Here is a 56,230-nt window from a genome sequence, read left to right on the forward strand (position 1 = left end):
CGTCCAGGTGGCGTAGGCCAGCCAGATCGCCAGGGCGGTGGAGATCGCAGTGGGCGCCACGGCGATCCAGGCGGCCCGGCGGTTGGCGTCGGCGTTGGGATCCGTGCCGGTACCGGGGTTGAGGGGCGTCGCGCCGCGAAGCCCTCGGGGGAATCGGGAGCCGAGAAGCCCGGTGGCCGCGGCGAGGAAGGGCAGCAGGATCACGAGCGAGGTAATAGCGATCATGGCGCGTCACCCGGCCTGGTGTCCGCCTCGGATAGGGAGCGAAGGCGGTCGAGGTCGATGGTCTGGCGGTTGCGGTAGAGCCCGAGGATGATCGCGAGGCCGAGGCCGACCTCGGCGGCGGCGATCACGATGACGAACAGCGTGAGGACCTGCCCGCTGTGCAGCCGGTCGCGCAACCAGACGTCGAAGACGACCAGGTTGAGGTTGACGGCGTTGAGCATGAGCTCGACGGACATCAGCACGAGGATCGTGTTGCGGCGGGCGAGCACGCCGTAAACGCCGATGGAGAACAGCAGTGCCGAGACGACCAGGGGGTAGACGACGTGCACCTCAGTCCCTCCCGCGTATGTCGGTGCGGGACAGGACTATGGCGCCGATCAGTGCCGCCAGCAGCAGGATCGAGAGCACTTCGAACGGGAGCACCCAGTTGCGGAAGATGCTGGAGCCGAGTTCCCCTGCCGAGCCGCCGCCTGGCTCAAGCGGGACGTAGGCCATGCGGAAGCCGTCGACGACGACGGTGACCAGCACGGCCGCGGTGGCGATCGCCACGATCACGGCGACCGGCCGGTTCGGACTGTCGAGGTCTGCGCTCCTGCCGATCGGGGCGCGGGTGAGCATGATGCCGAACAGAAGCAGGACGACGATCGCGCCGACGTAGATCAGCACCTGGACCCAGGCGACGAACTCGGCGGTGAGGACCAGGTAACACCCGGCCAGCGCGCCGAAGCAGACCACCAGCCACAGGGCGGCGTGGACGAGCTGCCTGGTGGTCACGGTAAGCAGCGCCGACCCGACGGCCACCGCGCCCAGCAGGAGGAAGACGATCTCCTGCCCGGTCGGCGACAGATAGGACGGCGCCTCGGTCACTTCTCCTCCTCTGGCTCTCCACTCGGATCCGTGGGAGAAGTCTGCTCCGGTGGGGCCGCCTCCGGAGGAACGTCACCCCTACCTGTGGATAACTTCTCGGCGGATGACTCGCCTGTGGACGGGGCGTCCTTCTTGGGAAGGGCGCCCGGCGGCCGGATGGCCCGGACGCTCGCGTGCCCCGCCGAGGGGCCTGGCCTGGACGGCCTGCCGGGGGGCGGAACGCGCTGCGCGGGCGGCTCCGCGAGGGCTGCCGGGGCGTCGGACGTGGCGGACGCACCGGGCGCACCGGGCGGGGCGGGCGGGGCGGGCGCACCGGGCGGGGGAGCCGAAGGAGCCTGGGAGGCAGGTGCGGGACGGGGGCGGACCGGGCGGGAGGTGGCCGCCAGTTCCTTCGGCGGATCGGCGCCTGGCTCGTGGGCCGGGGGCGGCGGGACGGTGTGGGCCCAGGCGGCCAGCTTGTCCTTCTCGTGAAGGAGGTTACGGATGTCGCCCTCGGCGTACTCGAACTCCGGGGACCAGAACAGCGCGTCGAACGGGCAGACCTCGACGCAGATCCCGCAGTACATGCAGAGGGAGAAGTCGATCGCGAAGCGGTCGAGCATGTTTCGGGCGCGGGGGCGGCCCCCCTCCGGGGCGGGAAGGGTCTCCTTGTGGGAGTCGATGTAGATGCACCAGTCGGGGCACTCGCGGGCACAGAGCATGCACACCGTGCAGTTCTCCTCGACCAGCGCGATCACCCCCCTGCTCCTCGGGGGCAGATCCGGCCGGACTTCGGGGTACTGCTGAGTCACCGATCTGCTCAGCATGTGGCGAAGGGTGACGGAGAGTCCCTTCACCAACCCCACTCCTGGTATCCGTGCCACAACTCAACATCATGACGCACAGCGGCGCGCACGGGAATGCGGCTGGTCCTCTCAGACCGCCGCGGCAAGGAGACTCGGGTTACCCGCAGAAGTTATCCACAGAAGTTATCCACAGACTGTGTGTTCGATAATCGGCCCCCAGGCACCAGGGCGACACAGAAGAGACTGCGGGCATCATGAAAAAATCGTATTGTTCGCCACATGTCCCACCAGTACGGACCGGCCTGGCAGTCGCGACCACCGGCACGATCCAACACCGCGTGGAGCGTGGTGTGGGCGCTGGTACCCCTGTTGACCTGCGGTGTCGGGACGCCGTTCGTCATCGGCCACGCCGCGCGCCGGCTGCGGAGCCCGTTACTGGCCCTCGCCGCCGCCCTCTACGGCCTTGGCATCGGCACCTTCGTGATCGCCGCCGGGATCTACGGGAGCTCCGATCTCATCCCGGTCTGGCTGGAGACCATCCAGATGATCGGCCTGTTAGGCAGCTGGCTCGGCGGGCTGGGTCACGCGCTGATCCTCAGGGGAGAGGTGTTCCGGCAGCGACCGTTCCAGGAATTCCCCCCGCGACCGACCCCGGAGTACGGGCATCCGCCCCAGGCTGCGCCGTACCAGACCGGCCCCACCGTGGCCTCGAACCTGCACCCGCCGGCCCAACGGCCACCGCAGCGGCACCCGGGGCCCGCGCACCACGGCGGATACCAGCAGGCACAGCCCCATCATCGTGACGACCGACCGCCCCAATACGCCCAGGGCCAATTCACGCAGAGCCACTTCACGCAGGGGCAATTCACGCAGGGCCAGCCCACCCACGCCGCACAGGGCCAGAATCCCCAAAGCCCCCAGAACACCCCGGCCCCCCAGGGCTGGCTGGGGCCCTACCGCCTGATCGGCAACCTGGGGAAGGGCGGCCAGGGAACAGTCCACCTCGCGCTCACCCCACAAGGGCAGAAGGTCGCGATCAAGGTGCTGCACGAGCACTTCAACGGCAACCAGGTGGTCAGGGAGCGATTCCTGCGGGAGGTGGAGGCGACGCGCAGGGTGGCGACCTTCTCCACGGCCCGGGTGCTGGACGTGAACATCAACGAGGACCAGGCGTACGTTGTCAGCGAGTACGTGGAAGGCGTCTCCCTGGAGCAACTGGTCCGCGACAAGGGTCCGCGTGCCGAGGACGGGCTGACCCGGCTGGCCCTGGCCACGGCGGGCGCGCTGGCCGCGATCCACCGGGCCGGCGTGGTGCACCGGGATTTCAAACCGGCCAACGTGCTGATCGGCGCCGACGGACCCCGCGTGATCGACTTCGGCATCGCCCGAGCCCTCGACCAGGTCACCGCGACGTCGGGCAACATCATGGGCACCCCCGCCTACATGTCGCCCGAGCAGCTCGCGGGCGAGACGGTCGGCCCGGAGACCGACGTGTTCAGCTGGGCCTCGACCATGATCTTCGCCGCTTCCGGCCGGGTGGCCTTCGGCGAGGACACCATCCCCGCGATCCTGAACCGGGTGATCAACCACCAACCGGACCTGACGGCCCTGCCCCGGTCACTACGCCCGCTGGCCGCGGCCTGCCTGGACAAGCAGCCCCGCAACCGGCCCACGGCCGCCGACATCATGCTGCGGATCGTGCAGTAAGGATCCCCCACCAGAAGTCCCGCAGTAAGGATCCCCCGCCAGAGGGCTCGCGGTAAGGATCCCCCGCCAGGGGTCCCGCGGTAAGGGACCCCAAAGGAGATCCACCGGCCGGTGCGACGGCCGCGGACGTTCCCGGCCGGCAGGTCAGGGAACCGCGTCCTTCGCCCCTGCCGTCAGGTCCAGGTACTCCTCGTGGGTCAGCGAGCGAGCCTGGAACCTCAGGCCGTTACCCATGGCGAAGCGCTCGACATCCCCCGCGTTCCAGCGCCCCGGCAGGTGGAACAGCCCCCCGCCCACCAGCAGGCCGGTCACTCCGGACTCCGCCCGGTAGAGCAGCAGCTCGGAGGCGTCCAGCTCGCGGGTCCTGCGCGCGGTCTCCAGCAACAGACGGCCGTGGACGACCACCAGGCGGCAGTGCGGCTGATCCTCGCGCCTGAGCACGCGTCCCTGGGCGGTCTGGTCACGGGACCTGCGGCGGCCGATCCCGACCACGACGACGGCCCCGGCGACGGTCAGCCCGGCCAGCCCCAGGGCGACGATCACGAGCGGGCCCATCCCCCGGGCGACGTCGGCACGGGCGTCGGTCAGGTTGAGGAGCACGAGCACCACGAAGACCACCCCGTAGGCGAGCACCGCCCACATGAGCACGTACAGCAACTGCTCTCGCCACCACACCTGCGGCGAGCTCAGCGGCGGCCTGAGGCTTCTCACCCCGGGCACCCGCAGACGCGGCAGGGGCGCGGGCGCCCTGCGCCAGATCACCGCGCGCCACCTCGGCGATCTGCGGGCGAGCGCGACCCTGGCCTGCTGCGGGGTGTCGAACGCCCGGAGCTCGAACTCCAGCCCGTTGGCCGTGGCGAACGCCTCCACCGCTCCCCTCGACCGGGAGCCCGGAGCCTCCAGCATGACCAGGCCGGACTCGTCGAGCACCGCCAGGCCGTATCTCGTCCTGCCCCTGCCGGGATAGCCGAAGATCAGCAACGTGTTCGCCCGGCCCGTACCGATGAGCGGCAGCCGCACCGGCGGGTGTTCCGGCACATCGACGACCAGTTCGTCGTTTTCCACGGCAAGCGCGAGTGTCATCCGTTCCGTCCTTGGCAAGTGGTGTCGCAGGGCGCGCTGCCCCCTGCCCAGCGTGGGCGCTTCGAACGTCAGATCAGCCCTGCGGTGGGCCGAGCGGGAAACCGGTGCGGGCGCGTGGTGCGAGGCTACCCGGCGGCGACCCTGACGATCCCCGTCAGGGCGAGTTGGACCAGTGCCAGCGGCACCAGACCGACCCAGGCGAGCCTCTGCAGCTGGTCCTCGCGGAGCCTGGGATAGCTCACCCTGAGCCAGATGACCACGAAGACCAGTAGGAAGACCTTGATGAGCATCCACACCGGTCCCGGCAGGAGGGGCCCCTGCCAGCCGCCCAGGAACAGCACGCTGGTCAGCGCGGAGACCACGATGATCCCCGCGTACTCGGCCAGCATGAACAGGGCGAACCTCATGCCCGTGTACTCGGTCATCGGGCCCATGATGAGCTCGGAGTCGGCGATCGGCATGTCGAACGGCGGGCGGCGGAGTTCGGCGAGCCCCGCGACGAAGAAGACCACGCCGCCGATCGCCTGCCAGGGCAGCCACCACCACTGCCAGGCCTCCACGATGCCCGGCAGGGAGAGCGTGCCCGCCGCCATCGCGACGCTGGAGGCCGCGAGGACCAGCGGCAGCTCGTACGACATGAGCTGGGCCGCCGAGCGCACCCCGCCCAGGACCGAGTACTTGTTGCCCGACGACCAGCCGGCCATGATCGAGCCGAGCACCCCGACGCCCATCACCGCGAGGACGAAGAACAACCCGGCGTCCAGGTCGACCCCGACCAGCCCGGGCCCGACCGGGATGACGACCAGCACCAGGAGATAGGGGACCAGCGCCACGCCGGGTGCCAGGTTGAAAACCCGGCGGTCGGCGGCGGTCGGGACCACCTGCTCCTTCTGCATGAACTTGATCCCGTCGGCGATCAGCTGGGCCCAGCCGTGGAAGCCTCCGGCGTACATGGGGCCGAGGCGCGCCTGCATGTGCGCCATGACCTTGTGCTCCATCTGCCCGGCGACCAGCGGCAGCACCAGGAAGGCCGCGACGATCACGACCAGCCGGACCGCGACGTCGAGCACCTCGGCGATCACATGCACCTCCGCTCCTCCGGGGGAAACCCCCGGTCACCACGGGCCTCACATATGTCACGGACGTCACAGGCGGTACGGACGTCACAGGCGGTACGGGCACCGGGGCGTCCCGGCCGCCGGAGTGTCTCAGCCGCCACGCTCTCGCCCCCAGTCGGCGGGCACCCCGGGCGGGAGCGTCTTGCGGCGGCTCGGCGAGCCGTGGTCGGATTCGCCGGGTTCCTTGGCTCCCGGCCACGCCTTGGCGACCCGGGCGGCCAGTACGAAGTCCTTGCGCAGCGGGAAGCCCTCGAAGCCCTCGGGGAGCAGCAGCGGGACGAGGTTCGGGTGGCCCTCGAAGACGACGCCGAACATCTCAAAGGTCTCGCGCTCATGCCAGTCGGCTCCGCGGAAGACGCCGACCGCGCTGGGCAGCCGGGGGTCCAGCCGCGACACCCTGGTGCGCAGCAGCAGGTGGGCGTGGGAGGCGGGGGCGAAGAGGTGGGCGACGACCGCGAAAGCCTCCGGCGGGTCGTCCACCGCGGTCAGCCAGTCGAAGAACTCGTACCCCTGGGATCTGGCGGACTCCAGCAGGGTGATCCAGTCGTCGGCGTCCACCTCGACGGTCCGGTAGCCGAAGGACTCCGACACCCGGGCGCTCTCGCCGTAGGTGAAAGGCTGCGGGTCAGGCATAGCGGTCACCCAGGTTCTCGGCGGCGATCTTCTCCTGGAGCATCATGATGCCGTGGAGCAGCGCCTCGGGGCGGGGAGGACAGCCGGGGACGTAGACGTCCACCGGGATGATCTGGTCGACGCCCTTGGTCACGCAGTAGGAGTCCCAGTACGGACCGCCGGAGTTGGAGCAGGCGCCGAAGGAGATCACGTACTTGGGGTCGGGCATCTGCTCGTAGAGCCGCTTGACCGCGGGGGCCATCTTGTCGGTCACCGTGCCCGAGACGATCATCAGATCCGCCTGCCGGGGACCGTTGGCGAACGGAATGACCCCGAATCTGATGAAGTCATGCCTGCTCATCGAGGTCGCGATGAACTCGATGGCGCAGCAGGCCAGTCCGAAGTTGAACACCCACAGTGAGTAGCGACGCCCCCAGTTGAGGATGAAGCGCATGGGTTTGGGGGCGAGCCGTGAGGCCGGGCCCACCGTGGGCATCGGGAGATCTGCCATGGCTCGCATTCTCCTTCAGGGTCGGTGACCGCGCTCGCCCGGTTCAGGTCCAGGTGAGCACGCGCTTGCGCCAGGCGTACAGGATGCCGAGCGTGATGAAGCCAAGGAAGACGAACATCTCGGCCAGGGTGGCCACACCGAAGCCGGGCTCGGCGAAGATCGTCGCCCAGGGAAAGAGGAAGACCGCGTCAACCGCGAAGATCACGTACAGGTAGGTGAACACGTAGTAGCGGATCTGGGACTGCGCCCAGCCGTCGCCGACCGGGTCGACGCCGCACTCATAGGTGAGCAGCTTCTCGGGGGTGGGGCGGCTGGGACGGAGCGCCCGGTTGACGAGCAGCGCCCCGGCGACGATCAGCAGGCCGATCGCGAACAGCGCGAGGACCACCACATAAGAGCCGAAATATCCGCTCATGGCCTCTCCTCTTCGGGGCCTGCCGCACGGCCTCCCTGGATCTGCCGTACGCCCTACCTATAGCAGTATCCGCCCTTCCCGTCATGCAGCGAAGCCCATGCGCCCAAGGTGCTAAAGCCTCCGTGCACTTAATCTCAAATCAGGGTAAATGCACCATTTTCTCGCCTAAAGTGACTTCATGCCCAACCTGCGATTCGTCGGAGGAATCGCCTGGATGGCCGTGACGATCGCCGGTTGCGGCGCAGCCATCACCCCCTCTTCCGCGAAGACCCCCATGCCCTCGGAGCCCACATTGATCAATTATGTGGACCCCTCCGTGGTCCAGGGCCTGAGCACCCAGACCCTGTTCTCCGGAGAGGCGGGAAACCTGCACGCGCACGCCGCCTATCCGATCGTCACCGACGCCCCCCTCCTCACCAAGAAGCTCCACGGGATCGTGCGCGAAGGGTTCGACGGGTTCACCCGGCGCAACGGCCTCGCCGACGCCCTGCCCAAGCCCGAATTCAACGTGGACTGGCAGCTCGCCGCCGCGTCCCCCGAGGTCCTGGGGATACGGCTGCGCATCGGTCACTCCAAGGAGTCGGGTTGGCACGAGGCGCGCACCACCGTCTGGTACGACCGGGTGAAGCGGCGCGCCCTCGACTCCTCCGACCTGCTCACCGGCCGTCCCGCGCTGGTCACGCTGGCCGGGATCGTCAAAAGCGAACTGGCGCTGCGAAGACCGCTGGTGAACCCGAACGCGCTCAGGCCGGACCGGGAGATGTTCGACTCCCTCGGTTTCAACCCGCGTGGCGGCCTCGTCGTGGAGTTCGACGACGAGCAGGTGGGGCTGGGGGTCGCCGGCCGGGTGGCGGTCGCCGTACCGTCCGCGACCGCGGCGCCGCTGCTGTCGGAGATCGGGCTGCGGGCACAGCGCACGGCCGTGGCGGCGAAGAAGGTTCCGGCCCCCACGTCGCGGGAGGAAATCGAGGCCGCGAGCACCGACAAGCCTCCGGCGCGCAGTTCCAAGGCGGGCAGCGTGGACTGCGCGAAGCTCAGGTGCGTGGCGCTGACCTACAATGACGGGCCGGGCCCGGAGACCGCGCGGCTACTCGACATCCTCCGCGCCCACGGAGCGAGGGCGACCTTCTTCACCCTCGGTTCCAACGCCTCCACCCGGCCCGACCTGCTCAGGCGGATACGCGACGAGGGCCACCTGGTGGCCAACCACACCTGGTCCCACCGCGATCTCACCATGCTGACCCCCACCGAGATCGCCGACCAGCTCACCCGCGCGCAGCACGCGATCGCCCCGATCATCGGCCAGGCCCCCACCCTGGTGCGCCCGCCGTACGCCGGCGTCGACACTCAGGTGGCCTCCATCGCGAGCCGCCTGAACATGGCCGTGGTGCGCTGGAACGTGGACCCCGATGACCAGCAGGACCGCCCCCCCCGGGCGATCGCCGACCGGACCGTCACCCGGGTCGAGCCCGGAGCGATCGTCCTCATGCACGACTCCCATCCCGCGGCGGTCGACGCGGTCCCCGAAATCCTGCGCCGGCTCTCCGCGGCGGGCTATACCTTTGTCACCGTTCCCGAGCTGTACGGCTCGCGCGGGATGGTGCCCGGCCGAATCTACGACTCCGGGGGCGTTTCGACGGCGCTGGACCGGTAGCCGATGTCATAACCTGGAGCTATGGGGCCATAGCCAGAGACGATGAGAGCACGTCCGCAGCGGGACGTATAGTTAGGCAGCGTGACCTCAACTGTCCTCTTCGCCCGCCTGCACGTCGACCTGTGCCGGCTCGCAGCGGGGCTGTGTCGGGACGACCGTCCGCGATCGTGACTTTCACGTAGGCCGTGGTACGGCCCAACACGCGACTGCGCGCCCAGGTTTCGACCCAGCGGCCGCCGAGGACATGCGACACGGGTTGCCTTCCTCGGCCGAGTGGAACGCGAAAACACTACGCGTGACCCCGAGGTTCTAGCGAAAAACACGACGCCTGACCCCGAGGATCTAGCGAAAAACATGGCGCCTGACCCCGAGGATCTAGCATGGAAAAAAGAATGTGCCACGAGCAACGGCGCCCTGTCGCGTCGAGGAGGACTGAGCTGTGACCAAGCAGGTTCAGCAACTCGAACGCGTGATCATCCGTTTTGCCGGTGACTCCGGCGACGGCATGCAGCTGACCGGCGACCGCTTCACCGCCGGGACGGCTGAGTTCGGCAACGACCTGTCGACACTCCCCAACTTCCCCGCTGAGATCCGCGCCCCCGCAGGCACCCTGCCGGGCGTGTCGAGTTTCCAGCTCCACTTCGCCGACCACGACATCCTCACCCCGGGTGACGCGCCCAACGTCCTGGTCGCGATGAACCCCGCCGCGCTGAAGGCGAACCTCTCGGACCTGCCGCGCGGCGCCGACATCATCGCCAACATCGACGAGTTCACCAAGCGCAACCTGCAGAAGGTGGGCTACGAGGTCAACCCGCTCGAAGACGACTCGCTCGCCGCGTGGCGGGTCCACCCGGTGCCGCTGACCTCGCTGACCGTCAAGGCCCTCGAAGGCTTCGCGCTGTCCAAGAAGGACGCCGAGCGGTCCAAGAACATGTTCGCCCTCGGGCTCCTGAGCTGGCTCTACCACCGGCCCACCGAGGCGACGATCCAGTTCCTGGAGACCAAGTTCGCCAAGAAGCCCGACATCGCCAAGGCCAACATCGCCGCCTTCCAGGCGGGCTGGAACTACGGCGAGACCACCGAGTCCTTCTCGGTCTCCTACGAGGTCAAGCCGGCCAAACTGGCCCCTGGCGTGTACCGCAACATCTCCGGCAACCAGGCGCTCGCCTACGGCCTGATCGCCGCCTCGGTGCAGTCGAAGCTGCCGCTCTTCCTCGGGTCCTACCCGATCACCCCGGCCAGCGACATCCTGCACGAGCTCTCCAAGCACAAGCGGTTCGGCATCCGCACCTTCCAGGCGGAGGACGAGATCGCGGGCGTCGGCGCGGCGCTCGGCGCCGCCTTCGGCGGTGCCCTGGGCATCACGACGACCTCCGGGCCCGGTGTCGCGCTGAAGGCCGAGACCGTCGGCCTCGCGGTGACCACCGAGCTGCCGCTCATCGTGGTCGACGTGCAGCGCGCGGGTCCCAGCACCGGCATGCCCACCAAGACCGAGCAGACCGACCTCCTGATGGCCATGTACGGCCGCAACGGCGAGTCGCCGCTGCCGATCATCGCCCCCGCGACCCCCTCCGACTGCTTCGACGCGGCGGTGGAGGCGGCCAGGATCGCGGTGAAATACCGCACCCCGGTCATGCTGCTCTCCGACGGCTACCTCGCCAACGGCTCCGAGCCGTGGAAGGTGCCCGACGCCGCCGATCTGCCCGACATCTCCACCGAGTTCGCCTCCGGGCCGAACGCCGAGGACGGCGTGACCTTCCTGCCGTTCAAGCGCGACTCCGAGACCCTCGCCCGCCCCTGGGCGATTCCCGGCACCGCCGGCCTGGAGCACCGGATCGGCGGCATCGAGAAGGCCGAGAACACCGGAAACATCTCCTACGATCCCGACAACCACCACCGGATGGTCAGGGTCCGCCAGGCCAAGATCGACGGGATCGCCCACGACATCCCGGCGCTGGAGGTGGACGATCCCGACGGTGACGCCCGCGTGCTGGTGCTCGGCTGGGGGTCCACGTACGGGCCGATCGCGGCGGCCGCGCGGCGCATCAGGAAGGCCGGCGGCAAGGTCGCCCAGGCTCACCTGCGACACCTCAACCCGCTGCCCGCCAACACCGGCGAGATCCTGCGCGCGTACGACAAGGTGCTCCTGCCGGAGATCAACCTCGGCCAGCTCGCGCTCCTGCTCCGCGCCCGCTTCCTGGTCGACATCATCAGCTACAACCAAGTGCGTGGGCTTCCGTTCAAGGCCGAGGAACTTGCCGGCGTGATCCAGGACGTGATCGACAGTGAGTAGTGGTACCGAATCGTCCGTCCCCGGAACCGGCGGGGGGCTTTCGCTGGTCCCGAAGTCCGAGGTCAAGCTCGGGATGAAGGATTTCAAGACCGACCAGGAGGTCCGCTGGTGCCCCGGATGCGGTGACTACGCCATCCTGGCCGCGGTCCAGTCGTTCGTGCCGGAGCTCGGCCTCAAGCGCGAGAACATGGTGTTCGTCTCGGGCATCGGCTGCTCCTCCCGGTTCCCGTACTACATGGACACCTACGGGTTCCACTCGATCCACGGCCGTGCCCCGGCGATCGCGACCGGCCTGGCCACCTCGCGTCCCGACCTGTCGGTCTGGGTGATCACCGGTGACGGCGACTCGCTGTCCATCGGCGGCAACCACCTCATCCACGCGCTGCGCCGCAACGTCAACCTGAACATCCTGCTGTTCAACAACAGGATCTACGGTCTCACCAAGGGCCAGTACTCCCCGACCTCCGAGGTCGGCAAGATCACGAAGTCCACCCCGATGGGCTCGCTGGACAAGCCGTTCAACCCGATCTCGCTGGCCATCGGCGCCGAGGCCTCCTTCGTGGCCAGGACCATCGACTCCGACCGCAAGCACCTGCAGTCGGTGCTGCGCCAGGCCGCCGAGCACCGGGGCACCTCCCTGGTCGAGATCTACCAGAACTGCAACATCTTCAACGACAACGCCTTCGAGCAGTTGAAGGACCCGGAACGGCGTGATGACATCACGCTCCGTCTGGAGCACGGCCAGCCCATCGCCTCGGCTTCCAAGGCGGTGCGCCGGGCGGCGGACGGCGGCATCGAGGTCGTCCCGAGGTCGGCGGTGAGCGAGGACGAGATCCTCGTGCACGACGCCCACCGCGCCGATCCCTCGCTGGCCTTCGCGCTCTCCCGGTTGGACGAGCCCGCCTTCGAGCACGTCCCGATCGGCGTCTTCCGCAGCGTCGCCCGCCCCTCCTACGACGAGCTCATGGCCGAGCAACTCCAGGAGGCCATCGGTGAGCGGGGCCCAGCTGACCTGAACGACCTGCTGCTCGCCGGAGACACCTGGCGCATCGGCTGACCCGACACCCGCACCCGGTGCCACCTGATGAGGTCCGCTCTTCGGAGCGGGCCTCATCGCTTTTCCCCGGACTCTCGGTAATGCCTGCCGATATCCGACGTCACGCGGTATGAATTATCCGGTCCTTCCCCCGAGAACCTCGCTCGAACAGGGAGAGCTCACATGCGAAGCCCGGTAGCGGCACACGCCCCCGTGCACGGAGCAGAGGATCGCTGGCGTGGGAAACGGGTGCTGGTGACAGGGGCGGGCGGCTTCATCGGGGCCCACCTGGTGCGACGCCTGAGCGTACTCGGCGCGCGGGTGCACGCGGTCGGCCGCCGGGTCAGGGAGAGCACGGACGGCGAGACCTGGCACATCGCCGACGTCGCCGACGAGGGCGCGGTGGAGAAGCTCGTCGCCTCCGTCCGCCCGGAGGTCGTGTTCCACCTGGCCAGCGAGGTCGCCGGGGCCAGGGATCCCCGGCTGGTGCTGCCGATGCTGCACAGCAACCTCACCGGTGTGGTCAACCTGCTCACGGCGGTCGCCGGCGGCGCCGACAGCACCGGGACCCGGGTGGTGCTGGCGGGCTCGCTGGAGGAGCTACGGCCCGATGAGGGCGACAGGGCGCCGTCCTCGCCCTACGCGGTGTCCAAGTGGGCCGCGGACGGCTACGCGCGGATGTTCCACCACCTGTGGGGCGTCCAGGTCAGCAACCTGCGGATCGGCATGGTCTACGGACCCGGCCGTCAGGACACCCGCAAGCTGGTCCCCTACGTGGCGTTGTCCCTGCTGCGCGGGCGGGAACCCGAGCTGGGCAGCGGGACGCGCGAACTCGACTGGGTGTACGTGGACGACGTGGTCGACGCCTTCCTCGCGGCGGGCGAGACCCCGGACGCGGCGGGCCGGGCCTTCGACATCGGCACCGGGACGGGCACCTCGATCCGCGACACGGTGGACCTGCTCTCCCGGATCGTCGGCGGCCGGGTCGGCCCCCGCTACGGCGCGCTCACCGACAGACCGCTGGACAGCGCCAGGATCGCCGACCCGGCCCCCGCCGCCGAGATCCTCGGCTGGCGGCCCACCGTCGGTCTTGAGGAGGGGCTGCGGCGGACCGTGGAGTGGTTCACCCGCGAAAACGGCTGAGCGGCCGACTCAACTGGGCCACCTCGCGCCCTCCGAAGACGACCCGCACCCGCAAACAGGCATAAGAGGACAAGCTTACGGAAGCAGAGCAGACGGCGGTCGCGTCCATGGACGTGGTGTACGAGCATCCGAGTCCGGTGAGCCGGTCACGGTGGAAAAGCGCGGCGTCGTCCGTGGGGAAAAGCGCGGCGAGGGTGGTGGAGTGGTGTGGGGCCGCTCGTTGGTGTCGCGTCGTGCGGGGTCGAAGGTCAAAAGCGCGGCGAGGGTGGTGGAGTGCTTCAGGGCCGCTCGTTGGTGTCGCGTCGTGCGGGGTCGAAGATCAAAAGCGCGCCGAGGACCGTGGAGTGGCCCCAGACCGCTCATCGGTACGGGTCCGCCGCGGTGCGGAAGGATCCGGGGCCGCTCCTCACCGCTCCTCGCCGCCGCCTCGCACGGGGCTCTCGCCGTGCGGGGCTCTCGCCGTGCGGGGACGAAGGTCCGCGGGGCGTCCGGTCAAGGGCCGCCCCCAACCGGGCGCGGGGACGAATCGGGCCTTCCACCACGAAAAGCGGCCCACCCGAGGGGCCGGAGTTGTGCTTTCCATGATCTGGGTGAATCCGCACGCCCCCAGCGTGCCAACTCACCCAGATCATGGAAAATCCCCGATCGTCACCACCACGGCCCCGCCTCCACGCCCGCCATGACCCGCTTTGCCCCCTCCCGGAGCTCCACCGGCCCGCCCCCGGTCACCCACACCCGACCAACGCCCGCCCCCACCCTGCGCGATGCGTTACCGGTGAGCGGCCCCCAACCACTCCACCACCCTCGCCGCGCTTTTGACCTTTCACCCCGCACGACGCGCTACCGGTGAGCGGCTCTGAACCACTCCACCACCCCCGCCGCGCTTTCCCCACGGACGACGCCCCGCTTTTCAACGGCGATCAGCCAGGCGCGACGCGGGTACCGATCTCAAACACTCGTACACCACCTGCGCGGACGCGACCCGGCTTGTTCCTCTGCTCAGAAAAGCGCCCCCTTTTCTGCGAACTTAACGCCAGGGTTAAGGCATGGATGGAGCTGGATGGCGGGGAGTACGAATGAGCGCGGTCAACTGGGACGAGGTGAAGCAGCGGGCGCGGGAGCGGCGCCGGGCTGCGGGACTACCTATGCTGTCGGATGCCGAGAAGTCCGCCGCGATGGAGCGGCTCGCTACGGAGATCAGGCGTGAGCAAGACCTGGCCCGATGCGATGCAGGCACCGCCGTGGGAGTTTCCGGCCCGAGAACCTCAACCATCAAACGCGGGTAGGTCAACGACGGAACCCCTGGCCAGGCGGCCAGGGGTTCCGGGGGCTTCCGTAGTAGGGGTCAGAAGTCGAACTCGCCCTTCTTGGCGCCGTCGACGAAGGCGTCCCAGACACTCGCGCTCACCACGAACGGCGCCCGCTCGGGAGCCTCGGTGTCACGCAACCCCACCCGACCACCCGACAACGGAGCAACCTCCAGGCAGTTCCCTTGGTTTGACGCACTCTTGGTGGCCTTACGCCAGGCCGCGCTTTTCAGCTCATCGCTCATGCCCATAGCCTCTCTGCCTCTCTGATCAATTCGATCGAGACGTACTGAGGGCTTGCCTCAGCTCGGATGGTGTCGTATCGGGCGCAGACAGCCCCGACATCCTCTGGCCGATTTGTCACATGTCCGTGCGTTACAGACTCGACATATACCATATCCGGGTTTCCTGGAAGCTGGGCGATCACGAAGCCTCCCGAAGTTCCCGTAGTCGACCCTCGTATCAAAGGAAGAATCTGGATACCAATCCGAGGTAGCTCGACCATTTCCAGAAGATGCTGGAGTTGGTGTTGCATGACCTCTTCTCCGCCGATCGGGCGGTGCAGGACTCCTTCGTCGAGGATAACCCAGAGCATAGGCGGCGTAGATCTCAACAAGATCTTCTGTCGCTCCATGCGAGCCGCGACGGCCTTTTCTACCTGCTCGTCAGTTATGCCCGGCTCTCCGCGAATAACCGCCCGCGCGTACTCCTCGGTCTGGAGAAGGCCGGGCACGACGAGCGGCTCCCAAGCGTGCAGGGTGTGCGCTTCCGGTTCGATGTCGAGCCAGTCGCGGAACCAGCGAGGGCTCGCCGCGTGGGTGATGTACGTCCAGTACTGGATGAGTTCTCCGTTCGCGCCCAGAGCGTCGTCGCAGCGTTGTGCCAGGTTACGGCTGGGATTGCGCTCGCCTCTCTCGGTGAAGCTCAGCAGGCTCCTGCTGAACTGAGTCACCTCGGCCAGATCATCCTGGGTCATTTTTGCCTTTTTCCGGTATTTGCGGAGTTCCGCGCCGAAGAGAGCCCATTTTTCGTTTTTCGGGTTGAGTTTGGGGTCCTTGGACATTTCAGCTCCGTCCAGCGGGGGATTCCACACGCGACACAAGCAGAGCAGCTTTTCCACAAACTGTCACACTGATGTGCCTCGACTTTCGATACCCAAAGTAGTCACCTAGGGGCACCCTATGAAGAGGTCCGGGAGAGCGGAAACACCACCGGAGCGGCCCTCTCTTGAGCACGGAGAGCAACCCTCTACGACCGTCGAAAAAATCGCAGCATATGTCCGGATAAAAGGAGTGGAAATGTCTGCCGATTCAGTGAAAAACGCACCATCGATCGCGGCTCACGCCTCTTTCGGACACACACTTGTCACCACTGAGTAAGCCCCACCGGGTGGACGGAAGCCACTTCGCGCAAGACGGAAATACAGGGCTATATCGCCCTTAACACACAGATAAAGCGGGGCCTGCCACGGCACGGCACGCCATGACAAGCCCCTCGACCGGACTCAGGAGATCCGACCTGATGCACAACCCTAGAGGAAACCCCAGGCCGATCCGGGTACGTTGGCACGCAGACCAGCCGCCGATGCCCCTCGGCTGCCGCTGGTGTGGTCACCCCCCGTACGCGCACGAGGCCACCAGCCTCCCGCACCGCGCACACCACCACTGGGAGCAGCCCACACCCGCCCAGGTCCACGCCCGAATGACCGCCCGCCGCCGCCTCAACCTCTCCAGCCACCCGGCGGCCCACCCCATCCACCCGACCCTCACCCCGGCACCCCCCACCACTTTCCCCAGGCAGGCCCCGGCACCTTTCCCCGAACACCCCCCGATATCCCCTTCCAAGCGGGTTCCAGCAACCTCCCCCGCACACCCTCCGACGCTCTCCGCCGAGCAGGTTCTGATGTTCCCCTCCGGACAACCCCCCACGCCATCCCCCGGCCGACACCGACGACCGGAGCAGGCCGTGACCACGGCCGCCGTGCCGTACCGGCGTGGAAGGCCACCGGGCACCCGTCCCCCCTCCGGCAGGCACACCCCGTACCGGCAGGGAGCGACGGCATGAACGGACGCGACCCCCAGCCCCGGCAGAGCGGGCGGCACCGGCAAGGAACGGCCACCGCGCAGGTCGACTCCCACCCCTGGGACCCGGCCGAACACGCCGCCGCCGAACAACTCGACCAGATCGAGCCCGCCTGGACCGTCTGGTACGGCCCCGGCACCCGGCACTTCCACGCCGTCGCCGCCTGGCCCGCCCCCGAACCCCTGATCGTGCGGGCCCGCACCGCCGACGAACTACGCGGCCTGATGCGCGAGGCCGAACACACCACACCGCCGCCCCAAGGAGAGCCCATGCCCGAGACCCCGGACACCTCACCGACCCTGGACGCTCCACGCCCCCTGGACGACTCGCAGACTCCAGACGCCCCGCGCACCGTCTGCTGGGACTTACCACATGATCTGCCGATCGTCGGCAAGACCCGCGCCATGGTGCGCGAGACCCTCGCCGCCTGGGCGCTGCGCCACCTCGTCGACGACGCCGTCCTGGTGGTCGGCGAGCTGCTCGCCAACGCGATCATCCACGGCGAGCCCGTGGTCAGGCTCTCCCTGTGGGCGAACGCGGACGAGTTCCAGATCCAGATCACCGACCGGGGTCCCAGATGGCCCCGGCACCTCGCCCTCGACGCCGAGGCCATCCACGGCCGCGGCCTGGCGATCGTCAGAGCCCTCACCCACGACCACGGCGTCATTCCCCTCCCCGACCGCCCCGGCAAAACCGTCTGGGCCCGCTGGCACCTCCCCTGTCAGGACGGGTTTCAGGCGCAGGACACTAAGGCGTGATCCGGTAGATGTGGTGGGAGTACTCGGCGGCGAAGAAGTCGGCGAACCTGCCCTTGCCGTCGACGCGGACCGTCCGGTTCTCGAAGAGGACCTCGGCGCGCGCGGCCCGCACCCCGCGCGGCAGCGTGAACGTGCGCCTGCCCGGCGCAGCCTTCCCGCCGGGCATCGCGAAGACGTAGTACGAGCCCCGGTGGTATTTCAGCATGGTGTCGAGGCCGGGGCCGAAGCGGTGCGCGTACGACTGGGTGTTCAGCACTGGGGCCAGCTTCCCGATCCGCCGGTTGATCTCGGCCACCGCGGGCCTGACCGCCTTCCCGCACCCCTCGCGCAGCACGTGCTGGGAGTGGCAGGGGCCGCCGAAGTTGTGGTTGAAGTAGATGATGCCCCGGGCCTCGTGGATCAGCGAGCTCATCACCGCGCCCGTCACCTGGTCCGGCTGGATCGCTCGGGTGTCGTTCTCGGCCGGCCAGCCGACCTCGACGAAACCGTAGATCGGCTGGCGGCGGCCGTCCAACGCGTCCAGTTCGCGCTGACGGTCGATGACGGCGCCGTAGTTGGCGGCCCTGCGGCACCTGGCGACCGGCAGTGCCAGGAAGTTCTGCCCGTCCAGGCAGGCGCTCGCGCTGGTGTACCAGTAGACGTCGGCCGAGACGGCGTCGGTGAAGCGGTTGACGAACGCGGCGGCGTCCGCGTCCTTCTCCCACATCATCACGCCCTTGCCGTAGTTGGCGTAGTGGAGCCTTCCGTCGCCCTTCGGGAACCGGTCCTTCTGGGTGCGTAGAACAGTGAAACCGCATCCCTGCTCTTCCGGGACGCACAGGGTGCCCTCGCCGGGGTGGTTACCGGTCCACCGCGCGTCCCCCGCCTTCGCCCACATGTCGACCTCGTCGTCGAGCAGCCAGCCCACCGTCTCGCTGCCGTAGCCGGGCAGGGGGACGTTCGTCAGCGCCGACATGCCGTTCTTCCGCACCAGTGCCATGTCGCTGGTCTCGGTCAGCTCCACGTACGTGTTGATCCCCGCGGCCCTGTCCCTGTTCACATCGGCCTGGCTGATCACGGACTCGAACCAGACGCCGACCGGGAAGAACGACGGATTCGTCCAGCCCGCCGCAGTGGGTGCGGCAAACCGCCCGTAGTAGGCGGGACCGCCCTCCCACGGCACCCGCGCGGCCGTCGCCGGAGGGCCCTGGGCCGACCACGCGTGGCCGGTGGTCCGGGTAGAGCCCTCCGGCGCTCTCACCTCCGGCACGTCGCCCCGTGGCGGGGCACCGGGCGACGTATCCGCGAGCGGGCGCCTGGCCTGGTCGGCGGGCGCGTCGACCGAGCAGAACCCGAGCATCGCCATCGTCACCGAGGCGGCCCCCACCCCGACCAGCATCGGCAGCGGCCGCCTGGGCCGACGCCCCCTCACCCGTCCGCGCCTTCCAGCCCCCACGGCCTCGTCCCCCTCAACCCGGACCCGGTAGACGGCTCGGCGAGCGCCATCAGTTGTGCCGCACGCGACGACCAGGACGCGCCGAGCACGGACCCCCGCAGGTCGCCGGCCGGCCGCAGACCCCCCTCACGCAATGTCGCACGGACAGCGTCCAGGAAAAGGTCACCGCCTGCGGCGACTCTCACTCGATCGGCATAGTTCACGAGTTCCCGGAAATCGGTGCTGACCACCGGCAGGCCCAGCGCGAGATATTCCTTGAGTTTGATCGGGTTCGAATGCTTGATCCATGGATTGTCCAGCCACGGCATGATCGCGACATCGAACCCCGATCCGTAGGCGGGAATCCTTTCGTACGGCCTGAATCCGAGCCAGTGCACATTCGGATGGCGGGTGAGCCGTTCCATGGGGACCGTCGCGTCGCCGATCAGAACCAGCGACGCGTCGGGCAGTTCCACGGCTATCCGTTCGAGAAGGTCGAAGTCCACCAGATAGTCGTCCAGCGCGCCGAAGAAACCCACCCTCGGCCCGGGAATCGCGCGAAGGTCGGCGGGCTGTTCGCTCTCCGGGCGCCGCCGGAAATGGTCGGTGTCCACACCGTGGTCGAGGAAGTACGCGCGGTCCCCGGTCATCCGGCGCTCCTCGTCCATCAGCGCGGTGCTGACGTAGACCACGTGGTCGGAACGCTCCAGCAGCCCGCGTTCCAGCGCCTCGATGGTCGGCCGGTCGGACTCGGGGAACGACGAGTGCCGGTCGGAGCGGTTGAACACCAGCGCCTGCCTGCGCATCGGGCGCACCACGTCCCACGCCGTGGGGATGGTCACCATGATCACGGGCCGGTGCAGCCCCAGTGCCCGCGAGACGGCCAGCACCTGTGCCCGGACCAGCAGCGCGTTCACCCGCCTGACCAGCGGCGACCCGTAGAAGGGCAGCGGCAGCGGGGACATCACGTAGAAGCCGGGCAGCTCCGGTAGCGGCCTCCTGACGAGCATCGCGACGCTGCGCAGCTTGCGCCCGACGCGCCGCAGCACCTGCGTGGACCTGCCCGGCGTCGGCATCCGCATCCCGATGCTGTTGACCACGAGGACCTTCCTGTGGGCGGCGATCGAGCGCATGAGCTGGAAGTCCGAGTGCGCCCGGTTGTGGTACCACCAGTCCTGCGCCGAGAAGCACACGTAGCCGGGGGAGTCCGCCTGCCGGACAGGAGCCTCCTCCCGGGCCAGGGATGTCGTCTCACAGGTCGGAAGGGTCACCTCCCCAGCCGGGGGGGTCGCCTCACGGGTCGTGAGGGCCGCCTCCTCGCCGGGCCTGGGCGGCCACTCGCGCATCGCGATCAGCTGGCGCAGGGCGGCCCGGTGCCGCATGCCGCCCGCGCCGCCCCTGGCGACCGCGCGGACCAGCTCGTTGAGCCCGACGGCCAGCCGCATCAGCTGCCCGCGCGGGCGGCCGTACCGCTCGCGGTGCATCCGGACCCGGTTGGCCGCCGACAGCGCCCACAGCCGGCTTGAGGTGGACTGCTCGCCACCGAGATGCACGGCCTCGGCCCGGGGCTCGTATCGGACCGCGAACCCCGCCTCCCCGGCCCTGAGCATGTACTCGGTCTCCTCCGAGTAGAGGAAGTAGCGCTCGTCGAGGGGGCCCAGGGCGTCCAGACAGGCCCGGGAGACCATCCAGGCCGCGCCGGTCACCCAGTCGACGGTGTGCGGCCTGCCGTAGGCGGCCGGCTTCACGACCAGCTCGCCGAGCGGGTGGATCCGCCCGGCCCGCCGGCCGCCGAGCAGCGCCTCGCCCAGCGCCCTCAGCACGGTGGGACGCCTGCGCAGGGAGAGGTGGAGCTCGCCCGTCTCGGCGGTGAGGCGGGGGGCTGCGATCCCGGTTCCCGGTACGGCGAGCGCCTGCCTGAGCAGGGGCACCGAGCCTGGCGCGAGCCGGATGTCCGGATTCAGCACCAGCACGTCACAGCCGTCCGCGGCGGCGATGCCCGCGTTCACCCCGGCCGCGAAGCCGGCGTTGCGCCCGGTCTGGATCACCGCGGCCTCCGGCGCGGCCCCGCGCACCCGCTCGACGGTGTCGTCCGCCGAGGCGTTGTCCACCACCACGACCCGTGCCGGACCGGCACCGGCCAGCGCCGCCCCGAGCGAGCGCAGGCACCCCTCGACGACCTGGCCGCTCGAGTACGTGACGATCACTACGGCGAGCGGGGGCCGGGCCGGAACAGCCATGTCGGAGCCGTTTCTGGTGAGGGAGGATCGTGCCGGAGGGCTGGTCTCGCCGGGAGACGGGAGATCGCCGGTCATGTGCGGTGTCTCGATGTCAGGCGGGTGCGCAGGGCGCCGGCGAGGAGGGTGACCGCGAACGGCGCGTCGTCCCGCAGGTAGCGGCGGGCCAGACGGCGCGGTTCCAGGGCGAGCCGGTACAGCCATTCGGCCCCCATCCGCTGGACCGGTTCCGGGGCGCGGCGAAACCGCCCGGCCGCCATCGGGATCCCGGCTCCGCAGCCGAGGTACCAGGCGCCGGGCAGCTCGGTGCGGAGGGCGGCGATGATCCTTTCCTGCTTGGGGAAGCCCAGTCCGGCGAGGACGAGGTCCGGTGCGGCGGCGACCACCTCGGTGACCACCTCACGTACCCCCTCCGGCGTGCTCTCGAATCCGAAGGGGGGCGAGCAGGTGCCCGCCACGCGCAGTCCCGGAGAGCGTCCGGCGAGGACCCGGGCCGCGGCCTCCGGTATGCCGGGCTCCCCTCCGAGCAGGTAGACCGAGCGGTTCTCGCGCGCGGCGCGCCCGGCCAGGGAGTGCACGAGCGAGGCCCCGGTGATCCGGCAGGGAAGGGCCAGGCCGGCGAGCCTTGCGGCCCAGACCACCGGCATGCCGTCGGCAACCACGATCTCGGAGCGGGTGACCAGGTCGGCCAGAGCGGGATCGCGCGTGGCGGCGCGGACGATGTCGACGTTCGCGGTGACGATCGCGCCGCCACGTCCCCGCCGCCATTCCGCCGCCACGTGGTCGAGCAGCTCCGCCTCGTCGACCGCCATGACCTCGACCGCGCCGATCGGGACATGCGCGAATCCCGCCCCGGCGCCATTCCCGCCGGAGGACCCGCCCGGTCCGGCACCGTCCGGAGGCTCGGCCGAACCGTTCTGGCGCCCGGTCTCCCCCGAGGTCACCGGGCATGCCGCAGAACCGGGCGGCCCATCCGCGAGCGGGATGTTCCCGGCACTGTTTTCTCCTTCTCTGTGTCCGGAAGGTTGCAAATTGTTTTCCCTTTCTCGATGGCCGAAAGGTTCCAAAGTCGGAAAGATGGGCACATGAGAGTCGAACGAGGCGAGATAGATGGTGTCCTGTTGTTCATTCCGACCCAGCGCAGGGACGGCCGCGGGCTGTTCACCCGCACCTTCGACACCGCGCTCGCCGCCGCCCACGGACTGCGGCCCGCCGCGTTCGTCCAGGACAGCCAGTCGCGGTCCCGGCGAGGGACGATCAGGGCACTGCACGGCCGGGGCGGACAGGGGGAGGCCAAGCTCGTCAGGTGCGCCCGAGGCGCCGTGTACGACGTGCTCGTCGACGCCCGGCCGGGCTCGGCGACCTTCGGCCGCCAGATGTCGATGGTGCTCGACGATGAGATGTTCGTTCACCTCTACGTTCCTCCTGGCTTGTTACACGGCTATCAGGCACTGACCAATCAGGCGGACGTCTGCTACCGGATCGACCGGGAGTACGACCCCGCCGAGGACCTCACGGTCCGCTACGACGATCCCGATCTCGACATCCGGTGGCCGATGTCGGTCACCGCGATCAGCGAACGCGATCTGGCCGCGGGTTCCTGGGCGGACCTGCGCGCTCGGCTGGTCGGTTGACCTCCTCACGTGGCTTCTCGACGGGGCTTCTCGACACTGGGCCTCTCGACACTGGGCCTCCCGACACTGGGCCTCTCGACACGGGGCCTCTCGACGGCTTTCTCAGGCAGCCGGGTGCCGCGCAGCAGCGAGCCCGCGGCTCCGATGATCAGGAACGACAGGCCGGTCACGGTCGCGAACGAGCGCAGGTCGAACGTGGCCGCCCCGACCAGGGGGACGACCAGGCACGCGGCCAGGGCAAGCCCGAGGTCCCGCACGGCGGGGTCGGAGCTGAGGCGGCGGGCGCGCAGCGCCGCCCAGAGGCCGGTCAGGAAGATCCCGGAAAAGGTGACCAGGCCGACGACCCCGGTCTCCACCAGCGACAGGATGTACTGGTTGTCGAAGATCAGGTGCTTCGGCGCGTACCAGGTGCCCAGCCCCCTGCCGAGCCAGGGGTGGTTCCCGATCTCGGTGGCCGCCACCGCGTAGTCGTGGGTCCTGTACTGGATGCTCGAATCACTGGACAGGCTGGTGAACAGCCCGAGGAACACGCTGAGCAGGCCGGGTACGGCCACCTTCATCACCGCCAGGAATCCAGCGCCGCCCAGTGCCGCCCACAGCCGCCTGCGCGCGGGCCAGCCCGCGAGGAGCACCGCGCCGACGACGGCGACTCCGAGGACCGCCGACCGCGACACGGAGAACATCAGCCCGGCGCCGATCAGCGCGGAGCAGGCCCACCACCGAAGGGAGGGCTCGCCCCGATCGCGGGCACCGAACGCGTAGTGCAACGCGACAGGAATGATCATCGCGCAGACGACACCTAGTTCGATGGGGTGCCCCGTGGTGCCCGCGACCCGGCGCAGGGTGTTCCGTTCGAGGATCGCCGGCAGGTCCGAGGTGAACCGGAAGCCGGGAAAGGCCAGATATTTGGTCAGGTCGAATTCGAGCACGAACTGGAGCGCCGCGATCACCCCGACGGCCGCGCCACAGACCACGAGACACTTCAGGACGAAGTCGAGCCGCTCCCGGCCCCGGATGCCGTCGCACGCCCCGAGCCCGATGCCCACCGTCGCCACGACGAGGACGATGCCGTGGTCGGCCATGTTGAGCTCGTCGGGCGGCAGGTACCCGGCGCCGGCGTACCCGTAGGTGGCCAGCATCGCGACCGCGTACGCGAACAGCGCGGTACGCACCGGGTTGGCGCCCTTTGCGGCGCCCAGCGTGGTGGTGAGGTGCGCGCAGAACCACCACAACGCGGCGAAGAGACCGACCGCGTCGGCCGGTGTGAGCGAGAAGGGCACGCCGCGGAAGACCAGCCGCGCGGGAACCAGCATCAGGACCACGGCGAACGCGGCGGCCAGGGTGGCCCCGTCGGCGCTGCGGAGACCGGGGCGATCGAGGGAGGCGGGGACCATGGGGGCTCTCAACGCCGCAGCAGGGATGGCTCGGCGGGCAGCCCGGACGGCGGCGCCGCGCTCCCCCTGCCCCTCCGCCTCCGGGCGTCGAGGAAGCTCTCCAGGGAGAACACCGCGGCGAGGCCGGCGAGCACCCCGAGAAGCAGGGCCGCGGCGGCTCCGCGCGTCTTCCCCGTGCGCTGGGGCTGCGGCTCCGTCGGCGGCACCATCTCGTTCATCGTGATGTAGGTCACCGGGGGCGCGTTCAGCTGCCTCTGGCGACCGGCCAGCTCGATCCTCGCGCGGTCCCTGACCCGCATCACGATGTCCAGGGCCTCGGCCGGTGACCTGCTCGTGCCCTCGATGTACACGAAAGGCCCGCCGTCCAGCGACTCCGGATTGGTGCTGCCGTTGGTGACCGTGAAGGTGGTGTCGCCATCGGGCCGCACGCCGAGCGACTCCACGGTCTCGGGCGCGCTGATCACCTGGATGAGGATCGAGGCGGACATGCTCAGGCCCCAGTCGAAGTTCAGCAGGGGGTTGGTCAGCCCGTTGGGGCGGCCCGGGTCGCTCGGCAGGCTTCCGCCGGTGGGCGGGATGGTGAGCACCAGCACCGCGTTCGAGACGTAGAGCGTCGGAATCGACGAGTAGACGCCCGCCGCGGCACCGATGGAGAGCAGGAACGCCGGCAGGGCGACATACCAGCGCCTCAACACGATGAGCACTGTCCCCCAGAAGTCCACGCCTTCCCCTTCCCGGCCGCTTCCTGGCTGCATGGAGGCCGCCGGGTCGCGGAACCGCACGGTTCCCCGGCCGGTGACCAGGTCCTCTATCGCTTGCCTCGCCCACCTCTCACACCGTCTGCTCCTCCCGCCCCTCGCACCCCTCGCCGCTCTCGGGCTTTCCTGCGCGGTCATCGTGGTCCGCCTCGCCGTCCCCGTCGGCCGTGATCTCCCCCGTGGCCGGGGACGGCTCCCCCGTGGCCGTGATCTCCCCCGTGGCCGGGGACGGCTCCCCCGACCGACCGCCGCCGGACCTCAACCGGAACACCCTGCGGCGCTCCACGACGTACACGGCACCGAGGCCGAGGGCGACGACGAGGAACGCGGCCCCGCCCATGGCCTGCCACGTGCCGCTCCGGTCCACCACGGGATAGGCGGGCGGCACCACCTCGACGAGCCCGATGAAGGTGGAGAGAGGGGCGCCGAGCATCTCCTGCCTGCGGATCAGCTCGGTCCGCAGGCGGAGCTGGGTCCTGGCCATGACGGTGCGGGAGAGGTCGGCGGAGTCGCTCCTCACCTCCACGTACACGAACGGGCCGTTCATGAGGATGCCCAGCATGCTGGGGTTGGTACGCCCGTCGTTGATCGTCAGCTCGACGGGGCCGTCCTTCACGACGCCCAGCTCCGCCGCGACCGCCTCGGTGTTCATGGACAGGATGAGGATGCCCGCCGTGGTCCGGAGGCCGTCGCTGAACTGCAGCAGCGGGTTGCTCCGCCCCAGCGGCTTGGCCGGGTCCGTCGTCCCTCCCGCGGGGGGCGTGGTCAGCACCATGGAGGTGCTCGCCAGGTAGCGCGGGGGCACCAGGAAGAAGACGGCCACGGCGCCGAGAAGCGCCAGGCCGACCAGTGGAAACCCGACCCGCTTCCTTCTGGCGAGGTCGAGGATGGTCCTCCAGAACTCCACTACGTCTTCCCCGCTCCCCCGAGCGCGCCGGACGCCCGGGACACGATGCGTATTGGTCGCGGCACACGAACTCCTTGTCACTACTGCGGTGTGGTGGTGGCCGGCTTCTTGTCACCACTGCGGTGTGGCGGTGGCCGGGGGTCCGCCGCTCACCCGACCCTGGCCAGCGCCTCCGCCTCGTACTCCAGCGCCAGTTCCTCCGGCATCGGGTCGAGGTCGGCACAGCGCACGAAGTCGCGCAGGGTGGTACCGGTGCACGCCGCGTCCACGTTGCGCGCGCCGCGGCGGCCGCGCACGTCGTCGATGTGCACGGTGCGGAAGTCGATGCTGAAGCGGGTCCTGCCCGAGGTGTTGGGCACCGTGGAGTGCAACTGGGCGCCGGAGAACACCATGACGCCCCCTGGCTCGGGCACCACCCGCACCTGCGGATCGAGCACGACGCTCTCCTCCGGCCTGGGCTGCTCCCTGCTGTCGCCGCGCACGTGCCGGGCGGCGGTGAGCCGGCTGGTCCTGTTCCACTCGGCGTAGTCGTAGCGCGCGCTGCCGTTGCGCACCGGGCTGCCGAAGTACTGGGGGTGGAAGGCCATCACGTTCTCCGGGACCACCTCGTAGACGGGGATCCACCAGTTGAGCTGGTTGAAGGGGGCGGAGTACCAGCAGTCCCGATGGGGGTGGAAGGCGTAGGAGATCCCGGAGGTGAGGTAGTCGTGGGAGGTGGAGGTGCGCAGCCGGGGCACGTCGAAGTAGGTCCGGTCCAGGTCGCAGCCCAGCTCCTGCAGAACCGCGGGCAGCAGTTCCTTGCACCGGGGGTGGTGGATGAACCGTGGCTTGAGCCGGGCCAGCAGGTCGGCGAACTCCTCGACAGGCATGTCGAACTGGGCGGTCTCCGGGTCGCGCTCGCCGAACGCCTCGGCGGTCATCTCCCTGGCGAAGGCCGCCAGCAGGGCGGAGGCGGGCGTCGCCGAGTAGACGAAGACCTGCCCCTGGTAGAGCAGTTCCCTGCGCGTGTCGTCGTCCACCACGCTGTTGGAGAAGACGGTGGTCACGGTGGTTCTCCTTTCTGCGGATCTCTGAAACGGACGGCCGGGGGAGCTCTCTCACCGCCCGCCGGGGACGAGTCCCGAGGCGATCAGGGCGAGCCTGCGCCCCCGGCGGGCCGCGGTGAGCCGCTGGCGGCGCACGTACATGCCGAGGACCGCCGCGCGGGCGCGACGGTGCTGCTCGTCGGTGAGGCCGGCCTCCCGCAGCCAGCGGAGCAGTTCCCCGCACTGCAGGAGGGTGGAGCAGCGGGCCCGCCAGGGCGGCACGTCGAGGCGGCGGGCGATCGCCGACAGGGTGTCGTGCTTCCAGTTGCGGTGGGCGAGGACATCTGGGACGTGCCCCCACGGTCCGGCCAGCGCCAGCTTCGCGGCGAACACCTCGTCCTCGCGGAGCATGTTCCGCCGGGGAATCCGCGCCAGCGGCTCGCGCCGCAACAGGCCGTAGAGCGGGTCGATGAGCAGGTGGCTCTCGTTGAGCAGCCGCAGCATCTCGGTGAACCGCTCGACCGGGTCGTCCGAGGCCAGCCCCGTCCTCTCCAGGGGGGCTGTCGCGACCATCTTGTCGGGTCCGGTGTAGGCGACCTGCGTGGTGACCAGGACGAGCCGGTCGTCCTCGGCGAAAGCCCGCAGGGAGCGGGAGAGGCACGCGGGCTCCAGCCGGTCGTCGTCGCCGACCCAGCGGAAGAACTCGCCTTCGACCAGCTCGACGGTACGGACGAAGTTGTCGAACAGGCCCACGTTCTCCGGATGCCTGCGGTAGACGATCCGGCTGTCGGTCGCGGCCAGGTCTCGGCAGATCTCCTCGGTGCCGTCCGTGGACGCGTTGTCGGAGATCACCAGCTGGAGGCGCTCGTGGTCCTGGCCGAGGACCGAGCGGACGGCACCCTCGATCCGCCCGGCGCCGTCGCGCACGGGAAGCACGATGGACACCAGCGTGTCGGAGTTCGGCATCCGGTCTCTTCCTCTCCTCGGTGGTTTGAAGGCTTTTGTCGGTGGTTCAGCGGGCTCTGGCCGGCGGTCGAAGGCTTTTGTCGGTGGTTTGAAGGCTCTTGTCGGTGGTTCAGCGGGCGGGAACCGCCCGCGCACCGAGCTGTCTGAGCCGTGCCGCAGGTACGGCGAGCAGAACGTAGGCGAGCAGTCCTCCGCCGCCGGCCACGCAGAGCCGGACGAACGGGGAGCCGTCCATCACCCCGGCGAGCGCCACGATGACCGCCGCCGCGCCCGCGGCGCCCAGCAGCGGGCGGACCAGGGCCGGAAGCACCGGTGCCAGGCGCACCCCCGCGCGGCTCAGCATCAGTGCCGCCAGCGGCAGGGCGACCAGGAGGCCGGCCAGCGCGTGACCGATCGCCGCGCCGCGGATGCCGTACCAGTGCGTGCCCGCCCACAGCGCGGGCACCAGCGCCACGGCCCAGCCGAGGTTCATCCACACGGTGGCCCTGGTCGCGCCCGCCGAGGTGAGGACGTCGAAGGCGAGGGAGGTGAGCATCCGCACGACCAGCAGGACCGCGAGCAGCGCCAGGACCCCGGCGGCCGGCGCCCACTTCTCGCCGTAGAGGAACGCCACGATCTCCGGTGCCAGCGTGGCCGTCACGACGGCGACCGGGAGCACGAACGCGACCAGCAGCGGTACCGAGCGTTGCACTCCCAGCGAGAGCGACTCGGGCCGCTGCTCGGCCAGCCTGGAGAAGCTGGGTACCGTGACGTAGCGCAGGGCGGTCCCGATCACGCTGGGCACCCAACTGGAGACATTGAAGGCCAGCAGGTAGAAGCCGAGCGCTGCGGGGCCGAGCACGGCGCCGACGATGACGTAGTCGGCGTTCATCAGCACCGCCTCGATGCCGAGGCCCAGGGCCAGCGGCGCGCCGAACCTCAGGAGCCTGGCCGCGACCTCCCGGTCGAAGCCCAGACGGAACGGCAGCCCCGCCCAGGCGAGCACCAGCGCGCCGGTGACCGCATTGGCCGTGACCTGCCCGCAGGCGAAGCTGTAGGCCCCGGCTCCGTTCGCGGCGAGCGTGACGGCCACCGCGGCGTTGACCAGCGAGCCCGCGATGTTGGCCTTGATCAGCCTGTCGTGCCCGAACCCGCGCATCAACGTGCCCGCCCGCACCGCGGTGACACCGTCGATGAGGATGATCGCGGTGAGCAGCCGGACCACCGGGGTCGCCTCCGCGCTACCCGCCAGCTCCGCGAAGTACGGGGCCACCACCCAGAAGATCCCGTATATCCCGGTGCTGAACGCCAGGGCCATGACCGTCGCCGTCGGCGCCATGTCCTCGACCCTGCCCCGCCACTGCACGGTGGCGGCGATGATGCCGACGTCGTTGACGTGCATGACGAAGGTGGTCGCGGCGAGCGCGATGGCGTAGAGGCCGAAGTCCTCCGGTACGAGCAGCCGGGCGAGCACCAGTCCCATGACGAAGGTCGTCGCCTTGGTGCCGAGGTTGCCCAGGAGGCTCCAGCGCAGCCCGCGACCGGCTTTCCTGCCGATCGTCCCGACCTGCTCGACGGCCGTGCCGTCGGTACCGTCGGCGGTGCCGACGGTACCGACCGCGCCTGCCACGCCTGCCACGCCGGTCTCGCCTGCCGCGCCGCGACCGCCGCGATCACCGCGATCACCGCGACCGTCGCGATCACCGGCGTCCTCGCCCTGTCGCTGGTTCATCCGTGCCTTCCGCCTGTCTTGTGGGGTGATCGGCTCAGCTGGGCTCCTCGACGCGTTCGAGCCAGATCTCCCGCCAGAACGGCACGAACTCGCGCGGGCAGCTGACGTTGTACGCGCCCGCGCAGATGACGCCGTCCAGGACGATGCAGGGGTTCTTCATCTGCAGCATCCGGCCGGTCTTCTCATCCAGGCACCGCTCGACGCGGGCGCTCACCCGCGCGACGTGCCCGCAGTAGCGCGACATCTCCTCCTCGAACCCCATGCCGCGGTTGAGCAGGTCGTCGTTGAGCGTCTGGAGGATCTCCTCCTTGGACCTGACCCGGACGAGCTCTCCTGGACGCAGGTCCAGGGTCCGCGTCGGGGTGGTGGGACCGGCCTCGCCCTTGACGAACCCCCAGCGCAGCCCGCCCCTGATCCACAGTCGGCTGGGCAGGAACCGCCTGCTGGCCTGCTGGAAGCGGTTGAACAGCCCGACGAGGAACGAGCGCAGCATCCAGGGCACGCCCACGTTCCCCGTCCGCACGTCGGCGACGTACTGCCCGACGTCCTTGAACGGCAGACAGGTGGGCGCGGCGCGCAGCAGTTCGGTCGCCTGGCAGGAGAAGCGCTCCTCCCCGCCCGGTCCCGGTTCCTTCCTGGTCGCGGCCTGCAGGATCGGCAGCAGGGGCCGGCCCGCGGCGAGGTCGTGCTCGGTGACCGGGGTGACCGGGGAGGCCGGATCCACCCGCTTGAGCCAGGACTCCTTCCAGTAGAACTGGCAGGCCGTCTGGCAGCCGCCGTGTGCCTGCCCGTCGCAGCGGGCCCCGGTCAGGTGGACCGCCCGCTCCATCCGCCGCATGCCGCTGCTGCTGATCGTGTCGCAGAGCTTGTGCGCCACCTTGTGCACGGTGAGCCGCCGCCCGCAGAAGGCCAGCATCTCCGGCATGAAGGGCAGCGCGTCCAGCTCCCCTCTCGCGTCCAGGGTGGCCATGATCTCGACCTCGCTGAGCACCTCCACCGTCTCGCCGACCCGGAGGTTGAGCGTTCCGGTGCCCGTGCCGGACTGTTGCCGTGTCATTTCCCGCACTCCTTGAGCAGTCCCGCGCCGCACAGTGCCCGTGCCGCGTCCGCCACCGCGGCGAAGGGCAGATCGGATCGTTCGGCGACGTCCAGGAGGCTGTGCTCTCCGTCGGAGAGGTTCAGCACCCACAACATCGCCATCTGGGCCTCCTGCGTGTCGCTGCGCCCGCCCAGTGCCCCGTACAGGCCCCGCCGGCCCAGCTGCGGCTCCCCGTGGGGGCTGAGGTTGAGATAGGCGCGGTTGCCGTCAAGCACCCGGGTGGCCTCCCAGCAGGTCTCCAGGGTGTCGGCCATCGCCTCCGGGGAGACGAAGTCCGGATTGTCGGCGGAGGTGTGATATTCCGGGTAGCCCGCGTAGGGGGTCCTGGTGAGCGAGCCGACGGGCAGGTCGAAGCCGGGCGAGCAGAACTGCCGCTCGTCGTAGCCGTAAGGGGAGAAGTCCACGACCGCGTGGTCACGCCCCGAGGTCCTCAGGACATGCCGTACGGCGCGGTCGATTTCGGCGTCGCCCCGCCTGCTGCGCTTGTAGGTCAGCGGGCCGCGATCCCCCGCGCAGGCCAGCACCAGGCCGTGCCTGATCCGCCCCGCGCGTTCCCGGTTGCGCGCCAGCCAGGTGATCGCGCCGATGGTGCCGGGAGCGAACAGGAAGCGGTAGGTGTACCACGGGTCGGCCTCGGCCAGCCGTCGTGCGAGCCCGACCGCCACGGCGATGCCCGCCAGGTTGTCGTTGGCCAGCGAGGGATGGCACACGTGGCAGGAGACGAGCACCTCCTCGGGGACCCGGCCGGACACCACGTGCTCGCCGTAGGTCAGGTGGCCGTTGGCGAGCGTAGAGTCGATCATGACCTCGTACGGCCCGTCGGGCAGGCCCGCAAGGGTGTCGTGGGCCAGGCAGAAGCCCCACGTCTCCGCGTAGTAGCCGGTCCGGTAGGGGATCAGCCCCGGCTGCCCGGGCAACGTGTGCAGGTGGGGCCGGAGCTCGTCCAGGGTCATGGTGGCCGACACCGGGACGCTGTAGCCGACCACGTGCAGGTTCGACGCGGCGAAGTCGACGACCCTGGCACCGGAGGCGTCCTTGACGTAGGCGTCGCGGATGTTCCACTCCCTGGGCACCGTCCAGTCGAGGACCCGGGTCCCCGTCGGCACCTCGCGGACCTGCAGGCAGAGGGACTCCGCGACGATCTCCAGGGTGCGGCGCACACCGTCGCCGGTGATGCTCCTGCAGAGCGGGTAGAGCCGCTCCACCAGGGCGTGCATCTCGCGCCCCTCGCCGTCATCGGTCATCTTCCACCGCCCCCGCCCCCGCCGCTTCGCGCGGGCGCAGCGCGCCGTCGACGGTTCCGGCCTCGCGCCGGGCCGACAGCCACGCCAATCTGGTGAAGCGGCGCCGGAAGCCGTCCTCCGTCAGGCCGAACCGCCGGTACGCCTCGACCAGCTGGAGCGCGCCCGCCTTGATCGTCCACAGCGCCCGGTAGCCGGGGAGCGCGTCGCGGATGCGGGAGAAGTCGACCCGGTAGGAGCGCGGGTCGGCCCCGGTCTCCCCGGTGATCACGACCCGGGCCTCCGGCACCGCCTCGGCGACCTCGGCGGCGATCTCCGCCACCGTCAGGTTGTTCTCCTCCGCGCCGACGTTGAACGCCCTGGCATGGACGGCGTCGCTCGGGGCGGCCAGCACCATGGCGAAGGCGTTCGCGATGTCGGCGGCGTGCACCAGCGGACGCCACGGGGTGCCGTCGGACAGCACCCTGACCTCCCCGGACAGCAGCGCGTGCCCGGCGAGGTTGTTCAGCACGATGTCCGCGCGCAACCTGGGCGAGAACCCGAAGGCGGTGGCGTTGCGCAGGAACACCGGGCTGAAGTCCCCGTCGGCCAGCTCGAACAGGTCGCTTTCGACCCTGACCTTGGAGTCGGCGTAGGGGGTCACCGGGCGCAGCGGCGCGTCCTCGTCGACCAGGTCATCCCCTGAGGCGCCGTAGACCGAGCAGGTGGAGGCGTACAGGAACCGGCGCACGCCCGCGTCGCGGGCCAGCCTGGCCAGGCGCACCGCGGCGCGGTGGTTGATGTCGTAGGTCAGCTCGGGTGCCAGCGCGCCCAGCGGGTCGTTGGACAGCGCGGCGAGGTGCACCACCGCGTCCATCCCCGCCAGGATCTCGGGGGTGACGTCCCGCAGGTCGACCGCGTGTCCTGGCGGGTCGCCGGGCGCGGGACCCAGCACGCATCCGGCGAAGAGCCCGGAGTCGAGCCCGGTCACCTCGTGGCCCGCGGCGACGAGCACCGGGGCCATCACACTCCCCAGGTAGCCCTGGTGCCCGGTCAGCAGCACGCGCATCCGGTTCAACCTCCAGACAGGTCAAGGGTCAGCTTGTTGACGTGGAACGCCTCGGCGTAGCGGGCGTGGCATTCGATCCCGCGGATGCGGGCCAGCCCGAGGAAGGCCTCGCGGTCGTACCAGGGGCGGTGGCGCTGCGAGGGGTAGTGGCGCTGGAGCAGGCTCACCTTCGCCTCGGCCACCTCGGGCGCGAGCGGCTGGTAGGCCGAGGGCCGCCCGAGGTCGCCGTCCCATTTGACGATCTCGTAGCCGAGCACCTGGTGGTCGCGGAAGGCCGTGGGCACCAGCCCGGCCAGCGTCCGGTGGTCCTGGTGGGCGTCGGCGGGATGCGGCGCGAACAGCAGGTCGGGGTCGGTGCGCGCGCGCAACTCCTCCACCGCCTCCTTGGCCTCCTCCCAGCGCGCGGGCAGCCGCCCGTCGGGCAGCTTGAGGACGGTGAGCCGCAGATCCGCACCGGGGCAGAAGGCGGCCAGCGCCGCGTGCTCCTCGTCCTGGCGCTCGGTCCCGCCGCCGGAGAGCACCAGGGCGTCCACCCGGATGCCGGGGCGCGCGGAGCAGAGGGTCAGCAGGCTGCCGCCCACCCCGATGGCGAGGTCGTCGCAGTGCGCGGCGAGCAGCGCGATCCGGCCCGCCCGGGCCGGCCTGAAACCGATCACGTGGCCGGCACCGCCAGGTGCTCGCGCTCCCAGAGCGCCCAGGGGCGGTCACCACGCGAGTACGCCTCGTCAAGGGCGACCCGCTCCTTGACCGTGTCCGTCGGCCGCCAGTAGCCGCGGTGCGGGTAGGCCAGCAGCCTGCCGCGCTTGGCCAGCTCGGCGCAGCCGTCCGCGACCAGGTCACCGCCTGCCGGGATGTGGTCGAAGATCTCCTGGCGGAGCACGAAGTATCCGCCGTTGACCCAGAGCGGCATCTCGCTGACCGGGGTGATCCCGCCGACCGTGCCGCGCTCGCCCAGCTCGATGCAGTGGAAGGTGTCCGAGGGCGGCACCACCATCATCGACGCGCCCGCGCCCGAGAGGGTGAAACGGTCGACGATCTCCGGCAGCGGTGCGTCGGTGAGCACGTCCGCGTAGTTGGCCAGGAACATCTCCTCGCCGTCCAGGTGGTCGCGGACCCGGCGCAATCGCTCGCCGATCGGGGAGGCGATCCCGGTCTGCACGAACGAGATCGACCAGTCGGAGATGTCGGTGGACAGCAGTTCGACCCTGCCACCGCGCAGCACGAAGTCGTTGGAGGTCGTCTCCTGGTAGTTCAGGAAGAAGTCCTTGATGTGGTGCGCGCCGTAGCCGAGGCAGAGGATGAACTCGGTGTGCCCGAAGTGCGCGTAGTAGCGCATCACATGCCAGATGAGCGGCCGAGGCCCCACGAGCTGCATGGGCTTGGGCGCGTCACCGGGGGTGCCGGTGCGCATCCTGGTGCCGTATCCGCCGCAGAAGAGGACGACCTTCACCGGTTCACCTCGACGATCTCCAGGTTGGGGATGGGGAAGACCAGCCGGCCTCCCCAGGCGTGTACGAAGGACAGCTGGTCGGCCAGCTCCTCGCGAAGGTTCCACGGCAGGACCAGCACGTAGTCGGGCCGCTCCTCGGCGAGCCGCTCGGGCGGCAGGATCGGTATGCGCGTGCCGGGGGTGAACCTGCCGTGCTTGTACGGGTTGCGGTCGACGGTGAAGGGGAGCAGGTCGGGCCGGATCCCGCAGTGGTTGAGCAGGGTGTTGCCCTTGCCCGGCGCCCCGTAGCCGACGACGGTCCGGCCCTGGCGGGCGGCGTCGAGGAGGAAGGTCAGCAGGTCCCGCCGCACCCGTGCCACCCGCTCGCCGAACTCGGTGTACCCCGACAGCTCGTGCAGGCCCGCGGCCTTCTCCGCCGCGAGCAGCCCGGCCACCCGCTCGCCCGGCTCGCCCGCGGTCTCCGTCGGCCGGGCCCACAGGCGGATCGAGCCACCGTGCGTGGGCAGCGACTCGACGTCCACGAGGGAGAGCCCACCGGCGGCCAGGGCACTTCGCGCGGAGGCGACCGTGTAGTACTGGAAGTGCTCGTGATAGATCGTGTCGTACTGGTTGTGCGCCATCAGGGTGAGCAGGTGCTGGACCTCGATGGAGACCCAGCCGTCGTCGGCCACCAGGGCGCGCAGTCCTCGGGTGAACCCGATGACGTCCGGGATGTGGGCGTAGACGTTGTTGGCCACCACCAGGTCGGCCGGCCCGTGCTCCGCGCGCACCGAGGCGCCGGTCTGGAGGCCGAGGAACGCCGTGAGGGTGGGCACCCCGGCGTCCCTGGCCGCCTGGCCGACGTTCTCGGAAGGCTCGACGCCCAGGCATCGGATGCCCCGCTCGACGACGTGCCGCAGCAGATATCCGTCGTTGCTGGCCACCTCGACCACGAACGAGTCGCCTCCCAGCCCGAGCCGGTCGACCGCCCCGTCCACGAACTCCCGCGCGTGCTCCACCCACGACGTCGAGTACGAGGAGAAGTAGGCGTACTCGGTGAAGGTCTCCTCGGGGGTGATCATCGGCGGGATCTGCGCCAGCCAGCAGCCGGTGCAGACCCGCAGATGCAGCGGGTAGGTGACCTCCGGCTCCTCCAGCTGCCGCTCGGTGAGGAACCGCTCGCAGGGCGGTGTCGCCCCGAGGTCGATGACGCTGGCGAGGCTCGTCGAGCCGCACAGCCTGCAGGTTGTCATGAACTGATCTGCACCTTGCTGTGATCGCCCAGCACGAGGCGGTGGGCTCTGGGGGTGTTGGGGGCGGGGGTGACCTCGACGTCGTGGCCGATGAGGGACGCCTCGATCCGCGAGACTCCGGCGATCGAGGACCTGGGCAGGACGATCGAGTACTCGATCTCGCTGCCGCTGATCGCGCAGCCTGCCGCGATCGAGGTGAAGGGGCCGATGTAGCTGTCGCGGATCCTGGCGCCGGAGCCGATGATCGCCGGCCCGACGATGCGGGACCGCTCGATCTCGGCACCGGCCTCGACGACCACCCGGCCGATCAGCTGGCTGGCGCCGTCGACCAGGCCGTCCACCCGGGGCTCCAGGGACTCCAGCACCAGCCGGTTGACCTCCAGCATGTCCGTGACGTTCCCGGTGTCCTTCCAGTAGCCGGAGATGACCGTGGAGGCGACCGGCCGCCCGTCGGCGATCAGCCAGTGGATGGCATCGGTGATCTCCAGCTCGCCCCGCCAGGAGGGTTTGAGCTCGGCCACCGCCTCGTGGATCGCGGCGGTGAACAGGTAGACGCCGACCAGCGCGAGGTCGCTCTTGGGAGCCTGTGGCTTCTCCTCAAGCCCGACCACCCGGCCCGCCTCGTCGAGTTCGGCGACCCCGAACTGCCGGGGGTCGCCGACCCTGGTGAGCATGATGTGCGCGGCGGGCCGCTCGCGGGCGAAACGCTCGACGACGCCGTTGATGCCGCCGACGATGAAGTTGTCGCCGAGATACATGACGAAGTCGTCGTCACCGAGGTAGTCGTGGGCGATGAGCACCGCGTGGGCCAGGCCCAGCGGCGCCCGCTGGCGGATGTAGGTCACCTCCAGGCCGAGCGCGCGGCCGTCGCCGACGGCCGCCTCGATCTCGGCGTGCGTGTCGCCCACCACGATCCCGATCTCGCGGATGCCCGCGGTGGCGATGGCCTCAAGGCCGTAGAAGAGCACCGGCTTGTTGGCGACCGGCACGAGTTGCTTGGCCGAGGTGTGAGTGATCGGCCGTAGCCGGGTGCCCGCTCCTCCGGCGAGCACGAGTGCTTTCACTAGTAGGCCCCTTCTCCGCCGGTCACGGCGCTCCAGGTCTTCCAGAGGATCTGCAGGTCCAGAAAGAGCGACCAGTTCTCCACGTAGCGGAGGTCCAGGCGGACCGACTCCTCCCAGGTCAGGTCCGAGCGCCCGCTGACCTGCCACAGACCGGTCATGCCGGGGTGGACGACCAGGCGGCGGCGCACGTCGGCGCCGTACTGCCTGACCTCGTCGGGCAGGGGAGGCCGCGGGCCGACGAGGGACATCTCGCCGCGCAGCACGTTGAGCAGCTGTGGCAGCTCGTCGATGGAGTATCGGCGCAGGAAGGCGCCCACCCGGGTGATTCTTGGATCGTTCCTAATCTTGAACAGGACGCCGTCGAACTCGTTCTCGCACGCCAAGTCGATCTTGAGCTGTTCCGCGTCGTCGACCATCGTGCGGAACTTCACCACCTGGAACTCCACCCCGCCCTTGCCCACCCTGACCTGGTGGAAGAGCGCGGGCCCCGGACTCGTCGCGCGGATCAGCGCGGCGATCACCAGCATGGGCACGCCCAGCACCAGGAGGGCCAGGCCCGCCCCCGTCCGGTCGAACAGGCTCTTCGCCAGCCTCCTGGCACCGCGGAAGTCGGGGTGTTCGACGTGCAGGAGCGGCATGCCCGCGACCGGGCTGATGCTGATGCGCGGGCCGGCCACGTCCATCAGCGCGGGCGCCACGAACAGGTCGGTACGGGCGTCCTCCAGACCCCAGGCGAGCCTGCGCAGCGCCGCGCCGTCCAACTCCGGGCAGGCCAGCACGGCGACGGCGTCCGCGTTGACCTTGGCGACCACCGCGGCGACGTCGGAGAAGCCCCCGAGGACCGGGATCCCGTCGACCTCGACCATGTCGGGGCCCGCGGGCAGGCACGCGGCGACGACGAGCATGCCGTGGTGCGGCTGCCCGCGCAGCTGTATCACCAGGTCGAGCACCGACTCCCGGTGGCCGACGGCCACCACCTGGCGCATGTAGTCGCCACGGATGCGCCTGCGGTGGAGCCGCTTGCGCATCCGGTAGCGGAAGACGGCGTTGAGGATGAAGGCCAGCGGGAACATCGCCATGACGAAGCTACGAGCGATCGGTGTCTGCGTGACATAGGCCCCGATCGCGACGGCGGCCGTCAGCCCCGCGGCGCCGTTGAAAACCGCCCGGAACTCATCCGTTCCCTCACCGTGCGTGCGCTTGCGATAGGCGCCCCCCGAGGCCAGGGCCAGCGGCCATATCAGGGCGAGCCCCAGCCCGAGCAGCGCCTCCGTCGCGGGAATGAAGGCACCGAACCAGATTCGGCCCCCCAGCACGGCCCCGCAGGCGATTACCGAACACGCGATATCTCCGACCAGCAGAATACGGACATAAGGTCGCGTCCAAATACTTGGAGCAGTGCGCGCCGGACTTTTAAGGAGCCCGATGACGAGCTCCTCGGTTCCCACTCTCATGCCACCCCACCCAAGATGCCCCGAATCGTCCGGATAAGGTGCCACGCATCTCATTTCAATAGTTGACAGCATTCCCTAATACATCAGGAGCGTGGATACCCATGGAAATCCTAGTGATCACTATTGAGCAGGGGAATACCGGCCACTGTCCACTATTGGCCGAAGTGCAACAGAGATGACATCTTGACGGAGCACTTCAAACGTGTACCGTTTGATCATTTATTATTTGTCAATAATGCGTAATTAGTCGTATTCAAAATCCGGAGGAGCCGAAGGCGGTTCGGGATTGCGCCATACGACGGCATAGTCGTCGCATGCGGACTCCACCGCCGCACCGAGCCGATCGAGATCAAAATCCGGTAGATACCGGAGACGGGCGAGGAAGGTCGCGTCGGTCGCCGAGTTCGGCACCACGCACTCCTGACCCCCTCGATCAAGAAGGATGTACAGGATGTCCGAGTCCGTATCGCCTACTACCCGCACCTCGACGACGTCCTCCCACGCGAGGGCGTCAACGCTGCCGTCCGCGTAGTGACGGGTCACGCCTTCTTCGGTGACATATACGTAGGAGTCCGGCACTGAGTTGCCGTGCATGGGCGCGATTGTGACCACTTCAGGGCTCCGCGTGCAATAGAGCCATGCAAGTCAGTTCCTAATGATCGCCCCAGCCGTGATCGAGATGCGCGATGACCGCCTCCCTGGCGGCCCCCGCGGGACCGCTGCCGATCGCGTCGAGCAGGTTCCGGTGCTCGGCGACCAGCACGTGCCGGTCGGCGTAGACGGCACGCAATCTCACCAGGCCGAGCCGGGTCTCGACGGCCAGCATGCCGTAGAGCCGCTCCAGCCGGGGACTGCCCACCGCGACGACCAGCGCCTGGTGCAGCGCCATGTGCTCGGCCACCATGTCCGACCAGGGGGCGTCGGCGGGCAGCGCGGCCATCCGCGCCAGCGCCGCGTCGGCCTCCCCGACCCGCCGGCCGGCCAGCGAGGTGGCCATCAGTTCCTCAAGCGGGCGCCGGACGAACATCAGATCGTCCAGGTCGGCCACGGTCACCTCGGCCACCTGGGCGCTGCGGTGCCGCTCGCGCCTGAGCAGCCCCTCGTGCACGAGCACGGCGAGCGCCTCGCGGACCGTCGGGCGGGCCACCCCGTACAGGGCCGAGAGCTCCTGTTCCGGCAGCGTGGTGCCCGGGTCGATCTCGCCGGACAGCACCCGCCGGCGCAGGGCGTCGGCGAGCGCGCCGACGGCGGAGACGGGATGGAGCGGGAGGGTCACGCCGACGACCCTATTGCCCTTCTGCCCCGGCCAGAAGGAGAGACGCGCTCGGGCAGGGAGACCGCGACCAGGCTGGCGCCGAGCAGCAGCAGGCCGGCGACCGAGGCGCCCCCGAGCCGCTCGCCGAGCACGACGACACCGAGCAGCGTCGCAACCGCGGGCTCGGCCAGGGCGAGGGTGGCGGCGGTCGCGACCGGGGTGGTGCGCAGCCCCCTTCCGTACAGCAGGTAGGCCAGTGCGGTGGTGGCACAGCCCAGGTAGAGGGCGGTGAGCAGGCCGCGCGGCTCGGCGAGCCAGCCGGTGCCGGTCCACAGCAGGACGGGCACCATGACGACCGCCGCCCCGCCGAACATCAGCCCCATCACCGCGTCGGAGGGCGCCCCCGCACTGATCGTCCGTGCCGCGGTGACTGCGTAGAAGGCGTACAGCAGGCCACCGAGCAGCGCGAGCAGAACGCCGTCGGCCCGCACCTCGCCTCCCCCGCCGGTGAGCACGGCGCAGCCGGCGATCGCCACCGCGGTCGCCGTCGCCCAGCGGCGGCTGGGCCGCACGCGGTCGAGCAGCCAGGACAGCAGCCCGGTGAAGACGGGACCGCCGCCGATGGCGACCACCGTGCCGACGGCCACTCCGGTCCTGCTGACCGCGGCGAAGAAGCACAGCTGGTACGCGGCCACGGCCACCGCGGCCGCCACGAGCGGGCCGAGGCGCGCCGGAAGACGGCGCCCACGCGCCGGGAGCGGCCCTTGGGGGAGGCGCAGCAGCCGCACAGGGGTGGTGACGGCCGCGAGAACCAGGCCACCGATCACCAGGCGTGCGGCGGCCATGGAGACGGGATCGACCTCGGCGACGAGCAGGCCCGCGGTTCCCGCGGTCCCCCAGAGCACGGCGGCTCCGATCACGGCGAGTTTCATGGGGCGATTGTAAGCATGTTGTCTGACAACCAGACAATATTATTCCAGCGGGCGACCGGAAGGGGAGCGGGGAGGACACGCCGTCATCCCGTTTTCCAGGGTTCGCGCGCGGGTAGTTCGGCGGGGTGAGGTGTCCGAGAAGCGTCACGAACCAGCAGCTCAGGGTGTGTGGTCGACAGTGAGCCGGGACGGCGGCCGCGCGCCCCTCCCCTGCGACGGGCGGGGATGATCGAATTGCCCAGGGGAACGTTCCGCCGGGGGTCGGCGGAGGAGATCGAGTCCATGATCGGCACCGCGACGCCGCACTCACTGGACGGCGTGAAGATCACCACTTCGGCCGAGGCAATGGACGCGATCGCCGAGGCTCTCGACCTGCCCGGCCGTTTCGGACACAACCTCGACTCGCTCTATGACGTACTGACCGACCTGTCGTGGCTACCGCCCGGCGAGCACCTGCTGCTCTGGTCCGAGCCGTCGACGCTTCGGAGCGAGGACCGCCAGACCTACGACGCCATCCGGACCGTCCTCACCGAGGCGGTCGCCGATGACACGCCCGGAGAGTCCTTCCTGTCCGTTCTCGTCCTGACCGACTGAGCCGTCGCCACGCAGTGCGCGCAGAAGACACCGCTGCGGCCCTCGGGACAGCTGCAGTACCAGCTCAGTGCCCCGTCGACGATCCGGAACTCGACGCGCGCGGCGCCCTCGTCGACCTCGGCCGTCACCAGCTGCGGGCTGAAGCGGACCAGCTGCACCGCCAGCGTGCCGCTCTGGGCGCGCACCGGTTGTTCCGCCCGCTCGGCCTCGGCTTCAACCAGCTTCGCGATCGTTTGCATCGAAGGCCCCCCTCCTACCTAAGTAGACGTATCCGGGGCGCGGAAGGTTCCAAACCGATACAGCACAATAAATCATCTCAATGTAACCCACATGCACATCTAGCACCAAGTGACCCACATTGCTATGTTTGGCGACTGGTGACCACGCATCTCGGGAGTGCGAGGTATTATGGCTGGCCGAAAATACTCAATCAGGGTGAAGATTTTTACCTTGCTCTTGGCGCCAATCGCATCCCTCGTAGTTATTTGGGGGTTTGCCGCCAGCCTGACGGTCCAGAGCGGCCAGGAACTCCTCAAGATCCATGACGGCTACGAATACGTGGTCCTGCCCACCAGGAAGCTGACCACCGCGCTCCAGCACGAGCGGCTGCTGTCCCTGTCCGTCCTGGGAGACATCGACGTCTCGCGTACGGAACTGGACGCCCAGCGCATCCGTACGAACGGCGCGCGAGCCGAGTTGGAGCGATTGACCACCGAAACCCGTTCCAGCATCACCCCCGACACCTGGGACCGCCTGGGCCGGCTCTTCGGTGCGATGGACCGGCTCACCGAGATCCGCAGCGGGGTCGACACCCGCACCGACACCCGGCTGCAGATCCTCGACGCCTACAGCGGGGTCGTCTCGGCCGCCTTTGATACCTATGAAAAGATCCGGATATCCAGCGACATCGAGCTGACCGACCAGGCACGGGCCGTCGTCATGGTCGGGCGGAGCCGCGAGATCCTCAGCCAGCAGGCCGCCCTGATATCCGGAGCCGTGATCGAGGGGGCCATGAGCCCCGCGGAACGTGCCAGGTTCAGCGAACTGGTCACCGGCCGCAGGCTCCTCTACTCCCTGGGCTTCGACCAGTTCGACGCCGAGTTCCGGGCCCTCTACACCCCGCTGCACGACTCCCCCGACTACTCCTCGTTCGAGGGGATCGAGAACGCCGTCGCCACGGCGGCGATCCCGGACCCCTCCTGGTCCGAGGTCGCCACCCGGCTCTCCGACGGCTTCGACAGCCGCGCCGGGGACGTCAACGAACGCATCAGCGAGCGGTCCATACCGCTCGCCAGGGACATCCTGGTTCAGATCGGCCTCGCCGGCGGACTCGGCCTGGTCACGGTCGGGCTGTCCGTCTTCGTCTCGGTACGGTTCGGCCGACGGCTGGGCGGCGAGCTCGTCGACCTCCAGCGGGCGGCCCTCGACCTGGCCGACAAGCGGCTGCCTGACGTGGTCCGGCGGCTCCGCCGAGGCGAGGAGGTCCGCTCCGAGGCGCCCGAGATCAATGTCGGCAGCACCACCGAGGTCGCCAGGGTCAGCAAGGCGTTCTCCTCCGTACAACGAACCGCCATCGAGGCCGCCATCGGCCAGGCCGAGATACGCAAGGGCGTCAACAAGGTCTTCGTGAGCCTGGCCAGGCGCAGCCAGTCCCTGCTGCACCGGCAGCTGGCCATGCTGGAGACCATGGAAGGGCGGGCCCGCGACCCGGAGACCCTTGAGGATCTGTTCGGCCTGGACCACCTGACCACCCGGATGCGCCGCCACTCCGAAGGCCTGATCATCCTGTCCGGTGCCGTCCCGGGACGGGGATGGCGGACACCGGTCACGATCTACGACGTGGTCCGCGCCGCGGTCGAGGAGATCGAGGACTACCCGCGCGTGACCATCGGCGTGCCGCACGGCCCATCCGTGATCGGCGCGGTCGTCACCGACGTGATCCACCTGGTCGCCGAGCTGGTCGAGAACGCCACCGTCTTCTCTCCACCGCACACCTCCGTACACGTCAACGGCGAGATGGTCGCCAGGGGCTACGCCATCGAGGTCGAGGACCGGGGGCTCGGCATCTCCCCCGAGGAGATGGCCCGGCTCAACGTGCGGCTGGCCGACCCGCCGGAGTTCGACCTGGCCGACAGTGACCGGCTCGGCCTGTTCGTCGTCGCGCAGCTCGCCATCCGGCACGGCATCCGCGTCTCCCTGCGCCCCTCCCCCTTCGGCGGCACCACGGCGATCGTGCTGCTCCCGAGCGAGCTGGTGGTCGAACCGCTCGATCCCCGGTTCACCTACTCGGTCGAGCTCGAAAGGCCTCCCCCTGGCAACGGCCTCCCCAAACGGGTACGCCAGACCGTACCCGCCGAGCGGGGCACCACCTCCGGCCCCGTCGCGGAGACCACCCCGGAGAGCAGGGGAGTCCGGGGAGCCGTCCCGAACGGCGTGCTCGCGTCGTTCCGCGACGAACGACAGCGCGCCGGGCAGGAGGACGGGCCCTGATGACCGAGCGCTGGCTCGACCAGGAGGCCGGTCCGATCGTCCGCCCCTACACGATGACCCGCGGCCGGACCAGGGCCGCAGGGGCCCATTTCGACCTGATGGCCGTGGTGGTGGCGGTCAGGGCCCCGCGCCGGGACCTGCCGCCCGAGCACACGTCGATCCTGAACGCCTGCCACGCGCCGATCCCCGTCGCCGAGCTGGCCGGGCAGACCGGCCTGGCCGTCGGAGTGCTCCGGGTGCTCCTCGGCGACCTGCGCGACAGCGGCCTGATCACCGTACGGCTCCCCGCGGCTCCCTCCACGGTGCCCCGCGAGAACCTGCTACGCGACCTCCTCGCCGGGCTCAAGGCTCTCTAAACCGCTGAGTCCGCTGAACCCGCTAAGCCCTCTGAGCCGCTGAACCCGCTGAGCCGCCCGCTGAACCCGCTGAACCCGCTGAGCCGCCCGCTGAACCCGCTGAACCCGCGCTCCGTCCGTTGACCGAGCCGTCACGGCTCCTCACCCCGTGGCCGGACGCGCTGCTCAGTCGGTGGCCAGGCGGGCGTGCCGTTCCACGTCATAGCGGATACCCTCGTGACTCAGCTTGGCCCGCTCGACCCCCTCGGGCAGGAATCCGGCCTTGGTGGCCACCGCGCAGGAGGCCTCGTTGCCGACCCGGTGCCCCAACTCCAGGCGGAACAGTCCACGTTCCCTGAACGCCCACTCGGCCATCTTCCTGGCGGCGGCCACGGCCACACCCCGTCCTCTGGCGCGCGGGATCGTCCAGTAGGACACCCAGCCGGTCTCGTGCGCGTCGATGTTACTCACGGCGACGTTCCCCACGACCTCACCGTTGGACACCACCGCGAACGCCCGCGCGTCATCGCGGAAACCCCAGACCCCCATCCACTCCAGCGCCGCCTGGGCTGTGTCAATGGGCCGGGCCGCCTGCTCGGCCATGTCCGGGGAGCTGAACGCGTCGAGCACGACCCACATGTCGTCGGGCCGCCATCCACGCAATTCCACTTCAATCATGCCGTGCAGAGTAGTGCGGCGACCATGCCGTGCGGAGTGGTGCGGCGACCGGCCCGCGAAACGCTCCGGCGCCGGATCCGGTACGTGCGGAAACCGCCCGCAGGGACGGGCCCGCGCTCGTCGCCGGAGAGGGGTCGGTATCCCGTTGACCTCGGTGGTTTAGTGACAACCCAGTAATCTCCAAGCGCCGACTGCGATAACCGGGGGACCGGGCCGGTCGAGGCCCGGCGACTTCGCCTCATGCGCGAGTCGTCTCACAGCATCGGGAGAACCCTCATGAGTACCGTCTTTTCCGCAGCGGAACATCTCGGCGGAGAGCTGGAAACCTTGCGAGACCAGGTCGCCGGCCCCGTCCTGTCCCCCGGCCAGGACGGCTACGGCGAGGAGATCGCCGCTTTCAACACCGCCGTCCGGCACCGCCCGGCCGTCGTCGTGGGCGCCACCCGCACCGATGACGTCATGGCAGCGGTCCGCTTCGCGCTCCTGCACTCCCTTCCCGTCGCCGTGCAGGCCACCGGGCACGGCGCGGTCCAGGCAGCCGACGGGGCACTGCTGATCAACACCTCCAGGATGCGCGAGGTCACCGTCGACTCCTCCAACCGCACCGCGCGGGTCAGTGCGGGCTGCCGCTGGGCGGACGTCATCGCGCGGACGGCACCGTACGGCTTGGCACCCCTGAGCGGCTCGTCTTCGGGCGTGGGGGCGGTGGGCTACACGCTGGGCGGTGGCATCGGCCCGATCTCGCGAACCTTCGGCTTCGCCGCCGACCACGTACGGGAGATCACCGTGGTGACCGCGGACGGCACGGTCCGGGTGACGGACCCGGACACCGAACCCGACCTGTTCTGGGGACTGCGCGGCGGCAAGGGCAGCTTCGGCGTGGTCACCTCCATGGTCATCGATCTGTTCCCCGTGTCGACCCTGTACGGGGGCGGCCTCTACTTCAGCGCCGAGGACACCCCCGCCGTCCTGCACGCCTACCGGACCTGGGTCGGCACGCTGCCGGAGGCCACGACCACCTCGGTGGCGATGCTGCGCCTGCCCCCGCTGCCCGAGCTCCCCTCGCAGCTGCGCGGCCGCTTCGTGACCCACCTGCGCTTCGTCCACCTCGGCGACGCCGGCGAGGCGGAGTCCCTCCTCGCCCCGATGCGGGCCGTCGCCGAACCGATCCTCGGCGAGATCGCGCAGATGCCGTTCAGCGCGATCGACTCCGTGCACCAGGACCCGGTGCACCCCATGCCGAGCTGGGATCGCGGCACCCTGCTGCGCGAGCTCGGTGCGGAGACCGTGGAGGCGCTCCTGGCGGCGGCCGGCCCGACGGCTGACGTGCCGCTGGCCGTCGTGGAGGTGCGCCAGCTGGGCGGGGCACTGGGCCGCGAGCCGCGCCGGCCGAACGCCGTGGGCGGGCGGGACGCCGCCTTCGGCGTGCTGGTGATCGGCGCTCCCGTTCCCGAACTGCTCGACACGGTCATTCCGGCCGTGGGCGGTGCCGTGCTCGGCGCCCTGGCCCCCTGGCAGACCGGCGGGACACAGCTCAACTTCCACGGGCCGATGCTCGCCCCCGGGGACCTGGCCCGCGCCTGGCCTGAGCCGACGCTGCGCAGGCTCGCCCTGCTCAAGGACCACTACGACCCGGCCCGGGTGTTCCGCTTCGGCCACGTCGTGCCCCGCGTCTGAACGTCCCGATTCACCGGCAGGTGAGGGGGCCTGCCGGTAACACCGGCAGGCGCTGGTCCAGCGCGGCCGGTGACTCCCAGTGGCTCCAGGTGGACCTGGAGCCTCGTCCGGCATCAGCACGGCGATGTCCTTCACCGAAGGTTTTCTCCCCTCGGGCTCACCGAACCCTCCCGACCTCGCCGACGCGTTGGCGACCGGGGGCACCGGAGAATCCTCTCCGGATTCGAAATCTCTGGATATCCGCACGAAGAAATCTTCCAGAAGCCGGAGATCCTGTCACTTTCTCCATACTCGGGGGTAGAAAGCAGGGGAACGCCACATCGGCCTTTCCACCCTGCCGTTTCTCCACGATCGGCACCAGAGCCGTCAAGCCAGAAGTGGTCAGCCGGTTCGACGGCGGCGCCGCATGGTGGCCGGCGTTCGCCTACCCGCGGGCGGCTGCCGCACGGGTGAGAAAGAGGGTCCGCTCGCGCTCGTTACGGGTGAGTTCGGCGGCCCGTTCGAACTCCTCCCGTGCCTCGTCGAGACGGCCCAGTCTCACGAGCAGATCACCCCGTACGGCGGGCAGTTGCGGATAGCCCTTCAGCGCTCGCTCCGTCACCAGCCCTTCCACGATCTCCAGGCCCCGCGCCGGACCGTACGCCCTGCTCACCGCGACCGCGCGGTTCAACTCCACGACGGGTGAGGGGGCGAGGTAGGCGAGTACCAGGTAGAGGGCGGCCATCCGTTCCCAGTCGGTGTCATCGGTGGAGCGCGCGCGGGCGTGGCAGGCGGCGATCGCGGCCTGAAGGCCGTAGGGGCCGAGCGTGCCGAGCCCCTCGGCGCGTTCGAGCGCCTCCAGTCCCCGGCGGACGAGCAGCCGATCCCACAGCCCCCGATCCTGGTCCGGCAGCAGGACGGGCTCGCCGTCCGGCCCCGTCCTGGCGCGGATGCGTGACGCCTGGATCTCCATCAGTGCGACGAGGCCGTGCGCCTCGGGCTCCTCCGGCATCAGGCCCACCAGGATCCGGCCCAGGCGCAGCGCCTCCTCGCAGAGTGAGGGCCGCATCCAGTCGTCACCGGCGGTCGCCGAGTAGCCCTCGTTGAAGATGAGATAGATGACCTCCAGCACCGATGCGAGGCGCTCGCCCAGCTCGGCCGGGGCGGGCATCTCGATGCGCACCCGCTTCTCGGCAAGGGTGCGCTTGGCCCGGAAGATCCTCTGCCCGACCGTCGGTTCCGGCACCAGGAAGGCGCGCGCGATCTCCTCGGTGGTCAGGCCGCCGAGCAGACGCAGGGTGAGCGCCAGACGTCCCTCGGTGGACAGCACCGGATGGCAGGCGGTGAAGAGCAGACGCAGCACGTCGTCGCCGATGTGGTCGTCAAGGGCGTCGTCCAGCTCGGCCTCGGCCGACTCCTGACGGATCTCCATGTCCCGGCCGACCTCTGCGAGCTTGTGCTCGTAGCGGGTCCTGCGACGGAGCATGTCGATCGCCCGGTGCTTGGCGGTCAGCATGAGCCAGCCTCCGGGATTATCCGGTACGCCAGATTTCGGCCACTGCTCCAGCGCGAGGACCAGGGCATCCTGCGCGAGTTCCTCGGCCAGGCCGACATCGTGCACCATCCGGGCAAGCCCCGCGATCACCCGTGCGGACTCGATCCGCCAGACCGCCTCGACCACCCGATGAGGATCACCAACCGCCATATCTCCCGATCCAACCACCCCGCCCGCACCCGCGACACCTCTCGATCCCGTCCGCCGAGCCCTGCCGGCCTCTTCAAGCCTGTGCCCACAGCGGGCTCGTTGTACATCGTCGCGACCTTTCCGAAGCACTACGGAGGGTCGGCCAGGGCGCAGTAGTAGTGACTGCCGTCCTTGGCCAGGTTCCGCACGTAGGCTCCCGCCGGGCGCCCGGTGAGCATGCGGTCCCACAGCAGCCGGAAGATCCCGGCCGGCATATCGGGGTGGCGCACGATGTTGTGCGATGCCCGGTGAGCTCCTCCAGGGAGAACCTGGAGGTCCGGACAGAGACCGAGTTCCCGCTGCGGATCAACCCGCGCCGGTCTGTCGTGGAGAAGAAGAGTTCCTCCGAACCGAGGACCTGCTCCGATCCGCTGGGAACAATCGACTCGCCAAACCCCGTCGTCCACCTCTCCGATCTTGGAAGACGATATCAACCGCACCCCACGGTCCCGAAGAAAGGTCACGGCCGTCCACGCGGGAAGCCGTGCGCTCCTTCTCGGGGGACACTCGACCTGACTCGCCGTTGGTGCCGAGGATCTCGCGAACGACTCCCGGCGTACACTTTCCCGCCCGTGCGCCCGTGTGCCCGACTATGGGCTGACGTGGGCCGCTACGTGTCGTACGTCCGGACGCGAAGGTGCCGGGAAACGCACGTGCCCCCCGGTCAGGGTTCCTGGCCGGGGGATCGCACACCGTGGTGGGATCAGGCGGGGGCGGCGAAGTCCTCGGGGCCGAAGACACGCAGCACGTCGGCCTCGCCCTCCCAGCCCTCCCAGTGATCCCGGTGGATCCTCAGGAAGCGGGAGGTCCACTCGACGGCCTCCTCCTTGGAGCGGACCTGGTAGAGCGCGTAGCTGATCAGCTCTTTCGCCTCGGCGAACGGGCCGTCGGTGACGCTCAGCCTGCCCCCGGTGAGCTCGACCCGCGCGCCCTCCGCGCTCGGGGCCAGTCCGGCGGTGTCGAGCAGGACCCCGGCCCCGGCGGCCTCACCTCCGAGCTTGGCGATGGCCTCCATCAACTCGGCGGGGGGCGGGGTGGTGGGCTGGTTGGTGACCCTAAGAACGATCATGTATCGCATTGGACATCTCCTTTGATCTTGTTTTCTTGACGGTGTGACGCGGGGAGCGGGCGCGCTCAGGCGTGCCGAGGGGCGGTGTGCCGGTACAGGTGCAGGGACAGGGTAGAGAGCCAGGCCCAGATGATCACGACCCCGGAGACGAAGGCCAGGTTGGCCCACGAGGCACCCGCGCCGGTCGCGATGGCGGCGAAGGCCGCGAGGAACAGCCCGCCGGTGAGCCGGGAGTAAAGCGCCCAGCCCGTGCGTCCCTCGGCGGCGAACCGGCGGCCGATGACGAAGCAGGCCACGATCACGCACAGGAAACCCACCGCGCCGCAGACGAAGTGGAGGGTCCCGGACAGGCTCACCGCCCCGGGTCCGTCCGGCGTCCCCACCGGGAAGCCCAATGCCGGATCCGCCCGGAAGATCCCCGCGCCGATCAGGCTCACCCCGTACATTCCGACGAGCCGGGGAGCCCAGGTCGCGCCGCGCCCGCCGGCCAGGGCCCGGCCCAGGCCGACCGCGCAGGCGACGACCATCAGCCCGGCGACGACGAAGTCGGTGATCTGGATCCAGCCGAGGTCGCCGTTGGCCAGCAGGCTCCACGCGTGGCGGAAGGGGTCGAAACCCTCCCGGGTCAGCGCCTGGGCCAGGGATACCCCGACATACAGCGGACCGGCGAGGATGCCGTAGCCCAGCAACGACCTGGTGACGCTGGTACGCGGGTCGCAGGTCACCGGGTGCGCGGTCCTCGTCATCTGCTGGGTCATGGCCGTTCTCCTCACGGGTCCCGGGCCGGATCTCGGGTTTCTCTCGGCCCTGTGACTACGCTTCGAACGAGGTCGCACCGATTCGACAACGCGGCCAAATCTTTTTCAAGATCTTTTAGAACCCTCGCGAGCACTGTCGTATCGGATCCATCTGCTCGGGCACGTTGCTGCCGGCCGAGGCCGGCCTCGACGACGATTACCCTCCTGAAAACGGTCAGGGGTGGGTGAGAGGGCAGTCAGGTCGCTCTGGGGGCACAGGGGTCTCCTTGCGGTGATCAGCACACGACCGACGTCACCGTGCACGGCGCAGGACACCTTAAAGGAGGCTCTCCTATCTCCTCGCCACACCCCTTTTATAGCTATATAGATGGTTTTAAACCTTTAGTGATATTATTGCGGGAACTGCTCCGACCCACGATCGACACCGAGGCTGCCGAGGGATCCTGGGCCAGGATGGCGGTGAGACCGCTGCCCTGAACATCAGGCCGACCGGGCAGGCCACGCCTGTGCCAGTCGGTGTGCAATGACCGTTCAGTCCGGAGGTCGTCAGCTTGGGCGCTTACGCCGACGAGGCGGCTTGGCGAGATCACGACAACGAGTCACCAGATCATCTATTTCCGGCAGGTTCGGGTCCGCACCACCGTCGTCACAACAGGCGGGCTTGGTGCGTTCACCCATCGGCGGCGCATCCAGCCCGCATACTTCCCACAGCGAGGTATAGACATCGCGCGTCCGGTTGCGCTCATCATGAGGTCCCAGCATCAGGACCCATGCATGACCCGGCTCTTTGAAGGCGACCACGACGCGCATGGCGCCTCTCAAATGCTTGACGCACAGCCGACTCACCGGGAGTTCCCCCGTGAGCCGATATCCAAGGGCCGCGCAACCCCGCGCTTCCAGATCACGGACAAAGGCGACGAATGACCTGAGATCCACCCCGCGCAAGGTCTCAGCGTGCTTCTCCGCGAGAACCGAGAGGTAGACCTCAGTCTTCACCGGCAGTCAGCTCCGAATTCTTGGAACTCCACTCTGCTCTGATCTCCCGCCACGGACGGCCCTCGCCCTGTTCCATCTGCCGAAGACCGTCGGTCAGCTGATCGTTCTCCAGAAGCTCCCGGTCCTGCAGGCGCTGCCAGACCGCCTCGACCAGATTCCGGGTGCGGCCGGCCCGGCGTAGATCCTGGACGAGGGTTGCCACGGTATACAGACGCTCGGCTTCAAGCATCAGGCGGGGTCTCCCCCTGACCGGGACGAGCAGCCCCTCCTTGGCCCACGAGCGAACCGTCTTCTCGTCAACACCGAGAATCTTCGACGCGATCGTCGCCCGCACCGGCTCGGCGTGAGCGAGCAGATCCTGGACGACCTCCCGGACCGTGTCACGGGTGCCGGTCTCATGAGTGCTGGCAGCCACCCCGTCCAGCCGTTGTGCCTGCTCGAACAAGACCAGCGCCGCCCGCTCCTCGATCTCTTTCCTACGAGGAGCCTGCGCCGTGCCACCCGTCTCGCGATCACCTTGCGGCGGGAGCGTCCGATGCTTTCGCTTCTTAGCCGCTCCCGTCGAAGACTTCCGGGGTCTGACATCAGCCATGAGGATGGTTCTCCTTCCCCTTTCATGCTACTCCCTGTTTCAGACCCAAAATCGGGAGTCAAGCTTTGATCTTTCGGCAAGACGGGTCACCTGGCTTGACGTTGGTGCCACCGATCCCGCAGTAGCCGTTGGGGTCGACAATCTCGGAGTTCGTCGAACGGGAGGCCGTGGACTCCATCCGGTGTCAGGTCAGGACGCCTCGCGATCGCGATATGGATCTATGTAGGGCTGTGTGGATTGCTGTACCGAGGAAAGGACCGGTTGCATAACCGGACCTGCTACGTAGTAGCGTCCCCTCGCCTGTCCCTGAGGAGCCAGCCACCCTAACCGACAAAGTTCTCGGATGTCCCTTATAGCCTGCTGGGTGCTCAACTCCGCGTCCTGCTGATAAACAGTACGCCGGACACGCGAACCCCAAAAAGCGGGCAGAAGCGCGAAAACGGTTCGTTCATCGAGTCCCGCAGCGGCCGTAGCGGCCGACAACTCCATCCACGCACGGCTCAGCAGATCGACACGGCGCTTCGCCTGCTGAGCCTGAATATGGTGAGCCCGCAGACAGAACTTGATCCATGGATGAGTGTCCCGTCCGGGACTCCACTCAGGGCCGCCCACCCCGCCCAAAACCTGATAGTAGGCGTAGGTGTTCTGCCCCCTGCCGAGCCATTCCTCGATCGAGGAGAACTCCGCGGGCATCAGTGCCTCTCGTGCGAACACCAGGGTGGACAGCGCTCGTGACATGCGGCCGTTGCCATCGGCCCAGGGGTGGATCTTCACCAGGTTCAGATGCGCCATCGAGGCACGGACATGCACTGGAGCATCGAGGTCTCCTTCGTTGAGCCACGCGACCAGTTCACCCATGAGAGCCGGGACCGACTCGGGATCCGGTCCGGTGTAGGCGGCCACGGCAGGATCATCAGGGCTGGTGACGTAGACCTGGCCTTGACGGAGTCGGCCGGGGCGCTTGTCCGGGTGATGTTCCTGGATCATGAAGTGGAGGCCGTTCAGCAGGCCCAGATCATAAGCGAACTCATCGCCGGCGTCGGACAGACCCTGAATGTAGGTCATGGCCCGCTGGTAGCCCTCCAGTTCCCTGCGAGTGCTCTCGCTGGACTCCAGAGGTTCCTCCCCAGCCATGAGTGCCTCGACATCATCAACGGAGGCCGCGTAACCCTCGATCGTGTTGGAACCGACGATGGCCCTGGCAGTGAGACTTCTACGCAACTGCTTGGTCCAGCGAGTCTGCGGCCGAACATGCATGCGCAGGTCGTACCGCATCCGCTCGATCTCTTCGAGTGCCCGGCGGTCGGCTTCGTCCAGCTTCGGCGTACGGTACAACATGACTTGATGACATCATCATTGTGTCATCAAGTCAACCTCCCCACTTTCTCCCGCCGGAGTACGGCGAGCAGGCCGGATACCGGACTTGCCCCGCCAAGGGCTGCGCCACTCGGACGGGTCACCTAGCTTGACGTTGGTGCCAACAACGCTGTGGTAACCCACGAGGTGCCGACGGCGTGACGATGGGTTTCCTGTCGGCGCCTCAAGTCAGGCTGCGAGAGTCGGTCGGCCTCGACTTCACCTGGGTCTCCAGGGAGAAACAGCCGATGCCGCCGGTCGCCGAACCCGATCAGATGATCTCCTCCTGCATCGTCACCGCCCGCCATGCCGCCAGGAGCAGTCGGTGCCACCGAGGCCGCGGTATCCGCAAAACACCTGCAAACGGGTCGCCAAACGCGTAACTGATAGGTTACGCTTCATGGGTGGACAAGGTGGCGGGCGCGATCGCGGACCCCGTGCGGCGGGAGATCCTGCTGATGCTGCGGAACGAACGCCTCACCGCAGGAGAGATCGCCGGATGCTTCGCGATCAGCAGGCCTGCCGTGAGCCGGCATCTTCGCGTCCTCCGAGAGAGCGGGCTGATTCACGACGAACTTGTCGGTCGACAGCGGTTCTACGTGCTTGACGCCGAGCAACTGGGTGAGCTCGCCAAATGGCTTGCCCTGTTCATCCGCCCCTCCGGTTGGGAACGTCGCCTCGACGCACTCGAGACAGAGGTCTATCGAACCCGCCGTGAGCGCCGGAAGCGCGACACGGCAGACCCGGAAAAGAGGAACACCGCATGAGCCCCACACCTACTGGCCGGCTGTTTCGCACCGACACCGGAAGCGATCTGGTCCTCAGTCGTACGTTCCGCGCACCCGCCGAGGATGTGTGGGCCAGTATCACCGAATCCGACCGGACGGCCCTCTGGTTCGGGCCGTGGGAGGGTGAGGCCGCCTCCGGCCGGACGGTCAAGGTGCAGATGGTGTTCGAAGAGCAGATGCCGTGGTGCGAAATGCGAATCGACGCATGCGATCCACCGCGGCGGCTGGCCCTGTCGATGACCGATGAGTCCGGGGCCTGGCGGTTGGAGCTATCGCTGTTAGAAACGGATGGTTCGACGGAATTGCGGCTCGTGCAGCACCTTGTCAGCGAAGACGGTATCGGAGAGATCGGTCCCGGCTGGGAGTACTACCTGGACATGCTCGTGGCTGCGCGCGAAGGCTCCCCCAAGCCCGACTTCACCGACTATTACCCCCTGATGAAAGGCTACTTCGACGAGTTGTCCACAAGCTGACATTCGACAGTGCCCGACCGGCCCGAGCGCGCCGTCGAAGACCTGGACCGGCGCGCCTACCCGCGCTGGGGCGACGGATCGACACAAGGATGACGACGAAACCACACAGACGGCACGACTCGTACTCAGGAATCGGGCACGAGCCGTACAGGCGAAACCTGGAGGGTCATTCCTCCGTCGGGACAAGGCCCGTCTGGCAGGCGGCCCACTCGGACGGGTCACCCAGCTTGACGTTGGTGCCGCCGATGCCGCAGTAACCGCCGGGGTTCTTGTAGAGATACTGCTGGTGATACCGCTCCGCGTGGAAGTAGTCGCCGGCGGGAGCGATCTCGGTGGTGATGGCGCCGTAGCCGGAGTCGGTGAGGACCTTCTGGTAGGCGTCACGCGAGGCCAGGGCTGCCTTCTCCTGCTCGGGTGAGTGGAGGTAGATCGCCGAGCGGTACTGCGTGCCGACGTCGTTGCCCTGGCGCATGCCCTGGGTGGGGTTGTGCGACTCCCAGAAGACGCGCAGCAGTTCCTCGTAGGACACCCGTGCCGGGTCGAAGACGACGCGGACGAGCTCGGTGTGACCGGTCTGGCCGGTGCAGACCTCCTCGTAGGTCGGGTTCTGGGTGTAGCCGCCCCCGTAGCCGACCGAGGTGGAGACCACACCCGGGGTCTGCCAGAAAATGCGCTCGGCGCCCCAGAAACAGCCGAGGCCGAAGTCCGCGATCTCGCTCCCCTCGGGGTACGGCGGAGCCGGCGGGGCGTCGAGAACCTCATGACGCCCGGGCACCGCCATCCTCGTGGCACGACCCGGGAGCGCGTTCTCCGGGGACACCATGGAAGTCTTGTCCTTGCCGAACAACCAGCCCATTGCGAACCTCCTCCTGACACGTTCTCACCAGAAGGCAACAGTGGGCGCCCCTCCCGTGTTCCCGCAAGAGTTTCTTAACTGATCGAAAAGTACAGCTAAATTGTGTTAAATTCAGTAAGGAGTAAAGATAGGGGTCATGCCTGAAACACGCCGTGGAGTTCTGTACGGCATCGCCGCCTACTCCATGTGGGGCCTGTTCCCGCTCTACTGGCCGCTCCTGAAGCCCTCCGGCGCCCTGGAGATCCTGGCCCACCGCATCGCCTGGTCCCTGGTCGCCGTCGTCGCCATCCTGGCGGTGCGGCGCCACTGGTCCTGGTTCTGCGAGCTCCTGCGCACCCCGAGAAAGATCGGCCTTCTCGTCCTGGCCGCGGTGCTCGTCACGCTCAACTGGGGCGTCTACATCTACGCCGTCAACACCGGGCACGTGGTCGAGAGCTCGTTCGGCTACTTCATCACCCCCCTGATCAGCGTGCTCTTCGGCGTCCTGCTGCTGAAGGAGCGGCTGCGGCCGTGGCAGTGGGCCGCGGTGGGGCTGGGGGCGGCGGCCGTGGTCGTGCTGGCCGTCGACTACGGGCGTCCGCCGTGGATCGCGCTGGCGCTGGCCGCCAGTTTCGGCACCTACGGGCTGATCAAGAAGACCGCCGGGGTGGGTGCGGCGGAGAGCATGACGGTCGAGACGCTGGTACTGCTGCTGCCCGCGCTGGCCTACCTGGCCTACCTGGGGCAGCAGGGGGCGAGCACGTTCGGGAACTGGGGTGCGGGACACACGCTCCTGCTGGCCGGAGCCGGCGTGGTCACCGCCGTTCCGATGCTCTGCTTCACCGCCGCCGCGATCCGGGTGCCGCTCACCACGATCGGCCTGCTGCAGTACATCGCCCCGATCCTGCAGTTCCTGTGCGGGGTGGTCGTCCTGCACGAGGTCATGCCGCCCAGCCGCTGGGTGGGATTCGCCATCATCTGGCTGGCGCTGTCGGTCTTCACCTGGGACAGCCTCAGGACGGCCACTCAGGCCCGCCGCACGACGCCCGAACCCTTGGCCGCACAGAACGCCACATAAACCCTGTTCAAGGACTCAAGAGCCGCGTACGGCGAGGACCAGGGGTGTGAAGAGCGGGTCGATGCCCGCCTGCTCCAGCGCGGCGGCCAGGGAGCGTTCATAGGTGGGCGTGGCGTCGGTCAGGCGGGCGCGCCCCTCTTCGGTGATCACCGAGTAGACGCCGCGACGGTCATCCGAGCAGAGGTCGCGCCGGGTCATCCCGGCCTCTTCGAGGCGGGCGACGAGGCGGGTCACCGAGCTCTGGTTGAGACCCACCGCCTCGGCGAGCTCCTGCATGCGCATGCAGCCGTCGGAAGCGGCGGCAAGCCGGATCAGCGCGCGGTACTCCGACAGCCCCAGGCCGTGACCGCGCTGGAGTGCCTTGGCCAACT

The 56,230-nt window shown here is 69.1% G+C and carries 56 protein-coding genes (2 of these 56 running past the window's edge); 14 read left to right on the top strand and 42 right to left on the bottom strand.

Annotated features, from left to right (window positions below):
* The 4 genes in view from OIE13_RS27990 to OIE13_RS28005 are tightly spaced (at most 1 nt apart) and all read right to left on the bottom strand, a layout consistent with a single transcriptional unit that may run on beyond the window.
* Nucleotides 1-225, bottom strand: the start of a protein-coding gene (locus OIE13_RS27990) for an NADH-quinone oxidoreductase subunit 5 family protein (RefSeq protein ID WP_326635002.1). 1,728 nt of this gene lie to the left of the window's left edge; the window shows 225 of its 1,953 coding nt (coding positions 1-225); the start codon lies at nt 223-225; its stop codon lies off the left edge, out of view.
* Nucleotides 222-554, bottom strand: coding sequence for an NADH-quinone oxidoreductase subunit NuoK (nuoK, locus tag OIE13_RS27995; RefSeq protein WP_326635000.1), 333 nt, complete (start codon nt 552-554; stop codon nt 222-224). Before nuoK ends, OIE13_RS27990 begins: the two co-directional genes overlap by 4 nt.
* Nucleotide 555: 1 nt before the next feature.
* The gene (locus OIE13_RS28000; protein ID WP_326634999.1) at nt 556-1,092 is read right to left on the bottom strand and encodes an NADH-quinone oxidoreductase subunit J family protein; all 537 of its coding nucleotides are present in this window, start codon (nt 1,090-1,092) and stop codon (nt 556-558) included.
* Nucleotides 1,089-1,898, bottom strand: a complete 810-nt coding sequence (locus tag OIE13_RS28005; RefSeq protein ID WP_326828930.1) for a NuoI/complex I 23 kDa subunit family protein — start codon at nt 1,896-1,898, stop codon at nt 1,089-1,091. The genes OIE13_RS28000 and OIE13_RS28005 overlap by 4 nt, the downstream gene beginning before the upstream one ends.
* A gap of 258 nt (nt 1,899-2,156) precedes the next feature.
* On the opposite strand from OIE13_RS28005, the gene OIE13_RS28010 reads away from it, so the two are divergent.
* Nucleotides 2,157-3,584, top strand: a complete 1,428-nt coding sequence (locus OIE13_RS28010) for a serine/threonine-protein kinase (RefSeq protein ID WP_326828931.1) — start codon at nt 2,157-2,159, stop codon at nt 3,582-3,584.
* A gap of 144 nt (nt 3,585-3,728) precedes the next feature.
* Here the strand turns inward: OIE13_RS28010 and OIE13_RS28015 are convergent, their stop codons facing one another.
* The 5 genes from OIE13_RS28015 to OIE13_RS28035 all read right to left on the bottom strand — a co-directional run bounded on the left by OIE13_RS28015 (nt 3,729) and on the right by OIE13_RS28035 (nt 7,323).
* The gene (locus tag OIE13_RS28015; RefSeq protein ID WP_326634995.1) at nt 3,729-4,667 is read right to left on the bottom strand and encodes a hypothetical protein; all 939 of its coding nucleotides are present in this window, start codon (nt 4,665-4,667) and stop codon (nt 3,729-3,731) included.
* A 125-nt stretch (nt 4,668-4,792) separates the two neighbouring features.
* Nucleotides 4,793-5,746, bottom strand: coding sequence for an NADH-quinone oxidoreductase subunit NuoH (gene nuoH / locus OIE13_RS28020; protein WP_326646955.1), 954 nt, complete (start codon nt 5,744-5,746; stop codon nt 4,793-4,795).
* A gap of 129 nt (nt 5,747-5,875) precedes the next feature.
* Entirely contained in the window at nt 5,876-6,418 is a 543-nt protein-coding gene (locus tag OIE13_RS28025; RefSeq protein ID WP_326828932.1) for an NADH-quinone oxidoreductase subunit C, read from the bottom strand.
* Entirely contained in the window at nt 6,411-6,908 is a 498-nt protein-coding gene (locus OIE13_RS28030) for an NADH-quinone oxidoreductase subunit B (protein WP_326634991.1), read from the bottom strand. Before OIE13_RS28030 ends, OIE13_RS28025 begins: the two co-directional genes overlap by 8 nt.
* Nucleotides 6,909-6,951: 43 nt before the next feature.
* The gene (locus tag OIE13_RS28035) at nt 6,952-7,323 is read right to left on the bottom strand and encodes an NADH-quinone oxidoreductase subunit A (protein ID WP_326828933.1); all 372 of its coding nucleotides are present in this window, start codon (nt 7,321-7,323) and stop codon (nt 6,952-6,954) included.
* A gap of 178 nt (nt 7,324-7,501) precedes the next feature.
* On the opposite strand from OIE13_RS28035, the gene OIE13_RS28040 reads away from it, so the two are divergent.
* From OIE13_RS28040 to OIE13_RS28055, 4 genes are all read left to right on the top strand, one after another.
* Complete coding sequence (locus OIE13_RS28040) at nt 7,502-8,977, top strand: polysaccharide deacetylase family protein (RefSeq protein WP_326828934.1); 1,476 nt, start codon at nt 7,502-7,504, stop codon at nt 8,975-8,977.
* A gap of 439 nt (nt 8,978-9,416) precedes the next feature.
* A complete protein-coding gene (locus tag OIE13_RS28045; protein WP_326634985.1) occupies nt 9,417-11,270 on the top strand; it encodes a 2-oxoacid:acceptor oxidoreductase subunit alpha in 1,854 nt (617 codons plus the stop codon).
* A gap of 73 nt (nt 11,271-11,343) precedes the next feature.
* Nucleotides 11,344-12,327, top strand: a complete 984-nt coding sequence (locus tag OIE13_RS28050; protein WP_442816006.1) for a 2-oxoacid:ferredoxin oxidoreductase subunit beta — start codon at nt 11,344-11,346, stop codon at nt 12,325-12,327.
* Between the two features lie 162 nt (nt 12,328-12,489).
* Nucleotides 12,490-13,449: an NAD-dependent epimerase/dehydratase family protein gene (locus OIE13_RS28055; RefSeq protein WP_326634980.1), complete on the top strand. Its 960-nt coding sequence runs from the start codon at nt 12,490-12,492 to the stop codon at nt 13,447-13,449.
* A 1,345-nt stretch (nt 13,450-14,794) separates the two neighbouring features.
* Here OIE13_RS28055 and OIE13_RS28060 read toward each other — a convergent pair.
* Entirely contained in the window at nt 14,795-15,001 is a 207-nt protein-coding gene (locus tag OIE13_RS28060; protein WP_326634978.1) for a DUF397 domain-containing protein, read from the bottom strand.
* The gene (locus OIE13_RS28065; RefSeq protein WP_326634976.1) at nt 14,998-15,819 is read right to left on the bottom strand and encodes a helix-turn-helix domain-containing protein; all 822 of its coding nucleotides are present in this window, start codon (nt 15,817-15,819) and stop codon (nt 14,998-15,000) included. The genes OIE13_RS28060 and OIE13_RS28065 overlap by 4 nt, the downstream gene beginning before the upstream one ends.
* Nucleotides 15,820-16,816: 997 nt before the next feature.
* Between OIE13_RS28065 and OIE13_RS28070 the strand changes: the two genes are divergently transcribed.
* Nucleotides 16,817-17,596: an ATP-binding protein gene (locus OIE13_RS28070; protein WP_326828936.1), complete on the top strand. Its 780-nt coding sequence runs from the start codon at nt 16,817-16,819 to the stop codon at nt 17,594-17,596.
* Here OIE13_RS28070 and OIE13_RS28075 read toward each other — a convergent pair.
* From OIE13_RS28075 to OIE13_RS28085, 3 genes are read right to left on the bottom strand one after another with little or no spacing between them, the layout of a single operon-like run.
* Nucleotides 17,586-19,007, bottom strand: a complete 1,422-nt coding sequence (locus tag OIE13_RS28075) for a hypothetical protein (protein WP_326634972.1) — start codon at nt 19,005-19,007, stop codon at nt 17,586-17,588. The two genes, OIE13_RS28070 and OIE13_RS28075, sit on opposite strands and share 11 nt — an antisense overlap.
* Nucleotides 19,004-21,325, bottom strand: a complete 2,322-nt coding sequence (locus tag OIE13_RS28080) for a glycosyltransferase (protein WP_326634970.1) — start codon at nt 21,323-21,325, stop codon at nt 19,004-19,006. Before OIE13_RS28080 ends, OIE13_RS28075 begins: the two co-directional genes overlap by 4 nt.
* The gene (locus OIE13_RS28085; RefSeq protein WP_326634969.1) at nt 21,322-22,191 is read right to left on the bottom strand and encodes a WecB/TagA/CpsF family glycosyltransferase; all 870 of its coding nucleotides are present in this window, start codon (nt 22,189-22,191) and stop codon (nt 21,322-21,324) included. Before OIE13_RS28085 ends, OIE13_RS28080 begins: the two co-directional genes overlap by 4 nt.
* A gap of 141 nt (nt 22,192-22,332) precedes the next feature.
* Between OIE13_RS28085 and OIE13_RS28090 the strand changes: the two genes are divergently transcribed.
* Nucleotides 22,333-22,881 carry a dTDP-4-dehydrorhamnose 3,5-epimerase family protein gene (locus tag OIE13_RS28090; protein WP_326634967.1) on the top strand — a complete coding sequence of 183 codons (549 nt, stop codon included), beginning with the start codon at nt 22,333-22,335 and terminating at the stop codon, nt 22,879-22,881.
* A gap of 5 nt (nt 22,882-22,886) precedes the next feature.
* Here OIE13_RS28090 and OIE13_RS28095 read toward each other — a convergent pair whose 3' ends face one another.
* The 17 genes from OIE13_RS28095 to OIE13_RS28175 form a co-directional block, all read right to left on the bottom strand.
* Nucleotides 22,887-24,275 (bottom strand): O-antigen ligase family protein, encoded by a 1,389-nt coding sequence (locus tag OIE13_RS28095; RefSeq protein ID WP_326828937.1) that lies wholly within the window; start codon nt 24,273-24,275, stop codon nt 22,887-22,889.
* A gap of 8 nt (nt 24,276-24,283) precedes the next feature.
* Entirely contained in the window at nt 24,284-24,997 is a 714-nt protein-coding gene (locus OIE13_RS28100; protein WP_326634963.1) for a hypothetical protein, read from the bottom strand.
* 109 nt (nt 24,998-25,106) lie between these two features.
* On the bottom strand, nt 25,107-25,940 hold the full coding sequence (locus OIE13_RS28105) for a hypothetical protein (protein WP_326828938.1): 834 nt from the start codon (nt 25,938-25,940) through the stop codon (nt 25,107-25,109).
* Nucleotides 25,941-26,089: 149 nt separating this feature from the next.
* A complete protein-coding gene (locus OIE13_RS28110) occupies nt 26,090-26,986 on the bottom strand; it encodes a hypothetical protein (protein ID WP_326634959.1) in 897 nt (298 codons plus the stop codon).
* Nucleotides 26,987-27,037: 51 nt separating this feature from the next.
* On the bottom strand, nt 27,038-27,931 hold the full coding sequence (locus OIE13_RS28115) for a glycosyltransferase family 2 protein (protein ID WP_326634957.1): 894 nt from the start codon (nt 27,929-27,931) through the stop codon (nt 27,038-27,040).
* A gap of 109 nt (nt 27,932-28,040) precedes the next feature.
* Complete coding sequence (locus OIE13_RS28120; RefSeq protein WP_326634955.1) at nt 28,041-29,642, bottom strand: oligosaccharide flippase family protein; 1,602 nt, start codon at nt 29,640-29,642, stop codon at nt 28,041-28,043.
* A gap of 34 nt (nt 29,643-29,676) precedes the next feature.
* Nucleotides 29,677-30,699 carry a hypothetical protein gene (locus OIE13_RS28125; protein ID WP_326634953.1) on the bottom strand — a complete coding sequence of 341 codons (1,023 nt, stop codon included), beginning with the start codon at nt 30,697-30,699 and terminating at the stop codon, nt 29,677-29,679.
* Nucleotides 30,696-31,985, bottom strand: coding sequence for a DUF4910 domain-containing protein (locus OIE13_RS28130; protein ID WP_326828939.1), 1,290 nt, complete (start codon nt 31,983-31,985; stop codon nt 30,696-30,698). Before OIE13_RS28130 ends, OIE13_RS28125 begins: the two co-directional genes overlap by 4 nt.
* Nucleotides 31,975-33,030 (bottom strand): NAD-dependent epimerase/dehydratase family protein, encoded by a 1,056-nt coding sequence (locus OIE13_RS28135; RefSeq protein ID WP_326828941.1) that lies wholly within the window; start codon nt 33,028-33,030, stop codon nt 31,975-31,977. The genes OIE13_RS28130 and OIE13_RS28135 overlap by 11 nt, the downstream gene beginning before the upstream one ends.
* 5 nt (nt 33,031-33,035) lie before the next feature.
* Nucleotides 33,036-33,686, bottom strand: coding sequence for a PIG-L deacetylase family protein (locus OIE13_RS28140; protein WP_326634947.1), 651 nt, complete (start codon nt 33,684-33,686; stop codon nt 33,036-33,038).
* Nucleotides 33,683-34,480, bottom strand: a complete 798-nt coding sequence (locus OIE13_RS28145) for a sugar phosphate nucleotidyltransferase (protein WP_326634945.1) — start codon at nt 34,478-34,480, stop codon at nt 33,683-33,685. The genes OIE13_RS28140 and OIE13_RS28145 overlap by 4 nt, the downstream gene beginning before the upstream one ends.
* Complete coding sequence (locus OIE13_RS28150; protein WP_326634942.1) at nt 34,477-35,712, bottom strand: class I SAM-dependent methyltransferase; 1,236 nt, start codon at nt 35,710-35,712, stop codon at nt 34,477-34,479. The genes OIE13_RS28145 and OIE13_RS28150 overlap by 4 nt, the downstream gene beginning before the upstream one ends.
* Nucleotides 35,709-36,776 carry a glucose-1-phosphate thymidylyltransferase gene (locus tag OIE13_RS28155; RefSeq protein WP_326634940.1) on the bottom strand — a complete coding sequence of 356 codons (1,068 nt, stop codon included), beginning with the start codon at nt 36,774-36,776 and terminating at the stop codon, nt 35,709-35,711. Before OIE13_RS28155 ends, OIE13_RS28150 begins: the two co-directional genes overlap by 4 nt.
* A complete protein-coding gene (locus OIE13_RS28160) occupies nt 36,776-38,230 on the bottom strand; it encodes a sugar transferase (protein ID WP_326634938.1) in 1,455 nt (484 codons plus the stop codon). Before OIE13_RS28160 ends, OIE13_RS28155 begins: the two co-directional genes overlap by 1 nt.
* Nucleotides 38,231-38,473: 243 nt before the next feature.
* Entirely contained in the window at nt 38,474-38,824 is a 351-nt protein-coding gene (locus tag OIE13_RS28165) for a hypothetical protein (protein ID WP_326634937.1), read from the bottom strand.
* A 58-nt stretch (nt 38,825-38,882) separates the two neighbouring features.
* Nucleotides 38,883-39,506: a GntR family transcriptional regulator gene (locus tag OIE13_RS28170; protein ID WP_326634935.1), complete on the bottom strand. Its 624-nt coding sequence runs from the start codon at nt 39,504-39,506 to the stop codon at nt 38,883-38,885.
* Entirely contained in the window at nt 39,503-40,417 is a 915-nt protein-coding gene (locus OIE13_RS28175; protein ID WP_326828942.1) for a DMT family transporter, read from the bottom strand. Before OIE13_RS28175 ends, OIE13_RS28170 begins: the two co-directional genes overlap by 4 nt.
* 225 nt (nt 40,418-40,642) lie before the next feature.
* Here OIE13_RS28175 and OIE13_RS28180 point away from each other — a divergent pair, with 225 nt between their 5' ends.
* Nucleotides 40,643-41,011 (top strand): barstar family protein, encoded by a 369-nt coding sequence (locus tag OIE13_RS28180; protein WP_326828943.1) that lies wholly within the window; start codon nt 40,643-40,645, stop codon nt 41,009-41,011.
* Here the strand turns inward: OIE13_RS28180 and OIE13_RS28185 are convergent.
* Nucleotides 40,921-41,250 carry an SWIM zinc finger family protein gene (locus tag OIE13_RS28185; RefSeq protein ID WP_326634929.1) on the bottom strand — a complete coding sequence of 110 codons (330 nt, stop codon included), beginning with the start codon at nt 41,248-41,250 and terminating at the stop codon, nt 40,921-40,923. The two genes, OIE13_RS28180 and OIE13_RS28185, sit on opposite strands and share 91 nt — an antisense overlap.
* 211 nt (nt 41,251-41,461) lie before the next feature.
* Between OIE13_RS28185 and OIE13_RS28190 the strand changes: the two genes are divergently transcribed.
* The gene (locus OIE13_RS28190; RefSeq protein ID WP_326634927.1) at nt 41,462-43,501 is read left to right on the top strand and encodes a sensor histidine kinase; all 2,040 of its coding nucleotides are present in this window, start codon (nt 41,462-41,464) and stop codon (nt 43,499-43,501) included.
* Nucleotides 43,501-43,857 (top strand): DUF742 domain-containing protein, encoded by a 357-nt coding sequence (locus tag OIE13_RS28195; protein ID WP_326634925.1) that lies wholly within the window; start codon nt 43,501-43,503, stop codon nt 43,855-43,857. Before OIE13_RS28190 ends, OIE13_RS28195 begins: the two co-directional genes overlap by 1 nt.
* Nucleotides 43,858-44,022: 165 nt before the next feature.
* Here OIE13_RS28195 and OIE13_RS28200 read toward each other — a convergent pair whose 3' ends face one another.
* Entirely contained in the window at nt 44,023-44,514 is a 492-nt protein-coding gene (locus OIE13_RS28200) for a GNAT family N-acetyltransferase (RefSeq protein ID WP_326634923.1), read from the bottom strand.
* A 276-nt stretch (nt 44,515-44,790) separates the two neighbouring features.
* Here OIE13_RS28200 and OIE13_RS28205 point away from each other — a divergent pair, with 276 nt between their 5' ends.
* Nucleotides 44,791-46,191, top strand: a complete 1,401-nt coding sequence (locus OIE13_RS28205) for an FAD-binding oxidoreductase (protein WP_326634921.1) — start codon at nt 44,791-44,793, stop codon at nt 46,189-46,191.
* A gap of 424 nt (nt 46,192-46,615) precedes the next feature.
* Here OIE13_RS28205 and OIE13_RS28210 read toward each other — a convergent pair whose 3' ends face one another.
* The 7 genes from OIE13_RS28210 to OIE13_RS28240 form a co-directional block, all read right to left on the bottom strand.
* Complete coding sequence (locus OIE13_RS28210) at nt 46,616-47,875, bottom strand: RNA polymerase sigma factor (protein ID WP_326828944.1); 1,260 nt, start codon at nt 47,873-47,875, stop codon at nt 46,616-46,618.
* Between the two features lie 128 nt (nt 47,876-48,003).
* Nucleotides 48,004-48,144, bottom strand: a complete 141-nt coding sequence (locus OIE13_RS28215) for a hypothetical protein (protein WP_326634918.1) — start codon at nt 48,142-48,144, stop codon at nt 48,004-48,006.
* Nucleotides 48,145-48,617: 473 nt separating this feature from the next.
* A complete protein-coding gene (locus OIE13_RS28220) occupies nt 48,618-48,983 on the bottom strand; it encodes a YciI family protein (RefSeq protein WP_326634916.1) in 366 nt (121 codons plus the stop codon).
* A 65-nt stretch (nt 48,984-49,048) separates the two neighbouring features.
* Entirely contained in the window at nt 49,049-49,741 is a 693-nt protein-coding gene (locus tag OIE13_RS28225) for a DUF998 domain-containing protein (RefSeq protein WP_326634914.1), read from the bottom strand.
* A gap of 546 nt (nt 49,742-50,287) precedes the next feature.
* Nucleotides 50,288-50,737 carry a hypothetical protein gene (locus OIE13_RS28230; RefSeq protein ID WP_326634912.1) on the bottom strand — a complete coding sequence of 150 codons (450 nt, stop codon included), beginning with the start codon at nt 50,735-50,737 and terminating at the stop codon, nt 50,288-50,290.
* The gene (locus OIE13_RS28235) at nt 50,727-51,329 is read right to left on the bottom strand and encodes a MerR family transcriptional regulator (protein ID WP_326634910.1); all 603 of its coding nucleotides are present in this window, start codon (nt 51,327-51,329) and stop codon (nt 50,727-50,729) included. Before OIE13_RS28235 ends, OIE13_RS28230 begins: the two co-directional genes overlap by 11 nt.
* A 189-nt stretch (nt 51,330-51,518) precedes the next feature.
* On the bottom strand, nt 51,519-52,667 hold the full coding sequence (locus OIE13_RS28240) for a Fic family protein (RefSeq protein ID WP_326634908.1): 1,149 nt from the start codon (nt 52,665-52,667) through the stop codon (nt 51,519-51,521).
* A gap of 422 nt (nt 52,668-53,089) precedes the next feature.
* On the opposite strand from OIE13_RS28240, the gene OIE13_RS28245 reads away from it, so the two are divergent.
* Complete coding sequence (locus OIE13_RS28245) at nt 53,090-53,452, top strand: metalloregulator ArsR/SmtB family transcription factor (protein ID WP_326634906.1); 363 nt, start codon at nt 53,090-53,092, stop codon at nt 53,450-53,452.
* Nucleotides 53,449-53,946, top strand: a complete 498-nt coding sequence (locus tag OIE13_RS28250; protein ID WP_326634904.1) for an SRPBCC family protein — start codon at nt 53,449-53,451, stop codon at nt 53,944-53,946. Before OIE13_RS28245 ends, OIE13_RS28250 begins: the two co-directional genes overlap by 4 nt.
* A gap of 166 nt (nt 53,947-54,112) precedes the next feature.
* Here the strand turns inward: OIE13_RS28250 and msrA are convergent, their stop codons facing one another.
* Complete coding sequence (msrA, locus tag OIE13_RS28255; RefSeq protein ID WP_326634903.1) at nt 54,113-54,802, bottom strand: peptide-methionine (S)-S-oxide reductase MsrA; 690 nt, start codon at nt 54,800-54,802, stop codon at nt 54,113-54,115.
* A 136-nt stretch (nt 54,803-54,938) separates the two neighbouring features.
* On the opposite strand from msrA, the gene rarD reads away from it, so the two are divergent.
* A complete protein-coding gene (gene rarD, locus OIE13_RS28260; RefSeq protein ID WP_326828945.1) occupies nt 54,939-55,859 on the top strand; it encodes an EamA family transporter RarD in 921 nt (306 codons plus the stop codon).
* Between the two features lie 15 nt (nt 55,860-55,874).
* Here rarD and OIE13_RS28265 read toward each other — a convergent pair whose 3' ends face one another.
* Nucleotides 55,875-56,230: the 3' portion of a MarR family winged helix-turn-helix transcriptional regulator gene (locus tag OIE13_RS28265; protein ID WP_326634900.1), read on the bottom strand. 46 nt of this gene lie beyond the right edge of the window; the window shows 356 of its 402 coding nt (coding positions 47-402); its start codon lies off the right edge, out of view; its stop codon occupies nt 55,875-55,877.

This window comes from Streptosporangium sp. NBC_01810 (genome assembly GCF_035917355.1).
In the GTDB taxonomy this organism is placed as follows: Bacteria; Actinomycetota; Actinomycetes; order Streptosporangiales; family Streptosporangiaceae; genus Streptosporangium.

Bases quoted from the DNA above. Each gene is read 5' to 3' on its own strand.
- OIE13_RS28240 (WP_326634908.1), bottom strand. From the start codon at position 52,667: ATGTTGTACCGTACGCCGAAGCTGGACGAAGCCGACCGCCGGGCACTC.
- OIE13_RS28035 (WP_326828933.1), bottom strand. From the start codon at position 7,323: ATGAGCGGATATTTCGGCTCTTATGTGGTGGTCCTCGCGCTGTTCGCG.
- OIE13_RS28055 (WP_326634980.1), top strand. From the start codon at position 12,490: ATGCGAAGCCCGGTAGCGGCACACGCCCCCGTGCACGGAGCAGAGGAT.
- OIE13_RS28160 (WP_326634938.1), bottom strand. From the start codon at position 38,230: ATGAGAGTGGGAACCGAGGAGCTCGTCATCGGGCTCCTTAAAAGTCCG.
- OIE13_RS28065 (WP_326634976.1), bottom strand. From the start codon at position 15,819: ATGTCCAAGGACCCCAAACTCAACCCGAAAAACGAAAAATGGGCTCTC.
- OIE13_RS28180 (WP_326828943.1), top strand. From the start codon at position 40,643: ATGATCGAATTGCCCAGGGGAACGTTCCGCCGGGGGTCGGCGGAGGAG.
- OIE13_RS28070 (WP_326828936.1), top strand. From the start codon at position 16,817: ATGAACGGACGCGACCCCCAGCCCCGGCAGAGCGGGCGGCACCGGCAA.
- OIE13_RS28005 (WP_326828930.1), bottom strand. From the start codon at position 1,898: ATGCTGAGCAGATCGGTGACTCAGCAGTACCCCGAAGTCCGGCCGGAT.
- OIE13_RS28025 (WP_326828932.1), bottom strand. From the start codon at position 6,418: ATGCCTGACCCGCAGCCTTTCACCTACGGCGAGAGCGCCCGGGTGTCG.
- OIE13_RS28205 (WP_326634921.1), top strand. From the start codon at position 44,791: ATGAGTACCGTCTTTTCCGCAGCGGAACATCTCGGCGGAGAGCTGGAA.
- OIE13_RS28015 (WP_326634995.1), bottom strand. From the start codon at position 4,667: ATGACACTCGCGCTTGCCGTGGAAAACGACGAACTGGTCGTCGATGTG.
- OIE13_RS28175 (WP_326828942.1), bottom strand. From the start codon at position 40,417: ATGAAACTCGCCGTGATCGGAGCCGCCGTGCTCTGGGGGACCGCGGGA.
- OIE13_RS28150 (WP_326634942.1), bottom strand. From the start codon at position 35,712: ATGACAACCTGCAGGCTGTGCGGCTCGACGAGCCTCGCCAGCGTCATC.
- OIE13_RS28080 (WP_326634970.1), bottom strand. From the start codon at position 21,325: ATGACCGGCGATCTCCCGTCTCCCGGCGAGACCAGCCCTCCGGCACGA.
- OIE13_RS28130 (WP_326828939.1), bottom strand. From the start codon at position 31,985: ATGACCGATGACGGCGAGGGGCGCGAGATGCACGCCCTGGTGGAGCGG.
- OIE13_RS28135 (WP_326828941.1), bottom strand. From the start codon at position 33,030: ATGCGCGTGCTGCTGACCGGGCACCAGGGCTACCTGGGGAGTGTGATG.
- OIE13_RS28200 (WP_326634923.1), bottom strand. From the start codon at position 44,514: ATGATTGAAGTGGAATTGCGTGGATGGCGGCCCGACGACATGTGGGTC.
- OIE13_RS28040 (WP_326828934.1), top strand. From the start codon at position 7,502: ATGCCCAACCTGCGATTCGTCGGAGGAATCGCCTGGATGGCCGTGACG.
- OIE13_RS28120 (WP_326634955.1), bottom strand. From the start codon at position 29,642: ATGAACCAGCGACAGGGCGAGGACGCCGGTGATCGCGACGGTCGCGGT.
- OIE13_RS28225 (WP_326634914.1), bottom strand. From the start codon at position 49,741: ATGACCCAGCAGATGACGAGGACCGCGCACCCGGTGACCTGCGACCCG.
- OIE13_RS28210 (WP_326828944.1), bottom strand. From the start codon at position 47,875: ATGGCGGTTGGTGATCCTCATCGGGTGGTCGAGGCGGTCTGGCGGATC.
- OIE13_RS28030 (WP_326634991.1), bottom strand. From the start codon at position 6,908: ATGGCAGATCTCCCGATGCCCACGGTGGGCCCGGCCTCACGGCTCGCC.
- OIE13_RS28010 (WP_326828931.1), top strand. From the start codon at position 2,157: ATGTCCCACCAGTACGGACCGGCCTGGCAGTCGCGACCACCGGCACGA.
- OIE13_RS28220 (WP_326634916.1), bottom strand. From the start codon at position 48,983: ATGATCGTTCTTAGGGTCACCAACCAGCCCACCACCCCGCCCCCCGCC.
- OIE13_RS28090 (WP_326634967.1), top strand. From the start codon at position 22,333: ATGAGAGTCGAACGAGGCGAGATAGATGGTGTCCTGTTGTTCATTCCG.
- OIE13_RS28060 (WP_326634978.1), bottom strand. From the start codon at position 15,001: ATGAGCGATGAGCTGAAAAGCGCGGCCTGGCGTAAGGCCACCAAGAGT.
- OIE13_RS28235 (WP_326634910.1), bottom strand. From the start codon at position 51,329: ATGGCTGATGTCAGACCCCGGAAGTCTTCGACGGGAGCGGCTAAGAAG.
- OIE13_RS28115 (WP_326634957.1), bottom strand. From the start codon at position 27,931: ATGCCGAACTCCGACACGCTGGTGTCCATCGTGCTTCCCGTGCGCGAC.
- OIE13_RS28095 (WP_326828937.1), bottom strand. From the start codon at position 24,275: ATGGTCCCCGCCTCCCTCGATCGCCCCGGTCTCCGCAGCGCCGACGGG.
- OIE13_RS28185 (WP_326634929.1), bottom strand. From the start codon at position 41,250: ATGCAAACGATCGCGAAGCTGGTTGAAGCCGAGGCCGAGCGGGCGGAA.
- OIE13_RS28165 (WP_326634937.1), bottom strand. From the start codon at position 38,824: ATGCACGGCAACTCAGTGCCGGACTCCTACGTATATGTCACCGAAGAA.
- OIE13_RS28250 (WP_326634904.1), top strand. From the start codon at position 53,449: ATGAGCCCCACACCTACTGGCCGGCTGTTTCGCACCGACACCGGAAGC.
- OIE13_RS28195 (WP_326634925.1), top strand. From the start codon at position 43,501: ATGACCGAGCGCTGGCTCGACCAGGAGGCCGGTCCGATCGTCCGCCCC.
- OIE13_RS28050 (WP_442816006.1), top strand. From the start codon at position 11,344: ATGAAGGATTTCAAGACCGACCAGGAGGTCCGCTGGTGCCCCGGATGC.
- rarD (WP_326828945.1), top strand. From the start codon at position 54,939: ATGCCTGAAACACGCCGTGGAGTTCTGTACGGCATCGCCGCCTACTCC.
- OIE13_RS28125 (WP_326634953.1), bottom strand. From the start codon at position 30,699: ATGACACGGCAACAGTCCGGCACGGGCACCGGAACGCTCAACCTCCGG.
- msrA (WP_326634903.1), bottom strand. From the start codon at position 54,802: ATGGGCTGGTTGTTCGGCAAGGACAAGACTTCCATGGTGTCCCCGGAG.